The 57,671-nt window shown below is 51.8% G+C and carries 48 protein-coding genes, 1 other RNA gene, 2 pseudogenes and 1 other annotated feature (2 of these 52 running past the window's edge); of the genes and pseudogenes, 19 read left to right on the top strand and 32 right to left on the bottom strand.

Annotated elements, in window-relative coordinates; genetic code table 11:
• Nucleotides 1-1,102, bottom strand: the 5' portion of a protein-coding gene (locus D9734_RS06865) for an APC family permease (protein WP_130206329.1). The gene continues 191 nt to the left of window position 1, outside the view; the window shows 1,102 of its 1,293 coding nt (coding positions 1-1,102); its start codon is at nucleotides 1,100-1,102; its stop codon lies beyond the left edge, outside the window.
• Nucleotides 1,103-1,104: 2 nt separating this feature from the next.
• Nucleotides 1,105-2,037 (bottom strand): glutaminase A, encoded by a 933-nt coding sequence (gene glsA / locus D9734_RS06860; RefSeq protein WP_130206327.1) that lies wholly within the window; start codon nucleotides 2,035-2,037, stop codon nucleotides 1,105-1,107.
• A gap of 261 nt (nucleotides 2,038-2,298) precedes the next feature.
• On the opposite strand from glsA, the gene copA reads away from it, so the two are divergent.
• The 3 genes from copA to ybaK all read left to right on the top strand — a co-directional run bounded on the left by copA (nucleotide 2,299) and on the right by ybaK (nucleotide 6,709).
• The gene (gene copA / locus D9734_RS06855) at nucleotides 2,299-4,803 is read left to right on the top strand and encodes a copper-exporting P-type ATPase CopA (protein WP_130206325.1); all 2,505 of its coding nucleotides are present in this window, start codon (nucleotides 2,299-2,301) and stop codon (nucleotides 4,801-4,803) included.
• Between the two features lie 428 nt (nucleotides 4,804-5,231).
• On the top strand, nucleotides 5,232-6,026 hold the full coding sequence (locus tag D9734_RS06850; RefSeq protein ID WP_130206323.1) for a TraB/GumN family protein: 795 nt from the start codon (nucleotides 5,232-5,234) through the stop codon (nucleotides 6,024-6,026).
• 203 nt (nucleotides 6,027-6,229) lie between these two features.
• On the top strand, nucleotides 6,230-6,709 hold the full coding sequence (ybaK, locus tag D9734_RS06845) for a Cys-tRNA(Pro)/Cys-tRNA(Cys) deacylase YbaK (protein WP_130206321.1): 480 nt from the start codon (nucleotides 6,230-6,232) through the stop codon (nucleotides 6,707-6,709).
• Between the two features lie 36 nt (nucleotides 6,710-6,745).
• Here ybaK and ushA read toward each other — a convergent pair whose 3' ends face one another.
• Entirely contained in the window at nucleotides 6,746-8,398 is a 1,653-nt protein-coding gene (ushA, locus tag D9734_RS06840) for a bifunctional UDP-sugar hydrolase/5'-nucleotidase (RefSeq protein ID WP_130206319.1), read from the bottom strand.
• A 217-nt stretch (nucleotides 8,399-8,615) separates the two neighbouring features.
• Here ushA and fsr point away from each other — a divergent pair, with 217 nt between their 5' ends.
• Together fsr and ybaL are read left to right on the top strand one after the other, a co-directional pair.
• Nucleotides 8,616-9,836, top strand: a complete 1,221-nt coding sequence (gene fsr, locus D9734_RS06835) for a fosmidomycin MFS transporter (protein ID WP_130206317.1) — start codon at nucleotides 8,616-8,618, stop codon at nucleotides 9,834-9,836.
• A gap of 238 nt (nucleotides 9,837-10,074) precedes the next feature.
• Nucleotides 10,075-11,751, top strand: coding sequence for a YbaL family putative K(+) efflux transporter (ybaL, locus tag D9734_RS06830; protein ID WP_130206315.1), 1,677 nt, complete (start codon nucleotides 10,075-10,077; stop codon nucleotides 11,749-11,751).
• 130 nt (nucleotides 11,752-11,881) lie between these two features.
• Here the strand turns inward: ybaL and gsk are convergent, their stop codons facing one another.
• Nucleotides 11,882-13,186: an inosine/guanosine kinase gene (gene gsk / locus D9734_RS06825; protein WP_130206313.1), complete on the bottom strand. Its 1,305-nt coding sequence runs from the start codon at nucleotides 13,184-13,186 to the stop codon at nucleotides 11,882-11,884.
• Between the two features lie 151 nt (nucleotides 13,187-13,337).
• Here gsk and aes point away from each other — a divergent pair, with 151 nt between their 5' ends.
• Nucleotides 13,338-14,306 (top strand): acetyl esterase, encoded by a 969-nt coding sequence (aes, locus tag D9734_RS06820; RefSeq protein WP_130206311.1) that lies wholly within the window; start codon nucleotides 13,338-13,340, stop codon nucleotides 14,304-14,306.
• Here the strand turns inward: aes and hemH are convergent.
• The 8 genes from hemH to D9734_RS06780 all read right to left on the bottom strand — a co-directional run bounded on the left by hemH (nucleotide 14,281) and on the right by D9734_RS06780 (nucleotide 22,340).
• A complete protein-coding gene (hemH, locus tag D9734_RS06815; RefSeq protein ID WP_130206309.1) occupies nucleotides 14,281-15,243 on the bottom strand; it encodes a ferrochelatase in 963 nt (320 codons plus the stop codon). The genes aes and hemH overlap by 26 nt on opposite strands.
• Before the next feature lie 131 nt (nucleotides 15,244-15,374).
• The gene (gene adk / locus D9734_RS06810) at nucleotides 15,375-16,019 is read right to left on the bottom strand and encodes an adenylate kinase (RefSeq protein ID WP_001313630.1); all 645 of its coding nucleotides are present in this window, start codon (nucleotides 16,017-16,019) and stop codon (nucleotides 15,375-15,377) included.
• Between the two features lie 218 nt (nucleotides 16,020-16,237).
• Entirely contained in the window at nucleotides 16,238-18,112 is a 1,875-nt protein-coding gene (gene htpG / locus D9734_RS06805) for a molecular chaperone HtpG (protein ID WP_130206307.1), read from the bottom strand.
• 109 nt (nucleotides 18,113-18,221) lie between these two features.
• Nucleotides 18,222-18,827 (bottom strand): recombination mediator RecR, encoded by a 606-nt coding sequence (gene recR, locus D9734_RS06800; RefSeq protein ID WP_130206305.1) that lies wholly within the window; start codon nucleotides 18,825-18,827, stop codon nucleotides 18,222-18,224.
• On the bottom strand, nucleotides 18,827-19,156 hold the full coding sequence (locus tag D9734_RS06795; protein ID WP_001515903.1) for a YbaB/EbfC family nucleoid-associated protein: 330 nt from the start codon (nucleotides 19,154-19,156) through the stop codon (nucleotides 18,827-18,829). Before D9734_RS06795 ends, recR begins: the two co-directional genes overlap by 1 nt.
• Nucleotides 19,157-19,208: 52 nt before the next feature.
• Nucleotides 19,209-21,140, bottom strand: a complete 1,932-nt coding sequence (gene dnaX / locus D9734_RS06790; RefSeq protein ID WP_130206303.1) for a DNA polymerase III subunit gamma/tau — start codon at nucleotides 21,138-21,140, stop codon at nucleotides 19,209-19,211.
• Nucleotides 19,812-19,876 (bottom strand) — a sequence feature (DnaX frameshifting element). (Overlaps the previous gene by 65 nt.)
• Before the next feature lie 118 nt (nucleotides 21,141-21,258).
• Nucleotides 21,259-21,810, bottom strand: a complete 552-nt coding sequence (gene apt, locus D9734_RS06785; RefSeq protein ID WP_064529079.1) for an adenine phosphoribosyltransferase — start codon at nucleotides 21,808-21,810, stop codon at nucleotides 21,259-21,261.
• A 161-nt stretch (nucleotides 21,811-21,971) separates the two neighbouring features.
• Nucleotides 21,972-22,340 (bottom strand): DUF454 family protein, encoded by a 369-nt coding sequence (locus D9734_RS06780; protein WP_064529099.1) that lies wholly within the window; start codon nucleotides 22,338-22,340, stop codon nucleotides 21,972-21,974.
• A gap of 69 nt (nucleotides 22,341-22,409) precedes the next feature.
• On the opposite strand from D9734_RS06780, the gene priC reads away from it, so the two are divergent.
• Nucleotides 22,410-22,937, top strand: a complete 528-nt coding sequence (gene priC, locus D9734_RS06775; protein WP_130206301.1) for a primosomal replication protein N'' — start codon at nucleotides 22,410-22,412, stop codon at nucleotides 22,935-22,937.
• A 13-nt stretch (nucleotides 22,938-22,950) separates the two neighbouring features.
• Nucleotides 22,951-23,118 (top strand): pleiotropic regulatory protein RsmS, encoded by a 168-nt coding sequence (gene rsmS, locus D9734_RS06770; RefSeq protein WP_130206299.1) that lies wholly within the window; start codon nucleotides 22,951-22,953, stop codon nucleotides 23,116-23,118.
• A gap of 45 nt (nucleotides 23,119-23,163) precedes the next feature.
• Here the strand turns inward: rsmS and D9734_RS23700 are convergent.
• The 3 genes and pseudogenes from D9734_RS23700 to acrR form a co-directional block, all read right to left on the bottom strand.
• A pseudogene (locus tag D9734_RS23700) lies at nucleotides 23,164-23,262 on the bottom strand (hypothetical protein); the annotation flags it as partial.
• A 60-nt stretch (nucleotides 23,263-23,322) separates the two neighbouring features.
• Nucleotides 23,323-26,685: a mechanosensitive channel MscK gene (mscK, locus tag D9734_RS06765; RefSeq protein ID WP_130206297.1), complete on the bottom strand. Its 3,363-nt coding sequence runs from the start codon at nucleotides 26,683-26,685 to the stop codon at nucleotides 23,323-23,325.
• A gap of 121 nt (nucleotides 26,686-26,806) precedes the next feature.
• A complete protein-coding gene (acrR, locus tag D9734_RS06760) occupies nucleotides 26,807-27,460 on the bottom strand; it encodes a multidrug efflux transporter transcriptional repressor AcrR (protein WP_130206295.1) in 654 nt (217 codons plus the stop codon).
• A 141-nt stretch (nucleotides 27,461-27,601) separates the two neighbouring features.
• Between acrR and acrA the strand changes: the two genes are divergently transcribed.
• The 7 genes from acrA (at nucleotide 27,602) to D9734_RS06725 (ending at nucleotide 36,162) form a co-directional block, all read left to right on the top strand.
• A complete protein-coding gene (gene acrA / locus D9734_RS06755) occupies nucleotides 27,602-28,795 on the top strand; it encodes a multidrug efflux RND transporter periplasmic adaptor subunit AcrA (protein WP_130206293.1) in 1,194 nt (397 codons plus the stop codon).
• A 22-nt stretch (nucleotides 28,796-28,817) separates the two neighbouring features.
• The gene (gene acrB, locus D9734_RS06750; protein WP_130206291.1) at nucleotides 28,818-31,967 is read left to right on the top strand and encodes an efflux RND transporter permease AcrB; all 3,150 of its coding nucleotides are present in this window, start codon (nucleotides 28,818-28,820) and stop codon (nucleotides 31,965-31,967) included.
• A gap of 556 nt (nucleotides 31,968-32,523) precedes the next feature.
• Nucleotides 32,524-32,898 (top strand): Hha toxicity modulator TomB, encoded by a 375-nt coding sequence (gene tomB / locus D9734_RS06745; RefSeq protein WP_021532618.1) that lies wholly within the window; start codon nucleotides 32,524-32,526, stop codon nucleotides 32,896-32,898.
• Between the two features lie 25 nt (nucleotides 32,899-32,923).
• Nucleotides 32,924-33,142 (top strand): HHA domain-containing protein, encoded by a 219-nt coding sequence (locus tag D9734_RS06740; protein ID WP_001280991.1) that lies wholly within the window; start codon nucleotides 32,924-32,926, stop codon nucleotides 33,140-33,142.
• A 171-nt stretch (nucleotides 33,143-33,313) separates the two neighbouring features.
• Complete coding sequence (maa, locus tag D9734_RS06735; protein ID WP_130206289.1) at nucleotides 33,314-33,865, top strand: maltose O-acetyltransferase; 552 nt, start codon at nucleotides 33,314-33,316, stop codon at nucleotides 33,863-33,865.
• Nucleotides 33,866-33,978: 113 nt separating this feature from the next.
• Nucleotides 33,979-34,449, top strand: coding sequence for a YlaC family protein (locus D9734_RS06730; RefSeq protein ID WP_130206287.1), 471 nt, complete (start codon nucleotides 33,979-33,981; stop codon nucleotides 34,447-34,449).
• Nucleotides 34,450-34,611: 162 nt separating this feature from the next.
• Nucleotides 34,612-36,162, top strand: coding sequence for an EAL domain-containing protein (locus D9734_RS06725; RefSeq protein ID WP_130206286.1), 1,551 nt, complete (start codon nucleotides 34,612-34,614; stop codon nucleotides 36,160-36,162).
• Between the two features lie 37 nt (nucleotides 36,163-36,199).
• Here D9734_RS06725 and D9734_RS06720 read toward each other — a convergent pair whose 3' ends face one another.
• Both D9734_RS06720 and ffs read right to left on the bottom strand, forming a co-directional pair.
• Nucleotides 36,200-36,553 (bottom strand): DUF1428 domain-containing protein, encoded by a 354-nt coding sequence (locus D9734_RS06720; RefSeq protein ID WP_064529090.1) that lies wholly within the window; start codon nucleotides 36,551-36,553, stop codon nucleotides 36,200-36,202.
• Nucleotides 36,554-36,672: 119 nt separating this feature from the next.
• Nucleotides 36,673-36,769, bottom strand: an RNA gene (gene ffs, locus D9734_RS06715) — signal recognition particle sRNA small type.
• A 162-nt stretch (nucleotides 36,770-36,931) separates the two neighbouring features.
• Between ffs and D9734_RS06710 the strand changes: the two genes are divergently transcribed.
• A complete protein-coding gene (locus D9734_RS06710; protein ID WP_130215477.1) occupies nucleotides 36,932-37,243 on the top strand; it encodes an MGMT family protein in 312 nt (103 codons plus the stop codon).
• Between the two features lie 30 nt (nucleotides 37,244-37,273).
• Here the strand turns inward: D9734_RS06710 and D9734_RS06705 are convergent, their stop codons facing one another.
• Nucleotides 37,274-37,846 (bottom strand): YbaY family lipoprotein, encoded by a 573-nt coding sequence (locus D9734_RS06705; RefSeq protein ID WP_130206284.1) that lies wholly within the window; start codon nucleotides 37,844-37,846, stop codon nucleotides 37,274-37,276.
• A 218-nt stretch (nucleotides 37,847-38,064) separates the two neighbouring features.
• On the opposite strand from D9734_RS06705, the gene tesB reads away from it, so the two are divergent.
• Nucleotides 38,065-38,925 (top strand): acyl-CoA thioesterase II, encoded by an 861-nt coding sequence (gene tesB / locus D9734_RS06700; protein WP_130206282.1) that lies wholly within the window; start codon nucleotides 38,065-38,067, stop codon nucleotides 38,923-38,925.
• Between the two features lie 182 nt (nucleotides 38,926-39,107).
• On the opposite strand, the gene amtB is transcribed toward tesB, so the two are convergent.
• The 6 genes from amtB to cof form a co-directional block, all read right to left on the bottom strand.
• Nucleotides 39,108-40,394 (bottom strand): ammonium transporter AmtB, encoded by a 1,287-nt coding sequence (gene amtB / locus D9734_RS06695; protein WP_130206280.1) that lies wholly within the window; start codon nucleotides 40,392-40,394, stop codon nucleotides 39,108-39,110.
• 29 nt (nucleotides 40,395-40,423) lie between these two features.
• Nucleotides 40,424-40,762 carry a P-II family nitrogen regulator gene (gene glnK, locus D9734_RS06690; protein WP_000780338.1) on the bottom strand — a complete coding sequence of 113 codons (339 nt, stop codon included), beginning with the start codon at nucleotides 40,760-40,762 and terminating at the stop codon, nucleotides 40,424-40,426.
• 180 nt (nucleotides 40,763-40,942) lie between these two features.
• Nucleotides 40,943-42,724, bottom strand: coding sequence for a SmdB family multidrug efflux ABC transporter permease/ATP-binding protein (locus D9734_RS06685; RefSeq protein WP_130206278.1), 1,782 nt, complete (start codon nucleotides 42,722-42,724; stop codon nucleotides 40,943-40,945).
• Entirely contained in the window at nucleotides 42,717-44,489 is a 1,773-nt protein-coding gene (locus D9734_RS06680; RefSeq protein WP_130206276.1) for a SmdA family multidrug ABC transporter permease/ATP-binding protein, read from the bottom strand. Before D9734_RS06680 ends, D9734_RS06685 begins: the two co-directional genes overlap by 8 nt.
• Nucleotides 44,490-44,518: 29 nt before the next feature.
• Nucleotides 44,519-44,977: a DNA-binding transcriptional regulator DecR gene (decR, locus tag D9734_RS06675; protein ID WP_000884589.1), complete on the bottom strand. Its 459-nt coding sequence runs from the start codon at nucleotides 44,975-44,977 to the stop codon at nucleotides 44,519-44,521.
• Nucleotides 44,978-45,129: 152 nt separating this feature from the next.
• Nucleotides 45,130-45,948, bottom strand: coding sequence for an HMP-PP phosphatase (cof, locus tag D9734_RS06670; protein WP_130206274.1), 819 nt, complete (start codon nucleotides 45,946-45,948; stop codon nucleotides 45,130-45,132).
• 99 nt (nucleotides 45,949-46,047) lie between these two features.
• Between cof and D9734_RS06665 the strand changes: the two are divergent.
• Both D9734_RS06665 and queC read left to right on the top strand, forming a co-directional pair.
• Nucleotides 46,048-47,748: pseudogene (locus D9734_RS06665) on the top strand (SgrR family transcriptional regulator).
• Between the two features lie 63 nt (nucleotides 47,749-47,811).
• On the top strand, nucleotides 47,812-48,507 hold the full coding sequence (gene queC, locus D9734_RS06660; RefSeq protein WP_130206272.1) for a 7-cyano-7-deazaguanine synthase QueC: 696 nt from the start codon (nucleotides 47,812-47,814) through the stop codon (nucleotides 48,505-48,507).
• A 51-nt stretch (nucleotides 48,508-48,558) separates the two neighbouring features.
• Here queC and fadM read toward each other — a convergent pair whose 3' ends face one another.
• From fadM to tig, 8 genes are all read right to left on the bottom strand, one after another.
• Nucleotides 48,559-48,957, bottom strand: coding sequence for a long-chain acyl-CoA thioesterase FadM (gene fadM / locus D9734_RS06655; RefSeq protein ID WP_001194534.1), 399 nt, complete (start codon nucleotides 48,955-48,957; stop codon nucleotides 48,559-48,561).
• A gap of 93 nt (nucleotides 48,958-49,050) precedes the next feature.
• Entirely contained in the window at nucleotides 49,051-49,422 is a 372-nt protein-coding gene (locus D9734_RS06650; RefSeq protein ID WP_130206270.1) for a helix-hairpin-helix domain-containing protein, read from the bottom strand.
• A 150-nt stretch (nucleotides 49,423-49,572) separates the two neighbouring features.
• On the bottom strand, nucleotides 49,573-51,444 hold the full coding sequence (gene ppiD / locus D9734_RS06645) for a peptidylprolyl isomerase (protein WP_130206268.1): 1,872 nt from the start codon (nucleotides 51,442-51,444) through the stop codon (nucleotides 49,573-49,575).
• Nucleotides 51,445-51,635: 191 nt separating this feature from the next.
• On the bottom strand, nucleotides 51,636-51,926 hold the full coding sequence (gene hupB, locus D9734_RS06640; RefSeq protein ID WP_254892905.1) for a nucleoid-associated protein HU-beta: 291 nt from the start codon (nucleotides 51,924-51,926) through the stop codon (nucleotides 51,636-51,638).
• Between the two features lie 190 nt (nucleotides 51,927-52,116).
• Nucleotides 52,117-54,471 (bottom strand): endopeptidase La, encoded by a 2,355-nt coding sequence (gene lon, locus D9734_RS06635; protein WP_064527151.1) that lies wholly within the window; start codon nucleotides 54,469-54,471, stop codon nucleotides 52,117-52,119.
• Between the two features lie 187 nt (nucleotides 54,472-54,658).
• On the bottom strand, nucleotides 54,659-55,933 hold the full coding sequence (gene clpX, locus D9734_RS06630) for an ATP-dependent protease ATP-binding subunit ClpX (protein ID WP_130206266.1): 1,275 nt from the start codon (nucleotides 55,931-55,933) through the stop codon (nucleotides 54,659-54,661).
• 125 nt (nucleotides 55,934-56,058) lie between these two features.
• A complete protein-coding gene (gene clpP / locus D9734_RS06625; RefSeq protein ID WP_000122253.1) occupies nucleotides 56,059-56,682 on the bottom strand; it encodes an ATP-dependent Clp endopeptidase proteolytic subunit ClpP in 624 nt (207 codons plus the stop codon).
• A 245-nt stretch (nucleotides 56,683-56,927) separates the two neighbouring features.
• On the bottom strand, nucleotides 56,928-57,671 hold the 3' portion of the coding sequence (tig, locus tag D9734_RS06620) for a trigger factor (protein ID WP_130206264.1). The gene runs 555 nt beyond the window's last position; only the last 744 of its 1,299 coding nucleotides appear in the window; the start codon falls outside the window, past its right edge; it ends in the stop codon at nucleotides 56,928-56,930.

Here is a 57,671-nt window from a genome sequence, read left to right as displayed (position 1 = left end):
TAGCGACCATAAACACCGCCAGGTAACAGACCAAAAAAGTGGCACTGGCGACGCTGGCGAGCGAGCCTAAATTCAACGCCGCCGTCATCAGCATGATCAACACCACCACGATGATGTTGCCCCATGTGCTCTGCCGCCACAGGGATTTATTCATTAGCTTCGGCAGTTCATGCTCGCTGCCCATGTTGTCCATGATATTAAATACCGCGAACAGGTTAGCGTTAATGGCTGAAGCCGTCGCCAGTAAAGCGCCGATCACCACAATCACATACCCCACATGCCCGAGCAGCGGAGAAGCGGCCTGCGCTACCGCGGTATCGGCATATTTTTCTAACTCTAATGCCGAAACATCGCTAAGCAGTACCAGCGCTAGTGCGATGTAAAGCAGCGTAGTAACGCCAATCGCCACCAGAAACGCCCGTGGCATAATGACCGCCGGATCTTTCACTTTATCCGCTGCGTTCGCCATCATGCCAAAGCCCGCGTAGGCAAGGAAGGTAATCCCGATACAAGAGAAGAACGCGCCGGAAGTGGGGGGCGCGGAGACAGAAATGTGCGCAGGTTGTAGCGACCAGACACCCGCAATGATCAACAACAACAGGATCATCATTTTGATGCCGACGAGGATAACTTCCAGTCGACCTACCGCGTGGTTGCTTAAAGAGTTGAAGAGAGTCATCAGCGCAATGATAGCCAGCGCGTACAGCAAAATAAGATGCTCATCCTGGCTGCCTTCATGCAGAAACTGCACGGCATAAGCACCAAATGCGCGGGCAACCATAGCAATACTCACCGCCAGCGTCATCAGGTAAAGCAAGGATAATGCCAGTGAAAAGACGCCGTTCCCTAATCCCCGGCGAAAGAAGTCAATAATCCCGCCATTACTGGGATAACTCGCCCCAAGTCGCGCATAGGCATAACCGGAAAACATCGCCACTATGCCGCCAAAGGCAAAGGCGACCCAGGTTGAGGCTTCCATTAACAACGCCGCCTGCCCCAGCAGGGCAAAGATCCCTGCCCCCACCATTGCCCCGATGCCAATGGAAACGACGTTCCATAGCCCGAGGGGTTTGTTACCGTTATCACCTTCCGCGTTCATCATGATCAGCCCTTAAACACGTTATAGCCGAGTTGGTTAGCAACAGATGCCACCATTTTCTGACCCCGAACACTATTACCGTCTTCATCCAGCGGCGGGGAGAACGCGGCAATCCCCATCACGCCAGGTACTACCGCCAGAATGCCGCCGCCAACGCCGCTTTTTCCTGGCAAACCAACGCGATACGCCCAGTCACCGGAGCGACCATACAGCCCTTCCATCATCATTTCGGCCAGAATGTATGGCACGTTGTCGGCCTGCAGAATACGTTTTTGACTTAGCGGATTAACACCGCCCGCCGCCAGCGTCGCGCCAAGCGTCGCCAGTTCCACGGTATTGATGAGCGTGGAACATTGGCGAGTGTAGACATCACAGGCTTCCATCGCATCGCAATAGAGATATCCGGCGGAGTACAGCAGCCAGGCAATAGCGCGGTTATGGAAGTTGGTTGTTTGTTCCGACTGGTTGACTTCGTCAGAGAGCGCGACTTGTTCTCCTGCAAGCTGTTGTTGAATATGTAAAATTCGCTGCCAGCGTTGTTCTGCATTCTCGGCTTTAATCAGACTGACGGCGGCGATAGCCCCCGCATTAACCAGCGGTGATAACGGTTTGCCACCATGAAGTTCTAAGGCAATGACCGAGTTAAAGGGAAGTCCGGTGGGATCTGCGCCAATTTTATCTTGTACAGCCCGCGGGCCGACATCTTCTAACGCGAGGGCTAACGTACAGACTTTGGAGATGGATTCCAGCGCAAAGCGGTAATCACTGTCACCGGCACTATAGATATTGCCATCGCAGGTTACGATAGCGACGCTCGCCAGTTGGCTGGGGACATTCGCCAGAAAGGGGATGTAGTCGGCGTTTTGTCCGCCGCTAAGTGAGTGAAATTGGGTATACGCCTGATCCACTGCTTGTTGTAGTTTGTTTGCATCTAACATCTTTTGTTAACTCCTTTTTATAGATGCGGGAGGTATTTCCTCACCCCGATGCCAGTTTTCAGGCATCCTGATTTAACTTAGCACCCGTACTTTAGATAAAGGAAAACAAAGAGATAAATGTCTAATTCTGATGCTAATTGCGCCAATTTTTTAATCTCTGCCGACTTTTCATTTCGCTGATAAATAATTTCTTGACCTTCCCCTTGCTGGAAGGTTTACCCTTTATCACAGTCAGTCAACACTGTCTTAAAGGAGTACGTTATGTCACAAACTATCGACCTGACCCTGGACGGCCTGTCCTGCGGTCACTGCGTTAAACGCGTGAAAGAAAGTCTCGAACAGCGCCCGGACGTTGAGCAGGCGGATGTGTCTGTCACTGAAGCACACGTTACCGGCACTGCCAGTGCAGAACAGCTGATCGAAACCATCAAACAAGCGGGTTATGACGCATCTGTAAGCCACCCAAAGGCTAAACCGCTGGCGGAGTCATCAATCCCGTCGGAAGCACTGACAGCGGTTTCTGATGAGCTTCCGGCAGCGACCGCCGATGACGATGACAGCCAGCAGTTGCTGCTGAGCGGCATGAGCTGCGCCAGCTGTGTCACCCGCGTACAAAATGCGCTGCAAAGCGTACCGGGCGTCACCCAGGCACGGGTAAACCTGGCGGAGCGTACTGCGCTGGTGATGGGCAGTGCCTCCCCACAAGATTTAGTCCAGGCGGTGGAAAAAGCGGGCTACGGTGCGGAAGCGATTGAAGATGACGCGAAACGCCGTGAGCGCCAGCAGGAAACCGCCGTCGCTACGATGAAGCGCTTCCGCTGGCAGGCGATTGTCGCACTGGCGGTGGGTATCCCGGTGATGGTCTGGGGGATGATCGGCGATAACATGATGGTCACCCCCGATAACCGCAGCCTGTGGTTAGTTATCGGCCTGATAACCCTGGCGGTAATGGTTTTCGCCGGCGGCCATTTTTACCGCAGTGCATGGAAAAGCCTGCTAAACGGTGCGGCGACGATGGATACGCTGGTGGCGCTGGGTACGGGTGTGGCGTGGCTCTATTCGATGAGCGTCAACCTGTGGCCGCAGTGGTTCCCAATGGAAGCGCGACATCTTTATTACGAAGCCAGCGCGATGATTATCGGTCTGATCAATCTCGGTCATATGCTGGAAGCGCGCGCACGTCAGCGTTCTTCAAAGGCGCTGGAGAAGTTACTCGATTTAACGCCGCCAACGGCGCGCCTGGTTACTGACGAAGGTGAAAAAAGCGTGCCGCTGGCGGAAGTTCAGCCAGGCATGCTACTGCGCCTGACGACGGGCGACCGCGTGCCGGTAGATGGTGAAATTACCCAAGGCGAAGCGTGGCTGGATGAAGCGATGCTGACGGGCGAACCTATCCCGCAGCAAAAGGGCGAAGGCGATAGCGTCCATGCCGGGACAGTGGTTCAGGACGGTAGCGTGCTGTTTCGTGCCAGTGCGGTTGGCAGCCATACCACGCTGTCGCGGATTATTCGCATGGTGCGCCAGGCCCAGAGCAGCAAGCCAGAAATCGGTCAGCTGGCGGATAAAATCTCTGCCGTATTTGTGCCAGTAGTGGTGGTTATTGCGCTGATCAGTGCGGCAATCTGGTATTTCTTTGGTCCGGCATCGCAGATTGTCTATACCCTGGTGATTGCCACCACGGTGCTGATTATCGCCTGTCCGTGTGCACTGGGGCTGGCGACGCCGATGTCGATTATTTCCGGCGTCGGGCGGGCGGCTGAGTTTGGTGTGCTGGTGCGGGACGCCGACGCACTGCAACGCGCCAGTACGCTTGATACCGTCGTGTTCGATAAAACCGGGACGCTGACCGAAGGGAAGCCGCAGGTTGTCGCGGTAAAAACATTTGCTGATGTTGATGAAGCGCAGGCATTGCGTCTGGCGGCGGCGCTGGAGCAAGGTTCCAGCCATCCGCTGGCTCGAGCGATCCTCGATAAAGCAGGCGATATGCAGCTACCGCAGGTCAACGGTTTCCGCACATTGCGCGGGCTGGGCGTGAGCGGTGAAGCAGAAGGTCATGCGTTATTGCTGGGTAATCAGGCGTTGCTAAATGACCAGCAAGTCGATACTAAAGCGATTGAAGCAGATATTTCAGCTCAGGCATCGCAAGGCGCAACGCCTGTGCTGCTGGCGGTTGATGGGAAAGCGGTGGCCTTACTGGCAGTACGCGATCCGTTGCGTAATGATAGCGTGGCGGCGCTGCAACGTCTGCATAAAGCGGGATATCGTCTGGTGATGTTGACCGGGGATAACCCAACCACCGCCAAAGCAATCGCCAAAGAAGCTGGAATTGATGAAGTGATTGCCGGGGTGCTGCCGGACGGTAAAGCCGAAGCGATCAAACGTCTGCAAAGTGAAGGACGTCAGGTGGCAATGGTGGGCGACGGCATTAACGACGCGCCAGCGCTGGCCCAGGCGGATGTCGGTATTGCGATGGGGGGCGGCAGTGATGTTGCCATTGAAACCGCGGCGATTACCCTGATGCGCCATAGCCTGATGGGTGTTGCGGATGCGCTCGCGATTTCCCGTGCAACGCTGCGCAACATGAAGCAGAACCTGCTCGGCGCGTTTATCTACAACAGTATCGGTATTCCGGTCGCCGCCGGTATTTTGTGGCCGTTCACCGGAACACTGCTTAACCCGGTAGTTGCCGGAGCGGCAATGGCGCTCTCGTCGATTACCGTAGTGAGTAACGCCAACCGGTTGCTGCGGTTTAAACCGAAGGAATGATTGGTATTTACTTAATGCGTTTGTGAGATCCAGTTCTTGTTGCGCTCCTTTTATGAGTAATGCCATATAAAGTGACTGGCGCAGGGAGCGCGCAGGGGGCGGCCAATCGCCGCCGCCCCCTGCACCCCCGGGCTCTGGCGAACAAAATCGCCGCTGCGCGGTACCCTCAGCTTATCCCTTGCGGCTACCGGGTCGGGCGCGAGGTAACATCCCTGTAAAACGCGCCCTCAGCCCACATCCATGTGGGCTGCCCCGGCCTTCAGGGAACGCCTCGGCGATTTTGACGCCACCAACACCCGTGCAGTCTTTCGTTTCAAAGCAAAAACAATTTTTCGATCATATTTAAGCTACCACTGAACAAGCCTCATAACTCTATTTGCGCCATCCCTCCCCGCGCGCTAGCATGATATTTCACAAAGGGAGGTCGTATGGATCTGTTGTACCGGGTAAAAACGCTTTGGGCCGCGCTGCGCGGTAATCATTACACCTGGCCTGCCATCGATATAACCCTCCCCGGCAATCGCCATTTTCATCTGATTGGCAGTATTCATATGGGGAGTCACGATATGGCTCCCCTGCCCCCCCGTTTGCTCAAAAAGCTCAAAAACGCCGATGCGCTGATCGTCGAGGCGGATGTTTCCACCAGCGATACCCCATTCGCCAATTTGCCCGCCTGCGAGGCGCTGGAAGAGCGTATCAGCGAGGAGCAATTGCAAAACCTGCAACATATCAGCCAGGAGATGGGCATTTCCCCTTCGCTGTTTTCTACCCAACCGTTGTGGCAAATCGCGATGGTTCTCCAGGCGACGCAGGCGCAAAAGCTGGGGCTGCGGGCAGAATACGGTATCGATTACCAGCTATTGCAGGCGGCGAAGCAACAACATAAACCCGTGATTGAACTGGAAGGGGCAGAAAACCAGATTGCCATGTTGCTCCAGCTTCCCGACAAAGGACAGGCGCTGCTGGACGATACGCTGACCCACTGGCATACCAACGCACGGTTGCTGCAACAAATGATGAGCTGGTGGCTGAATGCACCGCCACAAAATAATGAAATAACACTGCCCAATACGTTCAGTCAGTCGCTGTACGATGTCCTGATGCACCAGAGAAATCTCGCCTGGCGGGATAAACTGCATGCCATGCCGCCAGGGCGCTATGTGGTCGCGGTCGGTGCTTTACATCTGTATGGAGAAGGAAATTTGCCGCAAATGTTGCGCTAAAAAAATGGCCAATATCGCTATTGGCCCGTCAAAGAGGAATTTCATATTTTTATTATTATGCCGTCGCTTTAAACGACGGTGTAAGTCGATTGTCGCTCAATCTCACCATCCTGCCAATACTCTTAGGCAAGATGGCACTTTTTTTTGGACCACCATCAGGCGTATGCTTGCTTCGTTTTTTTGTTTAAGGCAGGAAAATTACGATGACACCGGCAGTTAAATTACTCGAAAAAAACAAAATTTCTTTTCAGGTTCATACCTACGAACACGATCCGGCAGAAACCAATTTTGGCGATGAAGTCGTCAAAAAATTAGGTTTGAATCCGGATCAGGTCTACAAAACGCTGCTGGTCGCAGTGAATGGCGATATGAAACACCTTGCCGTGGCCGTCACGCCAGTCGCAGGTCAATTAGATCTCAAAAAAGTAGCAAAGGCGCTGGGTGCCAAGAAAGTAGAGATGGCCGATCCGATGGTCGCGCAGCGTTCAACGGGATATCTGGTTGGGGGAATTAGCCCATTAGGGCAGAAAAAACATCTGCCGACGATTATCGACGCCCCCGCACAAGAATTTGCCACTATTTATGTTTCCGGCGGTAAACGCGGGCTGGATATCGAACTGGCGGCAGGCGACTTGGCGAAGATCCTCGATGCTAAATTTGCTGATATCGCCCGTCGCGATTAAGCATTGTGCCGGATGTGAGCATCCGGCACTTTCAGATTACTGCCAGCTCACCTCACCTTTCGGTTCATAGACACTCACATCCAGCGGCGAGTTTTTCTGGATATACGCTTTCAGCACTTCGGCATCAATAAAGCCGGTATTCACATAGCCCGGTTTGTTATCAAGGTGCGGGTAACCATCACCGCCAGTAGCATTAAAGTTTAATGTTGCCATGCGGTAGGTTTTTGCCGGATCGACCGGTTCGCCTTTGATTTTCAGGTCGTTGAGTTTGCCGTCTTTCGCCACAAAGCTGACGTTGGCAAATTGCGGGTAGGCACCGGAATCCGGCTTCATCTGCGCGACGGCAGTCAGATAATCAATCGCCTCTTTACCGGTCATGTCGGCATACACCACCACATTGCCGAACGGCTGCACTTTCAGCACGTTTTTATAGCTGATATTGCCTGCCTCGATAGAATCACGAATCCCGCCTCCGCTCATCACCGCAAAGTCAGCACCAGTACGATCCATTTGGGCTGCCAGAATCAACCGCCCCATATTGGTCTGTACAAAACGCACTTTGTCACGATCGCCTTCCAGACGACCGTTGGTTTCGCCTATTTTCACTTCCAGCTGCGCTTTGCCTTTGTTCTGGAACGGCGATAACAGCGAGATCATTTGCTGGTTTTCAGCTATTTCAGGGGTGTACAGCACACGCTCGCTTTTCCCGTCTTCCCAGGTGACTTTTTTCTTCAGGTTCACCGGAATCAGCTGGTAGTTGACCATTTTCATTTCGCCGTTGCGAAACTCAAAGTCGGCCCGACCAACGTACTTGCCCCACTCATGCGCTTGTACAATCCAGATGCCGTTTTGTTGATCCGGTTTGCATGGCGTACCAGGAACGTAATCTACCTGCTTTTTATTTTCCGCAGCCATACAGACTGGATCTTGCGAATGTCCGCCGACAATCATCGCCAGCGATCCGGCCGGCAAACTGCGCGCCATCTCTACATCCCCCGGCGCGTTAGAACCGTGCTCACCGTTGTCGTAATGCCCCATATGGGTCGCCGCGATAATAATGTCCGGCTTTTCTGTCTGTTGCAGCTCCTGGATCACCAGTTTGGCTTCGTCGGCAGGTTTACGGAATTCAATGTCGGTGAAGTTTTCTGGGTTACCTAACTTCGCTGTTTCATCAGTTGTTAAACCGATAACGGCGATTTTCAAATCCTGGCGCTTAAACAGCGCCCAGGGTTTAAACAGGCGCTCGCCGGTACTTTTTTGATAGATATTGGCAGAGAGCAACGGGAACTTTGCCCACTTTTCCTGCTGGCGTAATACGGTGAGCGGGTTATCAAATTCATGATTGCCAATCGCCATTGCATCATAGCCCACCAGATTCATGCCGCGAAAATCTGGCTCTGCGTCCTGCAAATCGGATTCCGGCACACCGGTATTAATGTCGCCACCAGAAAGTAGCAGCACGCTCCCGCCTTCAGCAGCGACCTCTTTACGAATACCGTCCACCAGCGTTTTTTGTGCCGCCAGACCGTATTCGCCATATTCATTGCGCCAGAAATGACCGTGATGGTCGTTGGTATGCAGAACCGTAATTTTATAGGTTTTATCCTGCTCATAGGCCAACGCAGTTTCACTCGCCAGTGACAATGTGGTTAACAGTGCTAATGCCACACCCCGCTGCAATAATTTCATACTTCTCTCCCTGACCAGATAATAACGTGTTGAAAATTAGTATGACGCGACATCATAGACAAGTCTGCGTTCGGTTACGATAAATCTACATCCAGATTGGAAATTCTGTTTTCCACATTGAGACTTCCTTCAATCAGCGCATACAGGTATGTTAGTCGGGTAATAATCACAAATAAGATCATTCTTTACATCGCAACCCTAAAAAAGTGACTTTCCTATGGCAATGAGTGAACAAACCCAGCCTGTGGCGGGCGCGGCTGCATCGACCACTAAGGCTCGCACATCGTTTGGCATTTTAGGCGCTATCAGCCTTTCGCATCTGCTGAACGACATGATCCAATCGCTGATTCTGGCGATTTATCCGCTCTTACAGTCAGAGTTTTCCCTGACGTTTATGCAGATTGGGCTGATAACCCTCACCTTCCAGCTCGCCTCTTCGCTGCTGCAACCGGTCGTCGGCTACTGGACAGATAAATACCCAATGCCGTGGTCGTTGCCAATTGGCATGTGCTTTACCTTAAGCGGCCTGGTATTGCTGGCTCTGGCGGGCAGTTTTGGCTCGGTGTTGCTGGCGGCGGCGCTGGTCGGTACCGGTTCGTCGGTCTTTCATCCGGAATCTTCCCGCGTGGCACGTATGGCGTCAGGCGGACGTCATGGTCTGGCGCAATCCATCTTCCAGGTCGGCGGTAACTTTGGCAGTTCGTTGGGGCCTTTGCTGGCGGCGGTGCTCATCGCCCCCTATGGCAAAGGCAACGTTGCATGGTTTGTACTGGCGGCACTGCTGGCAATCGTGGTGTTGGCGCAAATCAGCCGCTGGTACTCTGCGCAGCACCGAATGAGTAAAGGCAAGCCGAAAGCGCCAATAATCAATCCGCTGCCACGAAATAAGGTCGTGCTGGCTGTTTGCGTACTGTTAGTGCTGATTTTCTCGAAATATTTCTATATGGCGAGCATCAGCAGCTATTACACCTTTTATCTGATGGAAAAATTCGGATTATCCATCCAGAATGCCCAACTTCATCTGTTTGCCTTCCTGTTTGCCGTTGCGGCGGGGACGGTGATTGGCGGGCCTGTTGGCGATAAGATTGGTCGAAAATATGTGATTTGGGGCTCTATCCTCGGCGTTGCGCCTTTTACGCTTATTTTACCGTACGCAAGCCTGCACTGGACGGGGGTTTTGACGGTGATTATTGGATTTATCCTCGCCTCTGCGTTTTCTGCCATTCTGGTTTATGCGCAAGAGCTGTTGCCGGGGCGTATCGGCATGGTTTCCGGGCTCTTTTTCGGTTTTGCTTTTGGCATGGGTGGCCTTGGAGCCGCAGTTCTGGGGCTTATCGCTGACCATACCAGTATCGAGTTAGTTTATAAAATCTGTGCTTTCCTGCCGCTTCTTGGCATGTTGACCATATTCTTACCTGATAATCGGCATAAATCCTGAATTCCCGGCAGCCAAAGGTAAACTTTGGCTGCTTCATTTTGCAGTAACCATAAGCCTTTCCTCTTCATACACCTCATCACTTTTCCGATCCGTGCCTTTTTTGCGGCTAATTCCATTTTTCTGCAAAATTCAATAATTATTCATAAACATAATCTATGAAATTGTCATAAACTATTACCTGTAATTTTGGTTTTCCCGGCCAAAATATGGACAACCACCACCAGGAAAAGGAGACGGAATGCATCACGCCACCCCGCTTATCACCACAATTGTTGGCGGCCTTGTGCTTGCCTTTATCCTCGGCATGCTGGCCAATAAACTGCGTATTTCTCCTCTGGTGGGATATCTGTTAGCGGGTGTGCTGGCAGGCCCCTTTACCCCAGGTTTTGTTGCCGATACAAAACTTGCGCCTGAACTGGCGGAACTGGGCGTTATTTTGCTGATGTTCGGCGTCGGTTTGCATTTTTCGCTCAAGGATTTGATGGCGGTAAAGTCCATCGCCATTCCCGGCGCGGTCGCCCAGATAGCCGTGGCGACACTGCTGGGTATGGCTCTTTCTGCCGTGATCGGCTGGTCGTTAATGACCGGCATCGTGTTCGGTTTGTGTCTTTCCACCGCCAGTACCGTGGTGCTGCTGCGCGCACTTGAAGAACGGCAGTTGATAGACAGCCAGCGAGGGCAAATCGCCATTGGCTGGCTGATTGTGGAAGACCTGGTGATGGTCCTGACGCTGGTGTTGCTGCCAGCGGTAGCCGGAATGCTGGAACAGGGCGATGTGGGCTTTGCGACGCTGGCGCTGGATATGAGTATCACCATCGGCAAAGTCGTCGCGTTTATTGCCATTATGATGTTGGTAGGTCGCCGTCTGGTGCCGTGGATTATGGCACGTAGCGCGGCAACGGGTTCGCGTGAGCTGTTTACCCTGTCGGTGCTGGCGCTGGCGTTAGGGATTGCTTTTGGCGCGGTGGAGCTGTTTGACGTCTCCTTTGCACTCGGCGCGTTCTTTGCCGGGATGGTGCTGAATGAGTCCGAACTTAGCCACCGTGCCGCCCACGATACACTGCCATTACGTGATGCGTTTGCTGTGTTGTTCTTCGTCTCTGTCGGGATGTTGTTTGATCCGTTAATCCTGATTCAGCAGCCGTTGGCGGTGCTGGCTACGCTGGCGATTATTCTGTTTGGTAAATCGGTTGCGGCGCTTTTCCTCGTCCGGTTGTTTGGTCACTCCCAGCGTACGGCGTTGACCATCGCCGCCAGCCTGGCGCAAATTGGTGAGTTCGCCTTTATTCTGGCGGGTCTGGGGATGGCGCTGAATCTGCTGCCGCAGGCGGGGCAAAACCTGGTGCTGGCGGGGGCGATTTTGTCGATTATGCTCAACCCGGTGCTGTTCGCGCTGCTGGAGAAATACCTGGCGAAAACCGAAACGCTGGAAGAGCAGACGCTGGAGGAAGCTATCGAAGAAGAGAAGCAGATTCCGGTTGATATCTGCAACCATGCGCTGCTGGTAGGTTATGGTCGTGTGGGCAGCCTGCTGGGGGAGAAATTGCTCGCATCTGATATTCCTTTAGTGGTGATTGAGACGTCACGTACTCGCGTCGACGAACTGCGTGAGCGCGGAGTCCGGGCGGTATTAGGCAACGCGGCTAACGAAGAGATCATGCAACTGGCGCATCTGGAATGCGCAAAATGGCTGATCCTGACGATTCCCAACGGTTACGAAGCCGGCGAGATTGTGGCGTCTGCTCGCGCGAAAAACCCGGATATTGAGATTATCGCCCGCGCCCATTATGACGACGAGGTGGCATATATCACCGAACGTGGCGCAAATCAGGTGGTGATGGGCGAGCGTGAAATTGCCCGCACCATGCTGGAACTGCTGGAAACGCCACCGGCAGATGAAGTGGTGACGGGGTAAACGGTGGTTGCCGGATAATAGGCGCGGATATGTAGGCCTGATAAGACGCGGCCAGCGTCGCATCAGGCATCGAGCGCCAAATGCCAGATGCGGCGTGAACGCCTTATCTGGCCTACGAACCGACGATAACTTAACGATCCCAGTAAGATTCTTCCAGGCTGTCTTCACGCTCCGGCAGCCCGCGCGTTAAGCGTGGAGAATGCTGGTTAAGCACCTGATAGCTCACACGGTTGGCGTATTTACACACCTGCGCTAATGACGAATACGTCAGCCAGGTGAATTTATGCTTGCTGGAATTTGGTACGTTGCTACGGTGATAACTGTTGGCGGTAATGTCATGCAACAGCGCCGCCAGCGCCCCATCTCCGGCACCGTTGGTGTTCATGATTTTTTCTGGTCCGCCCATATACGGCGCAATGTGCGAATAGACGCGCAGCGGATTCTGGCAATCCTTGTGGCGCATGGCGCGGCTAAACTCATACTGGTTAAATTCCGCGATAGCGCCCGGCAGCAGCGGATGCTGGGTTTTACGTTTCGCTTCGTCTTCAGTAAAGCCCGCCATATACAAACCGATTGGCCCGGCGGTGCACAGCACCAGATCCACCCAGTCCAGCGCCTTATCAGACGCCAGCAGCGGATCGCTCTCTCCGGTCAACGCTTCGGCTTCTTCTTCATTCATCGCAAGGATGGAAACGTGTTCTTTGAGGAATTGCTGCCACCACTGCGGATTCTCGGCGATGACAAATTTGGTCCCCAACGTCAGCACCACCGGCACGTTATATTTCTTCGCGTACTCAATGGCTTTCATGGTCGCTTCCGGCATCGGTTCGCCCGGCTTGCAGCGCACCAGATATGAGGTGAGTACCAGCGCCGACGCTCCGGCAATCACATCTTCCGGAATGCTTTCTGCCCGTAGCTGGTTCATGTGGCCAGGGCTAATGGCAAAAGTGCGTTCGCCAGACTCACCAATCAGCGTAAAGCAGCGTCCAATCGGGCCGTCTACGCCTTGCAGATAGTTAAGATCGGTACGGCTGGAGGTATTACACAAATAACGATAGGCGTAGCTGCCAATTTCAATATTGCTGCACATCACGCCCAGTAGTACCGAGCGGTCATCCGCCAGTACCGAGTAGTTATGCATGGTGTTACCAATAGTGCCCCCCGCAAACTGATGGGTAATCAGGTTTTTCTCTTTAAGTTCCTGATAGAGTGCTTCGGCAACATCATCTTCAATCACCAGTGAATGCCCGGCGCTTAATCCATAACGCTCAATAAATTCATCATCCACTTTTGCTTCAATATCTACCAACGTCTGGTCGATACCCACCACCCAGGCAGCGCTGGTTTCGTTTTCTGGCTGGATTTGCTGCAACAGCGGATCGCGTGCGTTTACAGGGAAGTAATGTTTGGATTTACGTTTACCGGGAAATTTCATGGTTGTTTTTACGGGTGGTTAACTGAGCGGCGAATGTTAACACAATCTCACGGGAACGCGCGAGATGCAGCCAGTTTCAATATCAGCAGACGAGATCGCATTATCATGGCAGAGCTTCCTTACAATGGCGTAATTTGAAAGGAGTTTTTCTATGAAGATGGAAAACAAATTACCCGCACTGGAACTGATTTCTGCCGAAATGAGGGCCGTTGTTAATACGCTTCAGCCTGATTTACCGCCCTGGCCCGCAGAAGGAACACTTGCCGAGCAGCGTCAGCATTACACGCTCGAGCGGCGATTCTGGAATGCGGGCGCTCCAGAAATGGAAACCAGGGATTACGCAGTTCCGACAAAATATGGACAAGTGGAGGCCCGTTTATTTTGTCCAAATTCAGATAGCCCAGCGACGCTATTTTATCTTCACGGCGGTGGTTTTATTCTCGGCAATCTCGATACTCACGATCGCATCATGCGCCTGCTGGCAATCTACACTCAGTGTACGGTGATTGGTATTGATTACACCCTTTCGCCAGAAGCGCGTTTTCCGCAGGCGATAGAGGAAATCGTGGCCGCCTGTTGTCACTTCCACCAGCAGGTGGGCGATTATCAAATTAATATGTCACGTATTGGCTTTGCCGGTGATTCCGCTGGCGCAATGCTGGCGCTCGCCAGCGCCTTGTGGCTGCGGGATAAACAGATCGATTGCGGTAAGGTTGTGGGCGTTTTGCTGTGGTATGGACTTTATGGGTTACAGGATTCCGTGACTCGTCGCCTGCTGGGCGGTGCCTGGGATGGCTTAACGCAACAGGATTTGCAGATGTATGAAGAGGCATATTTAGGCAGCGAAGCGGATCGCGAGTCGCCGTATTACTGCCTGTTTAATAATGATCTCACTCGAAATGTGCCGCCCTGTTATATCGCCGGAGCGGAGTTCGATCCGCTGCTGGATGACAGTCGCCTGCTTTACCAGACGTTAGCGGCGCATCAGCAACCTTGTGAGTTCAAACTCTACTCCGGTACGCTGCACGCCTTTTTGCATTATTCACGGATGATGAAAACCGCCGACGATGCTCTACGCGACGGTGCTCGATTCTTTAGCGATAGGCTGCAACAAGATTAGCCATCATTTCGATATGTTCCGGTGTAGCATTAAGCGCCGGAATATATTCGTATTTTTTCCCGCCAGCGCCGAGGAAGACTTCACGGTTTTGCTCGGCAATCTCTTCCAGCGTCTCCAGACAATCCGCCGCAAAGCCTGGACACATCACCTGAATATGACCGACACCTTTTTCTCCGAGCATTTTCAACGTTTCATCGGTATAAGGCATCAGCCAGGGTTCCCGACCAAAGCGCGACTGAAAGGTCATCATCACTTTTTCCGGTGCCATCCCCAGTGCGGAAGCCAGTTCGCGAGTCGTTGTGCGGCAACGCTGCGGGTAATCATCACCTTCATCCGCATAACGCTGAGGAATGCCATGATAAGAGAGCAGCAGCAGATCCGGCTCGCCATGTTTTTCGAAAGAGGCCCGCACGCTGTTCGCCAGCGCATTAATGTAATCGTGGTTATCGGCGTAATCACGAATAAACGAAATCCCCGGAATGCTACGCTTGCGCGCGAGAATGCGTGCAAGTTCATCCCACACAGCGCCAACCGTAGAACAGGAGTATTGCGGATAGAGCGGCAGCACCACAATATGATCAACATGTTCTGCCAGTAGTTCATCGACGGCGCTTTCCAGTGATGGCGAGCCATAGCTCATGCCCAGCGCCACTGGCGTATCCGGTAAACGTTGTGCCAGCGCCTGCTGTTGCTGGCGGCTGTAAACCATCAGCGGCGAGCCGTCTTCCATCCAGACCGAGGCGTACAGCTTCGCCACGCGCGGTGAGCGCAGCGGCAAAATCACACCACGCAGCAACGGCCACCACAACAGCCGTGAGGTATCAACCACGCGTCTATCGCTTAAAAATTGTTTCAGATAGCGTTTTACCGCTTCAGGAGTGGGGGCATCGGGCGTCCCCAGGTTTGCCAGCAGAATACCGGTTTTAGTCTGACGCATTACCGCCTCTTATCGATTCAACTTGTTGATAATTGTAGCGGAAAAGTGAGGAAGAAGAACTAATTGCTGTGAGAGGCCTGGCCTGAGGAGGATGCGCAGACCTGCCCGAGAGCAGATCTGCTGCGGCTTGATTAGCCGAGGATTTTTTCCAGAGCCGCGCGAACTTCAGCAACCGGTTTGGTGCCGTCAACTTTCGCGTATTTGGTGTTACCCGCTTCTGCTTCTTTGGAGTAGTAGCCAATCAGCGGTGCAGTCATCTGATGGTATTCAACCAGACGTTTACGTACGGTTTCTTCCTGATCGTCTTTACGAGTAGTCAGCTCTTCACCGGTCACGTCGTCTTTGCCTTCTACTTTCGGCGGATTGAATTTAACGTGATATACACGACCAGACGGCGCGTGAACGCGGCGGCCCACGATACGATCAACAATCAGTTCGTCCGGCACGTCGAATTCCAGAACGTAATCAACATTGATGCCCGCTTCTTTCATCGCGTCTGCCTGCGGAATGGTACGCGGGAAGCCGTCCAACAGGAAACCATTACGGCAATCTTCCTGAGCAATGCGCTCTTTAACCAGCGCGATCACCAGTTCATCGGTGACCAGTTTGCCAGCGTCCATAATGTCTTTAGCTTGTTTACCCAGCTCGGAGCCAGATTTGACTGCGGCACGCAGCATATCGCCAGTGGAGATTTGCGGAATACCATATTTCTCCATGATGAACTGAGCCTGAGTCCCTTTCCCCGCGCCCGGAGCGCCAAGCAGAATGATACGCATTGCGAAAATCCCCTTAAATTGTGTCGATTTTTTTGAAAAAGCGATAAACGATACCACCAACAGGCGATTGCCTCAAGAAAGGCGCCCGGGGCTGAAACGGTTAATGGTGAGATAATTTGCGGAAAGTGCAGAGGATGAAAAGAAAAATGCCGGATGACACGAAGGTCATCCAGCACCACATTCAGCTGTATGCCGGATAAAATTCATCCGGCATTACATCAGGAAACCAGTAACTGGTTCATACGACGAATAAACAGGTTCGGATCTTCCAGCGTACCGCGTTCTGCCAGCAGCGCCTGATCCAGCAGCAGTTCTACCCACTCGCTGAACTTGGCTTCATCTTCAGTATCTGCAGCACGTTTCACCAGTACGTGATCCGGGTTCAGTTCGAAGATGTATTTCACTTCTGGCACTTTCTGGCCCGCTGCGGCGAACAGTTTAGCCATCTGGGTGCTCATTTCGTCCGCGTCGGTAGAAACAATCGCTGGCGTATCGGTCAGACGGTGAGTCAGACGGACATCTTTCACGCGTTCGCCAAGCAGGGCTTTCACACGGTCGATGAACGGAGTCAGTGCTTTTTCCGCTTCTTTCGCACTTTCATCGACTTCATCAGCCAGTTTTTCCAGCGATTCATCAACTTTAGACACCGACTGGAACGGTTTACCGTCGAACTCAGTCAGATAGTTCATCATCCACTCATCGATGCGGTCGGAAAGCAGCAGAACTTCGATGCCTTTCTTACGCAGCAGTTCCAGGTGCGGGCTGCTCTTCGCTGCCGCATAGCTGTCTGCGGTGATGTAGTAGATTTTCTCCTGCCCTTCTTTCATGCGGGAAACGTAGTCTTCCAGAGACACGGTCTGCGCAGAAGAATCGGTATGGGTAGACGCAAAACGCAGCAGTTTGGCGATCGCTTCCTGGTTAGCGAAATCTTCCGCCGGACCTTCTTTCAGTACCAGGCCAAACTGTTGCCAGAAGGTCTGGTATTTTTCCGCGTCGTCTTTCGCCAGTTTTTCCAGCATTTGCAGCACACGCTTGGTCAGCGCATTGCGCAGGTTACGCGTGACTGTGCTGTCCTGGAGGATTTCACGGGAAACGTTCAGCGGCAGATCGCTGGAGTCAATCAGACCACGCACGAAGCGCAGATAGTTCGGCATGAACTGTTCTGCGTCGTCCATGATGAACACACGCTGGACGTACAGTTTCAGGCCGTGTTTATGATCGCGGTTCCACATATCCCACGGTGCCTGCGACGGGATGTACAGCAGGCTGGTGTACTCCTGCTTACCTTCAACGCGGTTGTGGCTCCAGGTCAGCGGATCGTTAAAGTCGTGGGCGATGTGTTTGTAGAACTCTTTGTACTCTTCATCGGTGATTTCCGACTTGTTACGGGTCCACATCGCCTGCGCTTTGTTGATTTTCTCCCAGGAGATAACGGTTTCGCCGTCTTTCTCTTCGCGTTTTTCGATCTCTACCGGCAGCGCGATATGGTCGGAGTATTTGCTGATGATGGAACGCACGCGCCAGTCATCGAGGAACTCGTCTTCGCCTTCACGCAGATGCAGGGTGATTTCAGTACCACGATCTTCTTTGGTGATGTCGGCAACGGTGTATTCACCTTCACCAGCCGATTCCCAGAACACGCCGTTTTCTGGTTTTTCGCCCGCCGCACGAGTACGCACGGTCACTTTATCGGCCACGATAAACGCGGAGTAGAAACCAACACCAAACTGACCGATCAGCTGGCTGTCTTTCGCCTGGTCAGAACCCAGCGATTCAAGGAATGATTTGGTGCCGGATTTAGCGATAGTCCCCAGATGGTCAATCACTTCGTCGCGGGTCATCCCCACGCCGTTATCGGAGATGGTCAGCGTGCGCTTGTCTTTATCGAAAGAAACACGAACGCGCAGTTCGCCATCACCTTCGTACAGATCCGGGTTAGAGAGCGCGCGGAAACGCAGCTTGTCCGCCGCATCGGAGGCGTTAGAGATAAGCTCACGCAGGAAGATTTCTTTATTGGAATAGAGAGAATGGATCATCAGGTGCAGAAGCTGTTTCACTTCTGACTGAAAACCACGAGTTTCTTGTCCTTTCATGTAGGTCTACCTCAATAATGCCATTTTAAGGTTAAAAACAGGATGAGGGGTAAATGGGGACAAGGAAGGATAATTTCAAGCGAGAGCAGGTGATCCTGCTCTCGTTTGCTTAAAAACGAATCTTATGACGCCCGGCAAGGGAGTGTGACAGCGTGGTGCCATCGACCATTTCCAGCTCGCCGCCAACCGGTACGCCATGAGCGATTCGGCTGGCTTCCACGTCATATTGCGCGCAAAGCTCGGCAATGTAGTTAGCGGTGGCTTCACCTTCGACCGTCGGGTTGGTGGCGAGGATCACTTCGGTGATTTTTTCTGCCGCCAGACGCTGTTCCAGGCGATCAAGTCCGATATCATCCGGGCCAATACCGTCCAGCGGTGACAGATGCCCCATCAACACAAAATAACGACCGGAAAACTGCCCCGTCTGCTCAATGGCGTAGATGTCCGCCGGACTCTCCACCACGCAGATTTGACCGTTTTCCTGACGACGCGGATTTGAACAGATGTTACAGACTTCCTGTTCAGTGAAGGTCCGACAATCGGCGCAGTGGCCGATTTCCGACATCGCCCGGGTGAGCGCCTGCGCCAGACGCATCCCGCCGCTACGATCGCGCTGAAGCAGCGTGAACGCCATACGCTGCGCCGACTTCGGGCCAACGCCCGGCAGACAGCGCAGTGCTTCCATAAGCTGTGTTAACAGCGGGCTGGTTTGCATCAGAACGGCATCTTAAAGCCTGGCGGCAGCTGCATTCCGGAGGAAACAGAGGCCATTTTTTCTTTCTGGGTTTCTTCGATGCGACGCGCTGCGTCGTTGAATGCCGCAGCGACCAAATCTTCCAGCATCTCTTTGTCGTCTTCCAGCAGGCTCGGGTCGATCTCTACGCGACGGCAGTTGTGAGCGCCATTGATGGTCACTTTCACCAGACCTGCGCCGGATTCGCCAGTCACTTCCAGCTTCGCGATTTCTTCCTGCATCTGCTGCATTTTTTCTTGCATCTGCTGGGCTTGCTTCATCAGGTTGCCCAGACCGCCTTTACCAAACATAGGTTTCTCTCTCAATCACGTTAAGGATGACGATCGTAAGCAGTGCTTACGATCAAATGGGGCGGATACTTTCTTCATCCAGCTCTGCATCAAAGAATCGACGCAGGGTCTGAATATTATTATCCGCAATAATGGACTCGCGCGCCTGCGCAAGTTTTTCTTCGTATATCGCCTGACGCCACTCCAGCGGCGTACGCACCGCGGGATTATCATCTTCAACGATAGTCAGTTCAACCGTTGAACCTTTTAACGTGCTCAACGCTTCAGCCAGTTTTTGCTGTGCGCCGCGGTTATTCAAATGCCGCTGAGAGGAGCGCAAATGCAGGCATACAGCGTTGTCGCTCTCCTCTTTCCAGGCATTTAACGCCACCTGCTCGACCAGTTTGGGTAGCGATAGTTGGCTCACCTGTGCCGCCCACGGGTCGCGCTCAATGGCTTCTGCCGCCAGCTTCGCCGCCAGTTCCGGCGTTTTTTCATGTTCCAGCGCTTTTTTTAGCGCCTTCGGCGTGGCGACCACTTCTTTTTGCTGCATCACTGGGGTGGTCGCCTTCCAGCGATACGCTTCTTTTTTGGCTGGCGCTTTTTCCAGCGCCGATGGCACAGGACGCGACTGAACGCGATCGGTGACCGAAGCCAGTCTTTCCAGCGCAGCGTTATTCACCGGCCGCGCGCGGGTAGCGGCTGCCGGTTCACTCTTTTTTGCTTTGGTTGCTCCCTGAGCGCGCTGCAGTTGCTGACGCGCCGCCAGCACCTGGCTGGTGGTTTCTGAGAGCGGTACAGTCGGTGCCTGCTGCGGCGCTGGTTGCGGTTGCGGCGGCACCTGGGTTGGCGTCATTACTGCCGTTGGCGCGACGGGCGCAAAGGACTGGCGTGGCACTTCTGGCTCAGGCAGCGGCATACGCGGATGGAACGCCAGCGCGCGCAGCAGTGTCATCTCAACGCCCATGCGGCGATCCGGCGCATACGGTAATTCTTTGCGACCAATCAACAGCGTCTGATAGTAAAGCTGAATATCCGTCGGCGGTATGGTGCGCGCAAGTTCACGCATCCGCAACTCGATGGCGGCCATGTCGTTGCCAAGTGCAGCAGGCGAAAGTTGTACCATCGCAATGCGGTGCAACAGGCCGAGCATTTCCACCAACAACGCTTCCCACTCGATACCACGGGCAGCGGCTTCATTAATCAGCGCCATTACGCGCTCGCCGTTGGCCTCGACCATCGCTTCAACCAGCGACAGCGCCTGATCGTCGTCAAGCGTACCCAGCATCGCGCTTACTGACTGGGTCGAAACCTGGCCGTCGCCGCTGGCAATCGCCTGGTCGGTCAGACTTAAGGCATCTCGCAAACTGCCTTCGGCGGCGCGCGCCAGCAGTTGCAGTGCGCGTGGCTCGTGAGCGATATGTTCTTCGTTGAGGATGTGCTCAAGCTGGTGGCGAATTTGCTCGACATCCAGCGCCTTAAGATGGAATTGCAGACAGCGTGACAAAATCGTCACTGGCAATTTCTGCGGATCGGTCGTCGCCAGCAGGAACTTGACGTGCTCTGGCGGCTCTTCAAGGGTTTTTAACAGTGCGTTAAAGCTGTGACGCGACAGCATATGCACTTCGTCGATCAGATAGACTTTAAAACGACCACGCGCCGGAGCGTACTGAACGTTATCCAGCAGGTCGCGGGTATCTTCAACTTTAGTGCGCGAGGCGGCGTCGATTTCAATCAAATCGACAAAGCGCCCCTGCTCGATTTCACGGCAGTTATCGCATACGCCGCACGGCGTCGCGGTAATGCCGGTTTCGCAGTTTAGCCCCTTCGCCAGCAGTCGGGCGATAGAGGTTTTTCCGACGCCACGGGTGCCGGAAAAAAGATAAGCATGATGAATACGCCCTAACGACAAGCCGTTCGCCAGTGCGGTCAGCACATGTTCCTGGCCGACGACGTCAGCAAAGGTTTGTGGGCGCCATTTTCGGGCTAAGACCTGATAACTCATTGGCAGGCTCTGAAACGCTGGAAGGTGGATTCACGAAGGGGTAATGCTAACACAGCCCCGTCAGAACGGCGAGGCTGAATGTACAACTTGTGCTGCCCATGACGTGGGCTGGCGAAAATTAATGGCCCGGGAACGGGACAAGGCTATAACAGGTAATGCCCTGCTTTTCGAGGCGCTGTTCGCCGCCAAGATCGAACAGATTAATGATGAACGCAGCGTCAGTAACTTCACCACCTAAACGGCGGATCAGTTTAACCGTCGCTTCAATGGTGCCGCCTGTTGCCAGCAAATCATCAACCACCAGCACTTTGTCGCCAGGTTTAATGGCATCAACGTGGATTTCCAGCTTATCGGTGCCGTATTCCAGTTCATAAGATTCGTTGATAGTTTCGCGCGGCAGTTTGCCTGGTTTACGTACCGGCACAAAACCAACGCCCAGACCCAATGCTACCGGAGCGCCGAACAAGAAGCCACGAGCTTCAGTGCCGACAACTTTGGTAATGCCCGCATTTTTGTAACGCTCAACCAGTAAATCGATGCTGAGAGCGTAAGCTTTCGGGTCTTCCAGTAAGCTGGTGACATCGCGGAAAAGAATGCCGGGTTTCGGGTAGTCCTGAATGCTTTTGATGCTATTTTTGAGATACTCAAGCTGCTGTGCAGTCGCGGTCATAAGTGTATGCCTGCTTGTTACGGTGGTACTCACGGCGCGTTTTAAACGAGTCAAAAGTAACAGTTGTTTAACCTTTGACCGCCTGCGCCTGTGCTCGAAAACGCCAGAATGTACTGGCTGTGGGCGATAATTGCAACAGCGATTGTTGTGCTTTGCCGTTTTTATTGCTTTTCATCAATCACTGGGATTCGCCACATAAAAATCAGCAAACAGCCGAGGATCACCAATAACAGAATCCGCACCCACGTCATATGGACGAACCAAAGTGAAATCGCAAAAGTCAGTAAAATAATGAATATCGCCCGAGGCTTTGCACCGCGTGGCATCGCATGATATTTCTGCCAGAAGCGTAAATAGCTGCCAAACCATGAGCGGTACAGCAACCAGGCGTGGAAGCGCGGCGATGAACGGGCAAAGCACCAGGCGGCCAGCAGGATAAATGGCGTCGTCGGCAATACCGGTAATACCACGCCCAGCGTACCCAACACTACCGCCAGCCAGCCAATGATGATTAAAATGATTCGTTGCATATTATGTGTAGTCAGCATACAGAGTGGCTACTTTAGCATAACAATTATCATTTTCATTGAGGTCTTATCGTGAAAACTGCCCTGCTGCTGGAAAAACTGGAAGGTCAGCTCGCCACGCTGCGCCAGCGTTGTGCCCCGGTGGCGCAGTTCGCCACGTTAAGCGCCCGTTTCGACAGGCACCTTTTTCAGACCCGTGCGACAACGTTACAGGCGTACCTGGAAGAAGCGGGAGATAATTTGTCAGCGCTTCGCCATGCGGTTGAGCAACAGCAACTGCCGCAAGTCGCCTGGCTGGCAGAACATCTGGCGGCACAACTGGAAGCCATCGCGCGTGAAGCCGCAGCCTGGTCGCTACGCGAGTGGGATAGCGCACCACCAAAAATTGCCCGCTGGCAGCGTAAACGTATTCAGCATCAGGAGTTTGAACGACGGCTACGTGAAATGGTTGCCGAACGTAAAGCCCGTCTGGTGCGGGCGACCGATCTCGTGGAACAGCAAACGCTACATCGTGAAGTGGAAGCCTATGAAGCGCGCCTGGCGCGTTGCCGTCATGCGTTGGAAAAAATCGAAAACAGGTTAGCGCGTTTAACCCGCTAACAATGGAGAAAGTATGTCACTGGAAAATGCCCCTGACGATGTCAAACTGGCCGTCGATTTAATTGTGCTACTGGAAGAAAATCAAATCCCTGCCAGCACCGTGCTGCGCGCGCTGGATATTGTAAAGCGTGATTATGAAAAGAAATTAACGCGCGATGATGAGGCTCAAAGTGATAAATAAATGGGGCCGCTAAATGTTCCCTAAGATTGCGGGCAAACGCAAAACTGCCTGATGCGCTACGCTTATCAGGCCTACACCGCTCCTGCAATATATTGAATTTTCGCGGTTTCGTAGGCCGGATAAGGCGGTCACGCCGCATCCGGCATGAACAACGCGCACTTTGTCAGCAATCTCGGGGGCAACTAAATGCCGCCCCTTTCGTTATTATCCTACCGCAGGCGTCGGATCGTCACCTTTGTAGTCACGTTTCACTTCCGTCACTTCATCGCCCTTCTCGTTATGCAAATGCACTTCAAGCTGGTTAAAGGCAATGTTGATGTCGTTTTCACGGCATAACTGATCGATAGTACGGTTCAGTTCATCGACGGTGCGGCTACGGTCGCGCAGTTCACGAACATACAAGCGCAGTTCGTGATCCAGCGTGCTGGCGCCAAATGCAGTAAAGAAGACTTCTGGCATTGGCTCGTGCATCACCCTTGGATGCTCTGTCGCTGCCTGGAGCAGGACTCTGCGGACTTTTTCCAGATCGGAGCCATAGGCCACGCCCAGACGGATCACCAGACGCGTGGTGGTATCAGTCAACGACCAGTTGATCAGACGCTCGGTAACAAACGCTTTGTTCGGGATGATCACTTCTTTGCGATCGAAATCGGTAATCGTTGTCGCACGAATACGGATCTTACTGACCGTCCCAGAGTAGGTACCAATGGTTACCGTATCGCCAATGCGCACCGGACGTTCGAACAAGATGATCAAACCGGAGACAAAGTTACCGAAGATCTCCTGTAAGCCAAAACCAAGACCTACGGATAATGCTGCTGCCAGCCACTGGAGTTTATCCCACGAGACGCCCAGCGATCCGAACACCATCATCGCACCAACGGCAATGATGATGTAGTTAAGGATAGTGGTGATGGCATACGATGCCCCCTGGCGCATGTTCAGGCGCGACAGCACCAGCACTTCCAGCAAACCAGGCAGGTTGCGAATCAACGCCCAGGCCACCATTGAGACGATAATCGCAAACAACAGACTGCCCATGGTGACGTTTTTCACCACCGCAGCGCCAGCTTCAGTGCCGTTGTAATGCCAGAGCGTGATGCTGTCGAGATAGCTGAACACGGTGATCAAATCGGACCAAATTGCCCAGAACATGACACCGAACAGCGCAAACATCAGCAACATGGTAATACGCAGCGTCTGCTGGTTAACCTGCTCCAGCGCGATGGTGGGTTCTTCCGGCGGTTCAGCACCTTCTGCGCCCTCTTTCACCAGATTCTGCCGACGCGCCAGAGCACGACGCCAGGCGATACGTCGCGCCGCTACGCTTAATCCGCGCAACACCGTCTGGTAGAGCAGGTTCCAGATGATCACCAGATAAACGGTTTCAATCCAACGCCCGGAGAGGCGCAGCGTGGTGTAGAAGTAGCCTGTAGCGGTCAGCACCATCAGCGCAATCGGGATAATCGACAGCACGGTAATGGTGACCAGTCGCATGGTGTGCGACTCTTTATCACGCCAGCTTTCGCGGCACATCGGCCACACCAGGAAGGCAATCAGCAGCAGGTTGAAGAAAATCATCGCCTGCCCCAGCACATCATCCATCAGATGCAGCGGGGAAAGTTCTGCCACCACAGACCAGAAATGGATCGGCAGCAACGCGAGGCTGATGCGGACAATTTGCCGACGCCAGTGGCTGGTCTGCTGTTCCGGCATACCAAAGTGACGCACGGCAACACCGTTTTTCTCCAGCACTTTCCAGCACAGGCCAAACACCAGCCAGAAAATCGCCAGTTTTTTGCTGAACGACCACAATAACTCGCTGATGTTGAGTTGCATCGTCAGTAGAATCAGGCCGACAGCGAGAATAATCAGGCACACCGGCAGTGCGCGGATCAGATCAATAAGAATCGCTTTTGGCGTATTGAGCTGGCTATCGTTACGCAGGGAACCTACCGCCGAAGCCAGTTTTTGTTGATATGCTTTCAGCCAGCCTAAACGCCAGTGAATCAGCCCGGCAATCAACAGCAGCGGCAAACCGGCAAGGAAAGCGATAAATACGGCGGGCCAGGCTTTTTCCCAGTTCACCGTAATTTTCATCGATTTAAACTCATCTTTCAGGGTTTGCGGGAACGCTTTGATCCAGTCCCAGTCCATCGGACGGTTACTGTTCACCCAAAAAATTTGCTGAGTCAGGATGGATTTCAGGTTTTTCGATACGCTCATTAACTGCTGCTGGTTGATTTGCAGGTTAATGGCCATCATCAGCTGGTTACCCAACTGTTTGTTAAGCTGATCCAACAGTTCGCGACGCATATCAACCACTTGCAATAACGCATCGTGAACTTCGCTGTTGACTTCGTTGGCGTGACCTTCTTCCAGCTTGCTGACGAACGCATCGCTCTGGAACAGCGCGTCACGTTGCTGGTTGACTTCAAACTGTTCGAGACGCAAGTCCGCGATGCGGTTGGTCATATTTTCCAGTTCATCCGCCGAGGGCAGCGTTTGTTGTTGCTGATAAAGAATGCGTGAAAGCAGCAGACTGCCCTTCAGGACAGAAATCTGCTCTTTGATGTTACGTTCCGATTGCAGCGCCCGCTCCAGCCAGTTTTTGACTTTGATGTTTTGCTGCATCAGGACATTACCGTTTTCGGTAGCGGTAATCAGGCGCTGGCTTAATTGCTGGTTTATTTCCAGCTCCTGCTTCACCAGCGGATTAGCCTGAATACGCGCAGCTTCATCCGGGGTAACGGCTTCCTGCGCCGTTTTTTCGGTTAATGTCAGGCGCTTGCTGTTCACCGCCTCCTGCAACAGTTGTAGCTGATGTTCAAGTCGCGTACTGTTCGCCGTCACGTAATCACGCTGCTTTTGCAGGGTGTCCTGTAAGACAGTGTTCCCTTCCAGGCTTTTACGCTGTTGGTCAATCTCGGCATTCAGCAAAGCCTGCTGTGCCTGCATTAACACTTTCTGGCTGGGACGTAAGGCGGCTTCGCCGACCTCTGTTCCATCCAGGCGGCTGCGAATTTGTTGCAATTGCTGCGAGGCGGTATACATCGCATTTTGCACGCGTTCAGGCTGCGTCTGTAACGAAACTAACTGGCTGTTATAAGAAGCCAGATCATTTTGTGCATTCTGCAAATCGTCCAGCGCCTGGGAGACACGTAACTCCAACTGGCGCAACGATAGCGTACTCAGAATTTTGCGGGTTTCTTCGTCGTTATCCACATCATTGAGCGCAGTTAGCGCTGCAGTCGCTTGACGCATTTTCTCTGGCGCTTCAGCAACTTTTTGCCGTAATTGCACCGTTTCGTCTTTTACGCGATCGATTTTCTCGAGGGTGGCTAACGTGTCAGTAATATCTTGCTGCACCAGCTTGTCCTGGGCAGAAAGATCTTTTTGTTTATTCAGTGAGTCAAGTTGTGCCTGCAGGTCTGCTTTCGTCGGTAGATCACCATTCGATGACGCCCGCGCAAACGCCGTGTTCTGGCATAACAAGACAAGAACAAAAGCAATAAATGCTGAAAAAACAAAATGCCGTGATCGTTTGTAATACTGGAACATAGTCATGATGAATGAGGGTTTCTGAACCTGAAGAACGACCTGAACGAGTCGGGTGGCTAGAATATCACGGTGTAGAGAGCCAGAATAGCAACAGCGAAAATGTCCAGGATAAATCCTGGAGTCTGATTCAGGATTTTTCGTTGGCGGCGGGAGTACGAAGAGTCGGGCAAAGAAGATACATTTCCAACAAGATGGCTACGTAATCGCGGGCTTCTTTTTTGAGATCAAAAGATTGCGGTGCAAACAGCCAGTTTTCCATCAGGCCGGAAATATAACCGCGCATAATTATCGCCGCACGGCGCGTCATTAAATTGGTTGGTAATAATTTTTTTTCAATACAATGTCTTAACGTTTGCTCTATACGTTCATAACTTTCCAGACAGAGATTTCGTTGTGCCTGTTGGACAACCGCCATTTCTCCGACAAACTCGCATTTGTGGAAAATAATCTCCATCAATAATCGACGCCGTTCTTCCGTCACCGTCGATTCAAGCACATGAATTAGTATTTCTCTTAAAACTGAGAGTGGATCGTCAGGGAATTTTGCCTGATACTCAAGCTCTAGTTCACCAATATTGGACTCTGACAGCTCCCAGATCTCACTGAACAAATCCGACTTGTCTTTAAAATGCCAGTAGATTGCACCGCGCGTAACGCCTGCCGCTTTTGCAATCTCTCCCAGTGAGGTGGATGATACCCCCTGCTGTGAGAAAAGACGTAGCGCCACATCGAGGATGTGTTGACGCGTTTCTTGCGCTTCTTGTTTGGTTTTTCGTGCCATATGTTAGTGAATTTACAGGCGTTAGATTTACATACATTTATGAATGTATGTACCATAGCACGACGATAATATAAACGCAGCAATGGGTTTATCGACTTTTGACCATTGACCAATTTGAAATCGGACACTCGAGGTTTACATATGAACAAAAACAGAGGGTTTACGCCTCTGGCGATCGTTCTGATGCTCTCAGGCAGCTTAGCGCTTACAGGATGTGACGACAAACAGGCCCAACAAGGTGGCCAGCAGATGCCCGCCGTTGGGGTAGTAACAGTCAAAACTGAACCTCTGCAGATCACAACCGAGCTTCCGGGCCGCACCAGTGCTTTCCGGATCGCAGAAGTTCGTCCTCAAGTTAGCGGGATTATCCTGAAGCGTAATTTCAAAGAGGGTAGCGACATCGAAGCAGGTGTCTCTCTTTATCAGATTGATCCTGCTACCTACCAGGCGGCGTACGACAGTGCAAAAGGCGATCTGGCGAAAGCGCAGGCGGCAGCCAATATCGCACAACTGACTGTTAATCGTTACCAGAAACTGCTGGGTACTCAGTACATCAGTAAGCAAGAGTACGATCAGGCTCTGGCTGATGCGCAACAGGCAAATGCGGCTGTCACTGCGGCAAAAGCGGCTGTTGAAACCGCGCGGATCAATCTGGCTTACACCAAAGTCACCTCTCCGATTACTGGCCGTATTGGTAAATCAAACGTGACGGAAGGTGCCCTGGTGCAAAACGGTCAGGCGACTGCGCTGGCAACCGTGCAGCAACTTGATCCTATCTATGTGGATGTTACCCAGTCCAGCAACGACTTCCTGCGTCTGAAACAGGAACTGGCAAACGGTACGCTGAAGCAAGAGAACGGCAAGGCCAAAGTCTCGCTGATCACCAGCGACGGCATTAAGTTCCCGCAGGACGGTACGCTGGAGTTCTCTGACGTGACTGTCGATCAGACCACCGGTTCTATCACTTTACGCGCTATCTTCCCGAACCCGGATCACACTCTGCTGCCGGGTATGTTCGTGCGCGCTCGTCTGGAAGAAGGGCTTAATCCTAACGCCATTTTAGTTCCGCAACAGGGTGTAACTCGTACACCACGCGGTGAGGCTACCGTTCTGGTGGTTGGCGCGGATGACAAAGTGGAAACCCGCCCAATCGTCGCAAGCCAGGCTATTGGCGATAAGTGGCTGGTGACAGAAGGTCTGAAAGCAGGCGACCGCGTAGTAATAAGTGGGCTGCAGAAAGTGCGTCCTGGTGTCCAGGTAAAAGCACAAGAAGTTACCGCTGATAATAACCAGCAAGCCGCAAGCGGTGCTCAGCCTGAACAGTCCAAGTCTTAACTTAAACAGGAGCCGTTAAGACATGCCTAATTTCTTTATCGATCGCCCGATTTTTGCGTGGGTGATCGCCATCATTATCATGTTGGCAGGGGGGCTGGCGATCCTCAAACTGCCGGTGGCGCAATATCCTACGATTGCACCACCGGCGGTCACGATCTCCGCTTCCTACCCCGGCGCTGATGCGAAAACAGTGCAGGACACGGTGACACAGGTTATCGAACAGAATATGAACGGTATCGATAACCTGATGTATATGTCCTCTAACAGTGACTCCACGGGTACTGTGCAGATCACCCTGACCTTTGAGTCTGGTACTGATGCGGATATCGCGCAGGTTCAGGTGCAGAACAAACTGCAACTGGCGATGCCGTTGCTGCCGCAAGAAGTACAGCAGCAAGGGGTGAGCGTTGAGAAATCTTCCAGCAGCTTCCTGATGGTTGTCGGTGTTATCAACACTGACGGCACCATGACGCAGGAAGATATCTCCGACTACGTAGCGGCAAATATGAAAGATGCCATTAGCCGTACGTCGGGCGTTGGTGACGTTCAGCTGTTCGGTTCACAGTACGCGATGCGTATCTGGATGAACCCGAATGAGTTGAACAAATACCAGCTAACGCCGGTTGATGTCATTACCGCTATCAAAGCACAGAACGCCCAGGTCGCAGCCGGTCAGCTCGGCGGTACACCGCCGGTGAAAGGCCAGCAGCTTAACGCCTCTATTATTGCTCAGACGCGTCTGACCTCTACTGAAGAGTTCGGCAAAATTCTGCTGAAAGTGAATCAGGATGGTTCCCGCGTGCTGCTGCGTGATGTGGCGAAGATTGAGCTGGGTGGTGAGAACTACGACATCATCGCGGAATTTAACGGACAACCGGCTTCTGGTCTGGGTATCAAGCTGGCAACCGGTGCGAACGCGCTGGAAACTGCTGCGGCAATCCGAGCTGAACTGGCGAAGATGGAGCCATTCTTCCCGTCAGGTCTGAAAATCGTTTATCCGTACGACACGACGCCGTTCGTGAAAATCTCTATTCACGAAGTGGTTAAAACCCTGGTCGAAGCGATCATCCTTGTGTTCCTGGTTATGTATCTGTTCCTGCAGAACTTCCGCGCGACGTTGATTCCGACCATTGCCGTACCGGTGGTATTGCTGGGGACCTTTGCCGTCCTTGCCGCCTTTGGCTTCTCGATAAACACGCTAACGATGTTCGGGATGGTGCTCGCCATCGGCCTGTTGGTTGATGACGCCATCGTTGTGGTAGAAAACGTTGAGCGTGTAATGGCGGAAGAAGGTTTACCGCCGAAAGAAGCCACACGTAAGTCGATGGGACAGATTCAGGGCGCACTGGTGGGTATCGCGATGGTGCTGTCGGCGGTATTTATCCCGATGGCCTTCTTCGGCGGCTCTACTGGTGCAATCTATCGTCAGTTCTCCATTACCATTGTTTCGGCAATGGCACTGTCAGTGCTGGTGGCGTTGATCCTGACTCCGGCACTTTGTGCCACTATGCTGAAACCTATCGCTAAAGGCGATCACGGCGAAGGCAAAAAAGGCTTCTTCGGCTGGTTTAACCGCATGTTCGAGAAGAGCACGCACCACTACACCGACAGCGTAGGCGGTATTCTGCGCAGCACGGGGCGTTATCTGGTGCTGTATCTGATCATTGTGGTCGGCATGGCTTATCTGTTTGTACGTCTGCCAAGTTCCTTCTTGCCAGATGAAGACCAGGGTGTATTTATGACCATGGTCCAACTGCCAGCGGGTGCGACGCAGGAACGTACGCAGAAAGTGCTCAATGAGGTGACGGATTACTATCTGACCAAAGAGAAGAACAACGTTGAGTCGGTATTCGCCGTTAACGGCTTCGGCTTTGCGGGACGTGGTCAGAACACCGGTATTGCGTTCGTTTCGTTGAAGGACTGGGCTGACCGTCCGGGTGATGAAAACAAAGTTGAAGCGATTACCACGCGTGCAACGCGCGCTTTCTCGCAGATTAAAGATGCGATGGTCTTCGCCTTTAACCTGCCTGCGATTGTGGAACTGGGTACGGCAACGGGCTTCGACTTTGAGCTGATTGACCAGGCGGGCCTCGGTCACGAAAAACTGACTCAAGCGCGTAACCAGCTGCTGGGCGAAGCGGCGAAACATCCTGATCTGTTGACCAGCGTGCGTCCAAACGGTCTGGAAGATACTCCGCAGTTCAAGATTGATATCGACCAGGAGAAAGCTCAGGCACTGGGTGTTTCTATTAACGATATTAACACTACCCTGGGCGCTGCATGGGGCGGCAGCTACGTGAACGACTTTATCGACCGCGGTCGTGTGAAAAAAGTTTACGTCATGTCAGAAGCAAAATACCGCATGCTGCCGGAAGATATCGGTAACTGGTATGTGCGTGCTGCTGATGGCCAGATGGTGCCGTTCTCGGCATTCTCATCTTCGCGTTGGGAGTACGGTTCGCCGCGTCTGGAACGTTACAACGGCCTGCCATCCATGGAGATCTTAGGCCAGGCGGCACCAGGTAAGAGTACCGGTGAAGCAATGGCGCTGATGGAACAACTGGCGAGCAAACTGCCTACCGGTGTTGGCTACGACTGGACGGGGATGTCCTATCAGGAACGTCTCTCCGGCAACCAGGCGCCGTCGCTGTATGCGATTTCGTTGATTGTCGTGTTCCTGTGTCTGGCGGCATTGTACGAGAGCTGGTCGATTCCGTTCTCCGTTATGCTGGTCGTGCCGCTGGGGGTTATCGGTGCGTTGCTGGCAGCCACCTTCCGCGGCCTGACCAACGACGTCTACTTCCAGGTGGGCCTGCTCACAACCATTGGGTTGTCGGCGAAGAACGCGATACTTATCGTCGAATTCGCCAAAGACTTGATGGATAAAGAAGGTAAAGGTCTGATTGAAGCAACTCTGGATGCGGTGCGGATGCGTTTACGTCCAATCCTGATGACTTCACTGGCATTTATCCTCGGTGTTATGCCGCTGGTTATCAGCACCGGTGCTGGTTCCGGCGCGCAGAACGCAGTAGGTACTGGTGTAATGGGCGGGATGGTGACCGCAACTGTACTGGCTATCTTCTTCGTTCCGGTGTTCTTCGTGGTGGTTCGCCGCCGCTTTAGCCGCAAAAATGAAGATATCGAACATAACCATACAGTCGATCATCATTGATTAACGTCGTAATCACTAAGGCCGCGCAAGCGGCCTTTTTTATACGCGTAATCTTAATGTTGAAATGTTTATAGTTAATGATTTCAAACGTAAGTTAGTTTTAACGCCGCATAAAATTCATAAAAAATACTTATTGTTAGTTAATTTATATTAAGTCGTACCGATGGATTTAATAACCCCCAGGCATCTAGAGGCTATTCTTAATTATTTGCGGCAATTCTTTATTTGTTCATGTCAATTACATCATAATCAGAGTAATCCTGGGTATTAGTGTGACAAATCGTCAGACCATTTTATCACTCTCAAACATCCTGATTACATTATGTTATGAATAGCATCAGACAAAGTGCTTTAGCCATTACGTCGTCAGCGCTGGAATGAGGAAGAGAGTCTTTTCCCTCCCCTCCTCCTAATTGTAATTTTTCGTAATAATACGATGAAAACCGCCAAAGAGTAGCTTATAGTTAATCTAACAAGTGAGAGGGCAGGCCAGGTCTGTAAGTTTTCCATCCCAAAAGGTGTCCGTTAGTTCAACCGCTAAGAAGGGGGACGCGTTATGGATGAATACTCACCAAAAAGACATGATGTCGCGCAGCTTAAATTTCTCTGCGAAACCTTGTATCATGACTGTCTTGCAAACCTTGAAGAAAGTAACCATGGTTGGGTTAACGACCCTACCTCGGCCATCAATCTGCAGCTTAATGAACTCATTGAACATATAGCAACCTTCGCACTTAATTACAAAATTAAGTATAATGAAGACAATAAGCTCATTGAGCAGATAGATGAATATCTGGACGACACCTTTATGTTGTTCAGTAGTTATGGTATTAATATGCAGGATCTCCAGAAATGGCGGAAGTCAGGTAACCGACTGTTCCGTTGTTTTGTGAATGCCACTAAAGAGAATCCTGCGAGTTTATCTTGTTAGAATTATTACAACCATGGGTAGAAGTATGTCCGATAAACCTTTAACGAAAACCGATTATTTGATGCGTCTGCGTCGTTGCCAGACAATTGACACGCTTGAGCGTGTTATCGAGAAAAATAAATACGAATTATCAGATAATGAACTGGCGGTATTTTACTCAGCCGCAGATCACCGCCTCGCAGAATTGACCATGAATAAACTGTACGACAAGATCCCCTCCTCTGTATGGAAATTTATTCGGTAATTAAATAGCAGACATTCGAAAATGTAACCGACTGTTTATTAACATTATTATATTATTCGCAATGAAAGCATACTGCATGTGACTTTCATCACATTCGGAAAACGGGAACGTTCTCTTAACTGACTATTCGCATTACCGTGTTGCCGCATTTTCAGCAACGGGAGGTCAGTAATGAGCACAGAAAAAGAAAAAATGATTGCTGGTGAGTTGTATCGCTCGGCAGATGAGGAGTTATCTCGCGATCGCCTGCGCGCTCGTCAGCTTATTCACCAATACAATCACTCCGCACCGGAAGAACAAACATTACGCCAGAAAATTCTCACCGATTTATTCGGTCAGGTAGCAGATGCTTATATTGAACCCTCTTTTCGCTGCGACTATGGCTATAACATTTTTTTGGGCAAAGGATTTTACGCCAACTTCGATTGCGTGATGCTCGATGTCTGCCCAATTCGTATCGGTGATAATTGCATGTTGGCACCAGGTGTTCACATTTATACCGCAACGCACCCTGTTGACCCAGTAGCCCGTAATAGTGGCGCTGAACTGGGGAAACCTGTGACTATCGGTAATAACGTCTGGATTGGCGGACGTGCTGTCATCAACCCTGGTGTAACCATTGGCGATAACGTCGTGGTGGCCTCTGGCGCCGTCGTCACAAAAGATGTTCCGGCTAACGTTGTCGTGGGCGGTAACCCGGCCACTGTCATTAAAAAACTGTAACCATGGTTGCAACTGTTATGCAAAATTGTGGTTAATCTGTTACTTTCATCATATGATTCCCACGTTAAAATAGGGTGTTCCCTGAAAAGTTGCAGATACCACAAAGGCAAAAGATGACTGAAATACAACGCCTGCTGACCGAAACAATTGATGCACTAAATGCACACGAAAAACGCGATAATAAACCTCGCTTTAGTATCAGTTTTATCCGTAAACATCCGGGGCTGTTTATCGGTATGTATGTCGCTTTTTTTGCCACTCTGGCGGTGATGTTACAGTCTGAAACGCTGGTTGGTTCAGTCTGGCTCCTGGTGGTATTGTTCATCCTGCTTAACGGTTTCTTCTTTTTTGACGTTTATCCGCGTTACCATTACGAAGATATCGACGTTCTTGATTTCCGGGTTTGCTACAACGGCGAATGGTACAATACACGCTTTGTTCCAACTGCATTGGTCGACGCTATTCTGAACTCGCCGCGTGTCGCGAACATCCACAAAGAACAGTTGCAGAAAATGATCGCTCGTAAAGGTGAGTTGTCCTTTTACGATATTTTCACTCTCGCCCGCACCGAAGCGACACCATAAGTTGTATCGCTCTCACCAGGCGTAAACATCCGCGCCTGGTGAATTGACAACAATCGTTGCCACAACTCATTTAACGAAACTCCCCCGCATCACTTATCTTTTGCATGCCCTTATTCGCTATCGGATATACTTTCCCTACACTGCGTAAATAAGGACATGCTGGTGAGAACACGACATCTGGTCAGCCTAATTTCAGGAGTACTGATCCTTTCCGTACTTCTACCAGTGGGCTTAAGCATCTGGCTGGCTCATCAACAGGTAGAAACGTCATTTGTTGAGGAGCTACATACTTACTCATCCCGCGTCGCTATTCGCGCCAACAAAGTGGCGTCGCAAGGGAAAGATGCCCTACAAAAACTGGAAAAATGGCAAGGCGCAGCCTGTAGCAAGGCTCATCTAATGGAAATGCGCCGGGTATCTTATAGTTATTGTTATATTCAGGAAGTGGTCTATGTCGATAACAACGTGCCTCAGTGCTCTTCTCTGGAACATGAAAGTCCGCCAGATACCTTCCCCGAGCCAGGTAAAATATCGAACGATGGTTATCGGGTATGGTTAACCTCGCACAACGATTTAGGTATTACCCGCTACATGGTTGCAATGGGAACTGCACATTACATAGTGATGATTGACCCCGCCTCATTTATAGATGTGATTCCTTATAGCTCGTGGCAAATTGATGCCGCGATTATTGGCAATGTGCATAACATTATCATTACCAGCAGTGACGAATTAGCCCAGGGAATTATTACCCAGCTGCAAAAAACACCGGGTGAACACATCGAAAAGAATGGAATCATTTACGATATCCTGCCTCTCCCCGAGATGAATATTTCCATAATCACCTGGGCTTCGACAAAAACGTTACAAAAAGGTTGGCATCGGCAGGTCTTTATCTGGTTGCCTGTCGGATTGTTAATTGGCCTACTGGCGGCAATGTTCGTCCTGCGGATTTTACGCCGTATCCAGTCACCGCATCATCGCCTGCAGGATGCTATCGAGAACCGCGATATTTGCGTGCACTATCAGCCTATTATCTCCTTATCGAATGGAAAGATTGTCGGAGCCGAAGCGCTGGCGCGCTGGCCGCAGACAGACGGTAGCTGGTTGTCACCGGATAGTTTTATCCCGCTGGCGCAACAAACGGGCCTGTCAGAATCTCTGACTCTGCTTATTATCAAAACGGTCTTTGAAGATATGGGCGACTGGCTGCGTCAGCATCCACAGCAACATATTTCGATCAATCTTGAATCCACTGTGCTCACCTCGGAAAAAATCCCGCAATTGCTGCGTGAAATGATCAATCACTACCAGGTCAATCCCAAACAGATCGCTCTTGAACTCACTGAACGCGAGTTTGCTGATCCAAAAATCAGCGCCCCGGTAATCTCCCGATATCGACAGGTTGGTCATGAAATTTATCTTGATGATTTTGGTACCGGTTATTCGAGCTTAAGTTATTTGCAGGATCTGGATGTCGATATTCTGAAGATCGATAAATCTTTTGTTGATGCGCTGGAATATAAAAATGTCACACCGCATATCATCGAAATGGCAAAAACACTGAAACTTAAAATGGTGGCGGAAGGGATCGAAACCAGCAAACAGGAAGAGTGGCTACGCCAGCATGGCGTGCATTACGGCCAGGGATGGTTGTACAGCAAAGCATTACCGAAAGAGGAGTTTATACGCTGGGCAGAACGCCATCTGTGAATTTTGGGGCTGGCGGCACGCCGCACAGCCCGTCACGCTACTCGTCAATGATTGACTCGAACCCACCGTAGATCATTCGTTTACCATCAAACGGCATGGACTCGCCGAACTCTTTCATCCGTGGGTCCGACATCATCTTCTGATTGGCAGCGTCGCGGACCTCTTTTGAAGGGTATTCAATCCAGCTAAAAACCACTTCCTCATTCTCTTCCGCTTTGACCGCCATACGAAAATCGGTCACTTTGCCATTCGGTACATCGCTGGCCCAGCATTCAACAATGCGCAGGGCGCCAAACTCTTTAAACAGCGGCGCGGCCTTTGCGGCCATTTCACGATAGGCATCCTTTTTGTCGGCAGGAACAGCAACCACAAAACCATCAACATACTTCATCAGACATACCTCCGAAGCGTACCGTGCAGCCAGAAAATTCTTGCGGCATCAGTCGTGGTTAAAGTTTAGCCACATTGAGATTTTTTGACGAAACGGTGGGAGGCAGAAATGGGTGGGGGCCCTGCCAGCTACATCCCGGCACACGCGTCATCTGCCTTGGCTGCTTCCTTCCGGACCTGACCTGGTAAACAAAGTAGCGTTGCGGGAGAACCAACAGAGCCCCCATTGAGAGCGTTGAGAACCAACGCGCAGGCGCATTATCACTGCTGCCCCTGCTAATTGCAACCCATTGCGTGCCGGATGCTGGTTTCTTGCGCAATGCGACTTCACTCGGACGTTTTTCCAGATTATGCTGAAAAATTACCTCAGGAAGAAAAGATGGAAAAAGAAGATTCATTTCCCCAACGCGTGTGGCAAATCGTAGCCGCTATTCCCGAAGGGTATGTCACTACTTACGGCGATGTCGCGAAACTGGCAGGATCGCCCCGTGCCGCACGCCAGGTGGGCGGTGTGTTAAAGCGCCTGCCCGAAGGTAGCACTTTGCCCTGGCATCGGGTGGTTAACCGCCACGGCACAATCTCATTAACTGGACCAGATTTACAGCGTCAGCGGCAGGCATTACTGGCAGAAGGCGTGATGGTATCGGGAAACGGACAAATCGACTTACAGCGTTATCGCTGGAACTACTAACCCTCTCCGGGCGGAGAGGGTTAACTTCGCTTAATATTGCGTAGGAGCTGGAACTGCCGAAGACGGATTCACCTGGGTTGGTGAAGTCGAAGGTACGGTAGCTGTTGCGCCACCACTGGCCTGAACCGGCACGGCGGTTTGCTGAACCGGCACCAATGTCAGGTCGGCTTTAGTTCCGCCCTGGTTGATCACCGGCTGAACGGTATCGGTAATAAACACCAATTTGTCATTTACGGTAATCGCCGCACTTAACAGAATACGCGCGTTCGGCTGAACATCTGCCGGGTTAAATGGCAGAACAAAGCTGAATGGCGACTGTTTACCTTCGGTACGCACCGCTTTTTGCGCCAGTACTTTAGACGGCGCATCGGCTAAAGACGCGTCAGAAAGTGTCACGGTCAGCACAGCATCAGGAGGCAGTGCGACTTTCTGACGGATCCAGACCGTACCGGAGACATTAGGTTGCTGTATAGCAGGTTGTTGTGTCGCCGCAATAGAGGTATTTGCAGCAGGTGCTGGCGTCTGGATATCCGCGCTTTTATCAGCGCAAGCCGCCAACGCAATCGCAACCGCTAAACCACTGGCCATGTGCATGAGTTTCATTCACTTCTCCTTATTATCAATGCACCAGCGGGCTAACTTTCCTCGCCGGAATAGTGGTTAACAAAATCGTAACGTCAATAAGTGTGGCACAAATCACGTATTTACGCCTGCATTTAGCCCGTAATTCAGACCATTGCACCCATCGGACCAGTGACAAAATTGCGTTATACTCAACTCACTTTGGCTTGCTGCGGCAGCTTTGTTACTGGAGAGTTAATATGAGTCAGGCCTTAAAAAATTTACTGACATTGTTGAATCTGGAAAAAATTGAGGAAGGACTCTTTCGCGGCCAGAGTGAAGATTTAGGTTTACGCCAGGTGTTTGGCGGCCAGGTCGTGGGTCAGGCCCTGTATGCCGCAAAGGAGACAGTACCCGAAGAGCGTCTGGTGCATTCATTCCACAGCTACTTTCTTCGCCCTGGTGATAGCAAGAAGCCGATTATTTATGATGTCGAAACACTGCGTGACGGCAACAGTTTCAGTGCTCGCCGTGTGGCAGCGATTCAGAACGGCAAACCCATTTTTTATATGACAGCGTCTTTCCAGGCGCCAGAAGTTGGATTCGAACACCAAAAAGAGATGCCTCCGGCCCCAGCGCCTGATGGTTTGCCTTCGGAAACTCAGATCGCCCAGTCGCTGGCGCACCTGCTGCCGCCAGTGCTGAAAGATAAATTCATCTGCGATCGTCCGCTGGAAGTGCGTCCGGTGGAATTTCATAACCCACTGAAAGGTCACGTCGCCGCGCCGCATCGTCAGGTGTGGATCCGCGCAAATGGTAGCGTGCTGGATGATCTGCGCGTTCATCAGTATCTGCTGGGGTACGCTTCTGATCTTAACTTCCTGCCGGTAGCTCTACAGCCGCACGGCATCGGTTTTCTCGAACCGGGGATTCAGATAGCCACCATTGACCATTCGATGTGGTTCCATCGACCATTTAAGTTAAACGAATGGCTGCTGTATAGCGTGGAGAGCACGTCAGCGTCCAGCGCCCGAGGATTTGTGCGCGGTGAGTTTTATACCCAGGACGGCGTACTGGTTGCCTCGACCGTTCAGGAAGGGGTAATGCGTAATCACAATTAAAAAAACAGCCGGAGGTGAAAACCGTCCGGCTGCCAGATAGTTGGTAACATGCTTTTGTTGATGCCGGATGCGGGGTAAACGCCTTATCCGGCCCACCAATTATTGTAAATTCAACAAATTGTGATTTTTAATGTAGGCCTGATAAGCGCAGCGCATCAGGCTAAATTGCATTTGATTGCTTGTTACGCGTTATAGGCATTTTCGCCGTGGCTGTTGACGTCCAGCCCTTCTCGCTCCTGTTCTTCCGGCACACGCAGGCCAACCGTCAGATCCGCCAGTTTGTAGCCGATAAATGCCACCACACCAGACCAGACGATCGTAATGGCGACGCTTTCCAGCTGTACCAGCAACTGATGCCCCATCGTCACACCTTCAGCGAAGCCCACGCCGCCCAGCGAGCTGGCGGCAAAAATCCCGGTCATGATACAGCCGACAATGCCACAAACGCCGTGCACACCGAAGACATCGCAAGGATCATCGACTCGCAACAGGCGTTTTAGCATGGTAACGCCCCACAAGCCCGCCAGACCAGCTACCACGCCGATAATCAACGCACCGCCAACCCCAATGTAGCCACAGGCTGGCGTCACGCCGACCAGACCGGCAATCGCGCCAGAACACGCCCCCAGCAGTGAAGGCTTACCACGCAGCGCCCATTCACCGAAGATCCAGCCAAGAATTGCCGCCGCCGTTGCCACCACAGTATTCACAAATGCCAGTGCCGCGATTTCATTCGCCGTACCCGCTGACCCGGCGTTAAATCCAAACCAACCGATATAGAGAATGGCAGTCCCGGTGAAGACCATCGGCAGGTTGTGCGGTTTAAACGCCTCTTTGCCAAAGCCCACGCGTTTACCTATCAGATACGCGCCCACCAGACCGGCGATTGCGGCGTTAATGTGCACCACCGTGCCACCCGCGAAATCCAGCGCACCATGAGAAGCCAGCAAGCCGCCGCCCCACACCATATGTGCAATTGGAATGTAGGAGAGCGTCAGCCACACCACCACGAAAATCAGCACAGCTGAAAAGCGGATCCGTTCCGCCAGCGCCCCGACTATCAAGCCTACGGTAATGCAGGCAAACGATCCTTGAAACGCCACGTGGATGTACTGATAAATGCTGCCCATGACTGCGGTCAGTTCAATATTTTTCAGCATCAACCAGTTAATGTTGCCGAAGAAGTTGTTGCCCTCACCAAACGCCAGCGAGTAACCGTAAACCACCCAGAGAATACAGACCAGTGCAAACGTCACGGTCACCTGCGTTAGCATCGACAGCACGTTTTTGCCGCGAATCAACCCGCCGTAAAACAGGGCAATCCCCGGAACAGTCATAAACAGTACCAGCGCAGTACAAATCATCATAAACGCATTGTCGGCTTTATCGGCTACCGCAGGTGCAGCCATTACCAGTCCCGGCAGCATCGCCAGTGAAGCAAGCCCAGTTTTTATCGTCGCTATCTTCATGTTTCGTTCCTGTTGCTGTGTGCCAGAGATTACAGCGCCGCTTCGTCGGCTTCGCCGGTGCGAATACGAATGACGCGTTGCAATTCAGCGACGAAGATTTTGCCATCGCCAATTTTTCCGGTGTAAGCCGCCTTACTGACGATATCGATCACTTCATCGAGTTGATCATCAGCAATCGCCACATCAATTTTTACTTTTGGCAGGAAGTTGACGCTGTATTCCGCGCCCCTGTACAGCTCAGCATGGCCCTTCTGACGCCCGAAACCTTTCACTTCGGTGACGGTCAGGCCCTGAATACCAATGGAAGATAACGCTTCACGAACGTCTTCCAGCTTGAATGGTTTGATTATCACGGTCACCAGCTTCATAGATCCCCTCCGGTCAGAATTCGGTAATGGTTCTGCTACACGAAGAAGGTATTGCAAGCGGTGTGCCAGAAATGAAAAACGAGAAAGAGAGCAGGAAGTTAAGAAGATTGAAAATAAAAACGCACTATGACAGTGCACAGTGCGTTACATTTTTGCACCACCGATGAAATTTTGCGCTAATCAGGCGCTCAGAGATTCATCTTCACGCACGCTGGCTGCCAGCTCTTCGCCCGCAAGTTGCAGTTGATACATCTGCCAGTAGCGCCCCTGGGCGGCCAGCAGTTGCTGGTGAGTGCCCTGTTCCACAGCCTGACCACGATGAAGCACCAGAATGGTATCAGCATCAACAATGGTCGATAAGCGGTGAGCAATCACCACCAGCGTAGTGTGTTCACGCACCGCCGCCAGAGCGTGCTGAATCGCCTGTTCAGTACCGGAGTCAATGCTGGCGGTTGCCTCATCAAGGATCAGGATTTGCGGCGTCTCCACCAGCACGCGTGCCAGTGCCAGCAGTTGCTTTTGCCCGACCGAGAGATTATTCCCCTGCTCGCCCAGCGGCGTATTAATACCGTCGCTCATGCTACGCGCGAGTTCCGCCAGTTGTACCGTTTCCAGCGCCTGCCAGACGCGCTCTTCGGAGATATCACGTCCCAGCGTCACGTTGGCGAGGAAGGTATCCGCCAGCACTACCGGATCTTGCTGCACCATCGCCACGCCCTGACGCAGCGCGCTATGACTGAGCGAACTTAACGGACGTCCATCAAGCCGAATCACACCTTCTGTTAGTGGGTAATAGCCCATCAGCAAACTTGCCAGGGTACTTTTGCCGCTACCGGTATGCCCCACCAACGCCACAAAGCTGCGCGAAGGAACGGCAAGATTAATATTTTTCAGCACCAGATTGTCATCGCGATAAGCAAACGACACGTTATCGACATCAATGGTGCCACTCTGTAACGGGCGATCATCATTGCCATATTGCTGGCGCGGTCCGTCCATCAGTTCAAACACACGCTCGCCAGCAACAACAGCCTGTTGCAGCATCGCCTGCTGCGTGGTCAGTTCGATTAAGGGTTCGTTAAGTCGCCCCAAATAGCTGATAAACGCATACAGCACACCCACTTCAATGGTGCCGCTGGCGGAGAAGCCAAACAGCATCAACAAGCCACAAAGAATGAGCGATGAAAACAGACTCAGCAGGGGACGCAGTAAAAAGCCGTCCAGCCGTAGCGTTTGCATTCGCGCCATATAGTGTGAACGGCTGGCTTCGCCCATACGTTCGCCAAATCGCGCCTGCTGGCGGAACTGCTGGATGACGCTCATGCCGTTAATAACTTCGTTAAAGCCGTCGTTGATATCAGCCAGATAGGCGCGTACACGGCGGACAATCGGCGTACTGTAACGCTGGTATATCACCATCACCACCAACACAACCGGGAATATCATTATCGCTACCAGCGCCATTCGCCAGTCGAGACTGAACATCGCTACCAGCATCGCCCCTACCAGGGCGGCACTACGCAAAACAGTTGCGACCACGGTAACGTAGAGATCGCGGATAACTTCAGTATCATTGGTAACGCGGGAAATCACCTGCCCGACCGGCTGAGTATCAAACTCACTCAACGGTTGGCGCAGTGCAGCATCCATCACATCGGTACGTAACTGTTGTACAACGCCTACTGCCGCCCGGTTAAACAACAGCGACTGCGCGTAATGTAGCCCGGCGGCAAACAGTTGCAGTACGACATATGCCGCCGCCAGCCCGACAACCATTTTCAGCGGCAGATTATTTTTCGCCACCATATTGTCGATAAAGTAACTGACGAGCAGCGGGCAGCTCACTTCTGCCGCCGCTGCCACCCACATCATCAACACTGCGATACCCAGCGGTTTACGCCATGGTGAACCGTAAGCTAGCAGGCGCTTCAGAGTCGGCCAGAGTTGGCTAAAACTACGCATCAACGGCCTCCTCGTGATTTTCCGGAGCATCGTTGAGCGCCGCTTCCAGTTGTTGATAGCGATACATATCGCGATACCAGCCGCTTTGTTGCGCCAGCACATCATGATCGCCGCGCTGGGCAATATGCCCATGCTGCATCACAATAATTTCACTCGCTTCGGTCAGGGCAGAAAGGCGATGGGCGCTGATAATCACCGTTCTCCCCTGCCCCCACTGGCGCAGGTTATGGAGAATCTGGTATTCCGTGCGACCATCTACCGCCGATAGAGCATCGTCAAGAATGAGGATTTCCGCATTCACCAGCAATGCCCTGGCAATGGAGATTCGCTGTTTTTGCCCACCGGAAAGCATCACGCCGCGTTCGCCCACTTCTGTGTCGTAACCTTGCGGCAGACGCAAAATATCGTCATGCACGCTGGCTAACCGCGCTACGTGTTCAATCTCTTGCTGGGTGGCATTTGGGCAACCCAGCGCGATGTTATTAGCAACCGTGTCAGAAAAAAGGAACGGTGTCTGGCTAACTACCGCCAGGCGGCTACGCCAGCTGTCGAGTTGCAACTGCGTCAAAGGAATATCATGAAAACGGATATCACCCTCGGTGACATCAAAATGACGTTGAATTAATGACAGCACAGTACTCTTGCCGGAGCCGGTCGGCCCGCAAATTCCCAGCATCTGACCCGGTTTCAGCGCAAAACTGACATTCTCGAGCGCAGGGTGATGAGTTTGAGGATACGTAAACTGACGAATATTCACATCCAGTTCACCACGACCTTCTGGCACCTTATCTTTACCATCAATAACGACTGGCGCTTCGGCCAGCATGCTACGAATTCGGCTATACGCCGCGCTGCCACGCTCCACAATGTTAAACATCCACGCCAGCGCCAGCATCGGCCAAATCATCAAACCAAGGTACATCATAAAACTGGTGAGCTGGCCCAACGTTAAGCTGCCCTGCACGACCATCCAACTACCACCGCCAATCGCCAGTAAATTCGCCATGCCAATCGCGATATAAATGGTCGGGTCGAAACGAGCATCAATGCGCGCTACTCGCATGTTTTTCTTACCGGTATCTTCGGCATCTGCGGCGAACAGCGCAGACTGGCGATCCTCCAGACCAAAGGATTTAATCATGCGAATACTGGTCAGACTCTCCTGGGTACGATCGTTAAGGCTGGAAAAGGCGGCTTGTGCCAGCTTAAAGCGTTCATGCAAGGCATCGCCGTTGCGTTTAATCATGATTGCCATCACTGGCATCGGCAACAGCGCTATTAAAGTTAACTGCCAGCTAATCTGCGTTGACATCATTATCAGCACTGCGCAACCCATCACCAGCGAATCTACCAGCGTTAGCACCCCTTCACCGGCGGCAAATACCACACGATCGACGTCATTTGTCGCACGGGCCATAAGGTCGCCCGTACGATGACGCAGATAAAACTCTGGATGCTGGCGGCTTAGCTGGCGGTAATAGTCTTCACGCAGTTCAACAGCCAGTTGATAAGACGCGCCGAACAGCAGTACGCGCCAGACGTAACGCAGGAGATAAACCACGACTGCAATCAACACCATGGTGGCGATCCACATCAGGATCTGCCCGGTAGTAAAGTGTTTTTCTGTCACGCCATCGACAACAATACCAACGACTTTTGGCGGGATCAGTTGCAGAATCGCAATAATGACAAGCAAGGCAACAGCCCCGAGATAGCGGCGCCATTCCCGGCGGAAATACCAGCTTAGTTGAGCAAATAATCGCACGCGTTATGTCCTGACCTGATCCTGGATAATTATTCGATAGGTAACGAGGTAGTGTACTTAATCTGTTCCATCGCGAAGCTGGAAGTGACGTCCGAAAGCCCCGGCACACTGTTAACCAGACGCTTATAAAACTCATCGTAGCGCTTCATATCAGCAACCTGGACCCGCATCAGATAATCGTATTCACCGGCCATGCGCCAGAAACCGAGAACTTCCGGCATTTCCGTGACGACCGTAACAAAGCGACAATACCATTCACTGCTGTGATGTTGCGTTTTAATCAGCACAAAAGCAGTCAGACCCAGGCCAATTTTTTCCGGATCCAGCAACGCGACTTTGCCGATAAGAATACCGTCATCTTCCAACCGTTTCAGACGCTTCCAGCAAGGCGTGGTTGTCAGATTAACGGCTTCTGCCAGTGCCTGCAAAGAAAGGGTGCAATCCTGCTGTAATAAGGCCAGCAGCTTACGGTCAATTTTATCTAACATAGCCAATCCACAGAGAATTATTTTCTCTTTTGATTCTATTTTAAAGGCCAAATAGCGACAATTTATTCCGTGCGATTTCACAGAGAATGCACAAAATGACAAATTCGGGGCAAAAAAAACCGGGCAGTTGCCCGGTGCTGGAAGGGATCTCGTTATTCGGGGGAATAAGGTAGATGTGGATTATCCAGCCAGTGCGTCAAAAAGTGAGAGACAGCCTGATTACGGCAGTGTCCAATCACCGGTAAATGAGGGAGTTCCGCACGCAATTGCGGCATCGCATTACCCATAATGAAGCCCTTACCGACGCTGCCTAACATTTCGCGATCATTCATCGCGTCACCAAAGGCCATACAGTCACGCAGCGAAAAACCTAAATGTTGGGTCAGCACCGTCAACGCAGCGCCTTTATTGCAGCCCACCGGCAGCACTTCCAGGCAATCAGTCGCGGAAAAACACAAATGTGCATGCTCACCTAAAGCTTCGTGTAGTTGGATCTGCAAGCGTGCAAGATCGTCGTGATCGCCACAGAAACAGATCTTGGTGACTCGATCGAGTGGCATTTTTTTGACATCGATTATCTGATAACGAAAACCGCTATAGACAAATGCCTGCAACAGCGCAGGGATCTCTTTCCCGGTAAACCAACCATCGTCATTGAAGATATGCATGCTGGCTCGGGTATCCCATTGCTGATACAACACCAGCTCCGCCACATCCGCAGGTAAATCATCACGATGTAAAAGTTCGCCTTCCAGAGAGTGCACACGCGTGCCGTTGCCGGTAATTAAATACGCATCCAGCGATAGCGCCCCGAGAATATGCTGCATCTCCAACACATGACGACCCGTAGCAAATGTAAGGGTAATATCGCGTTCACGCAGGCGCGCCAGAGTAGAGAGCGTTTTCTCACCTAAATGATGGTCAGGCATCAATAAAGTGCCGTCCATATCAAATGCTGCCAGACGAGCCATTTCTTTCTCCACTCTGTGACACGGTTAATGGTGATTGAGTATCACTTGATATATACGGAAGTAATAGTGAATAGATAAAAAATATTGTTCCGGGTTTATATGCGACTGCTTAATCGTCTTAACCAGTATCAACGTTTGTGGCAACCTTCCGCCGGAGCACCACAATCCGTTACCGTCAGCGAACTGGCGGAACGTTGCTTTTGCAGCGAACGCCATGTACGCACATTGTTACGTCAGGCGCAGGATGCGGGATGGCTGGAGTGGCAGGCACAATCCGGGCGCGGAAAACGCGGGCAACTGCGCTTTCTGGTGACGCCGGAATCCTTGCGCAATACGATGATGGAACAGGCGCTGGAAAGTGGAAAACAACAGGATGTGCTGGAACTCGCGCAGCTGGCGCCTGGCGAACTGCGTACCATGTTACAACCGTTTATGGGCGGGCAATGGCAAAACGATACCCCGACATTGCGTATTCCTTATTATCGCCCGCTCGAACCACTGCAACCGGGTTTTTTAGCCGGACGTGCCGAACAGCATCTCGCCGGGCAAATTTTTTCCGGCCTGAGCCGTTTCGACAATAACTCCCAACGCCCAATTGGCGATTTAGCGCATCACTGGGAAACGTCTGCTGACGGGTTACGCTGGGATTTTTATCTTCGCTCAACCCTACACTGGCATAACGGTGATGCAGTAAAAGCAACACAGCTACATCAACGCTTGCTGATGCTGCTACAGTTGCCTGCCCTGAGGCAGTTATTTATTAGCGTGCAGCGTATTGAAGTCACCCACCCGCAGTGTCTGACCTTCTTTTTAAATCGCCCCGATTACTGACTGGCACACCGACTGGCGAGCTATTGCTGCCATCTGGCGCATCCGCAATTACCACTGGTAGGAACCGGACCTTTCCGCTTAACACAATTCACACCGGAACTGGTGCGACTCGAAAGCCATGATTATTACCATTTACGTCATCCGCTACTAAAAGCGGTTGAGTACTGGATAACCCCGCCGCTTTTTGAAAAAGATTTGGGTACGAGTTGTCGGCATCCCGTCCAAATCACCATCGGCAAACCAGAGGAATTGCCACGGGTCAGTCAGGTCAGTAGCGGCATCAGTTTAGGTTTTTGCTATTTAACGTTGCGCAAAAGCCCCCGACTGACTCTCTGGCAGGCACGAAAAGTGATCACCATTATTCATCAATCCGGTTTACTACAAACGTTAGAAGTCGGAGAAAACCTGATCACCGCCAGTCATGCATTGCTGCCAGGCTGGACTATTCCGCAATGGCAAGTACCGGATGAGGTCAAACTACCGGAAACTTTGACGCTGGTTTATCACCTGCCGGTGGAACTTCATGCCATGGCAGAACAGCTACGAACGACGCTGGCAGCAGAAGGTTGCGAGCTAAAGATTATTTTTCATAACGCGAAAAACTGGGATGGAGCCACGCCACTGGAGCAAGCAGACCTCATGATGGGCGACAGATTAATTGGCGAAGCGCCGGAATATACCCTTGAACAGTGGCTGCGCTGCGATCCGCTGTGGTCACATGTTTTTACTGCCAGTACATACGCACATCTGCAATCGACACTGGATGCCGTGCAAATAATGCCTGATGAAGAAAACCGATTTAATGCCCTGAAAATGGTGTTTAGCCAGTTAATGGCTGACGCAACGCTGACACCACTGTTCAACTATCACTATCGCATTAGTGCGCCGCCAGGCGTGAACGGTGTGCGACTGACACCGCGCGGCTGGTTTGAATTTACCGAGGCCTGGCTACCCGCACCGTCGCAATGAAGAGCTGGCCCGGGTTAACCGCAGGCGTTACCATAACGTTTTATCGATTTAGCAGGATGATTTATGAAACGTGCTGTCGTTGTATTCAGTGGGGGCCAGGACTCTACAACCTGTCTGGTGCAGGCATTGCAACAATATGATGAAGTCCATTGCGTGACGTTTGATTACGGTCAGCGCCATCGCGCAGAGATCGACGTTGCGCGCGATCTGGCGCTGAAACTGGGCGCACGCGCGCATAAGGTGCTGGATGTCACCCTGCTTAACGAGCTGGCAGTCAGCAGTCTGACGCGTGACAGCATTCCAGTGCCAGATTATGAACCTGAAGCCGATGGCATCCCGAATACGTTTGTTCCAGGGCGTAATATTTTGTTCCTGACGCTCGCGGCGATTTACGCATATCAGGTGAAAGCCGAAGCGGTGATCACCGGCGTCTGCGAAACAGATTTCTCCGGCTACCCGGATTGCCGCGATGAGTTTGTGAAAGCACTAAACCATGCCGTCAGTTTGGGCATGGCGAAAGAGATTCGTTTTGAAACGCCGCTGATGTGGATTGATAAAGCGGAAACCTGGGCGCTGGCGGATTATTACGGCAAGCTGGATTTAGTGCGTAACGAAACACTGACCTGCTATAACGGCATTAAAGGCGACGGTTGCGGTCAATGTGCGGCGTGTAATCTGCGCAGTAATGGGTTGAATCATTATCTGTCCGATAAACCAGCGGTGATGGCGGCGATGAAGCAAAAGACCGGGTTGAAGTAATTATTCGGGATGTTGCCGGATGCGGCATGAGCATCCGGCACAACAAAACGTTTACTTAACCATCTGCTCCAACTTTTCGCGCAGCTCCCCTTCCAGAGCTAAAGCCTTCTGCGTTTTAAGATCAATACAAACAAACGTGATAAGCGCATCCGCCACCACCTGCCCTTCCGGCTCCAGAGTAATAACCTGGCTTAAGATGCCGCTTTTACCGTTTAATTGCTGTAACTGGCTCGTAATGGTTAACAGGTCGCTTAATACCGCCGGGCGGCGATAGTTGATATTGATATTCACCACCACGAAAGCGATGTTATGGGCGGTCATCCATTGAAAACTGTCGCTGTTTTCCAGTCCATCCCAGCGGGCTTCTTCGAGAAACTCAAGGTAGCGGGCGTTGTTTACGTGCTGGTAGACGTCGAGATGATATCCACGAACTTTGATTTGTGTTTGCATAGCGCAATAACCTTACGTTGTTGTTATAAGTACAGAGGCCATAACTGGTATGACCTCTTCAGTCTGGCAAAAAATTGCCACTATGCAAATTAATTACAGGGTTAATACCGCCAGATTACGTTCCACCAGCGAATTGCCCATCCCCGGCACCTGCTTTAGATCCTCCACCGTTTTAAACGGGCCATACTCTTCGCGATAACTGACAATCGCCTGCGCTTTCTTCAGGCCAACGCCATTCATCGCGCGGGCTAGCTCTTCCGCGCTGGCATTATTAATGCTGACTCTGGTGCCTTCTTCATCACTGGCTTTCGCCGGTACTGCCGCTTTGCTTTGTGCTGCAGGTGCTTCCGCTTTGGTTTCGACCGCCGCCGGTTTCGCTGCAGGAGCTGCCGCCAGCGCACAGTGAGACATTCCAGCACAGGCCAGGGACAGGGTAATGAGCAGTGCTTTGATTCCGTGTTTCATACTGTTTTCTCCTTGTTTGTTAACAGTGGAATCACCTTAACGGCAGTGAAAACAGTAAACAAATGGCAATGTTCAGAAATGGAAAAGGCCGCGAAAGCGACCTTTTCTTGTTACAGCTGCAAAGCATTTTTTTGCGAGGCGGCTTCAGGATTATTGCTGTTCCAGCGCATCGCCAATTTTGATTTTCGCCTCTTTGCGCAGGTTACTCATCAGAGCTTCAAAGACGATTTGTGCGTTGTTTTGGGTAATACCCTGCACCATCGCTTTTTTCTGCTCTTCCGGCATTGAACCTTGTTTCACTTCGTCCAGCGCCAGCAGAACGACATTGCCCTGCATATCGGTCGCCATACCGTAGCTCGGTTTGTCTTTCGCTGGCAGAGGCAGAGCAAATGCCGCCTGGCTAATCGGGTCACGGCCAGAACGGCTTAAGGTTTTCGGCTCACCAAATTTCACACCGGCAGCTTGCATAGCTTCCGCACCTTTGCCCGCTTTCAGATCAACCAGCAGTTTTTCAGCATCCACTTTCGCTTGCTGTTCAGCTTTGTTGTGCTGAACCATCGCTTTAACCTGTTCCTGAACATCTGCCAGCGGTTTAACCGCTTCCGGTTTATGCTCACTGATACGCAGAACGAATGCACGATCGCCGTCTACGGTGATGATGTCAGAGTTGATGCCCGGTGCGCCATTTTCACCAATCAGACCGCCGTTAAAGATAGCGTCCGCCACCGGTTTGAAGTTTAACTCTTCCGGCAGCTTATCTTTGCTGAACCAGCCAGTCTGAGTAGCTTTAACGCCCGCTGCCTGCTCTGCACCTGCCAGAGATTCAGTGTCGTTGCTTGCTGCATCGCTTATTTTCTGTTGCAAGGCGTAGTATGCATCCAGCGCTTTTTCGTGTTTCACTTTCGCTGCGATTTCGTCACGCACTTCGTCTAACGACTTCACTTTTGCTGGCTGAATGTCATCCAGACGGACGATCAGGAAACCTACCGAGGATTTGATCACACCAGAAAGCTGGCCTTTTTCTTTCAGACCGGCATTTTTCAGTTCGTCTGGGGTGGTGGAGTCTTCTAACCAACCCATATCACCGCCGTTACGGGCAGAGATAATATCAGCAGATTTTTCTTTTGCTAACGCGGCAAAATCACCGCCTTTGTTCAGCGCATCAAGTACAGCTTTCGCTTCATCTTCAGTTTTGGTCTGGATGATGCTGTAGCGCGTGCGCTGCGGCTGGGTGAATTGATCCTGATGCTGATCGTAGTAGCTCTGGATATCCGCATCGCTAACCGGTTGCTGCATTGTAGCGGCATCCAGCTTGATGTAGCTCACGCGGAACTGTTCCGGAGTCATGAAATTATTTTTGTTTTGCTCGTAGTAGCTGGCGATTTCTGGTTCGGTCACGGCTTGCTTAGCCGCCAGCGCATTAACGTCGATAGTCGCTTCACGCACTACACGTTGTTGAGCGACCAGTGCAGCCAGTTCGTCAGTTTCACCTTTCAGCATAAAATCGGTGCCAGCAACGCCATTAATCAGCTGTTGGGTGGTGAGCTGGTTACGCAGCGCCTGTGCGTACTGATCGGCACTCATTCCCATTCGGTTGAGGATATCGTTGTAGCGGCTGTTATCGAACTTGCCGTCAACCTGGAAAGCCGGGGTCGCGAAAATCGCCTGCTTGACCTGCTCATCGCTGATACCCAGTTTCAGTTCGCGAGCGTACTGATCCAGTAGAGCCTCGTCGATAAGACGATTCAGCACCTGTTGACGCAGGGTTTTCATATAGCCTTCGTTCGCCGCCAGCTCGGAGTATTGATCGCCCAGCTGTTGCTGCATGCGATTACGCTCGCTGTTGAAGGCGTTCTCGAACTGCCCACGGCTGATTTCCTGGTCATTCACTTTTGCGGCGTAGTTATTGCCTCCGCCAATCAGGTAACCACTCACGCCGGTCAATATGAACGACACGATAATGATACCGAAAATAATCTTGAGCACGAGACTGTTTGCAGCCGTGCGTAAGCTGTCCATCATGGTGTAACAACACTCCGCTGTAGATGACTGTATACCTCACGCAACTTATCGCTGCGCGCAAAGGCCTATTGTGACAAGAAACGGGGGCAATTGTCAGCCCACAATGCGCAGAAAGTCACGGAATACAAATAAAAAAGGCACATCAGTAGATGCGCCCTTGAACTTCGTCACATCCCCAATGGGGACAACACTTAGTTTACCGCGTCTTTCAGTGCTTTACCTGCACGGAAGCTCGGTACTTTAGCTGCAGCGATGGTGATCTCTTTACCGGTCTGCGGGTTGCGACCAGTACGGGCAGCACGCTCTTTAACGGCAAAAGTACCAAAACCTACCAGTGCTACATCATCCCCTTCTTTCAGGGATTCAGTTACGGAAGCAATAATAGCATCTAACGCACGGCCAGCCGCAGCTTTAGAGATATCAGCCCCTGCAGCAATCTTGTCAATCAATTGAGATTTATTCACTCTTCTCTTCCTCTTTATAATTTATCTCGCACTTGAATCCTTCAAGGTGCGAACGCGCAGCAGTTATATCAGGCCAGCCATCCCCTTACAACACCCCTTAATAAGGGCAAGCCTAATCCGCCCTCTAACTTAACGAGACAAAAAAAGGCTGGCAAGTCCGAATTTACCTGCCAGCCCTTTTTTTATTAGTGCATTTTGCGCGAGGTCACTATTTTGCGGTTACAACCTGCATGCCAGACGGTTCATTTTGCAACGCGAGAGTCAGAACTTCCTCAATACGTTTCACCGGATGAATGTCCAGATCGGCTATCACGTTGTCTGGAATCTCTTCCAGATCGCGTTTATTTTCGTACGGAATTAACACAGTTTTAATTCCACCACGATGCGCCGCCAGCAGTTTTTCTTTCAAACCGCCGATTGGTAACACTTGGCCACGCAAGGTTATCTCGCCCGTCATCGCCACATCGGCGCGAACCGGGTTACCGGTCAGGCAAGAAACCAGCGCAGTGCACATAGCAATACCAGCGCTCGGACCATCTTTCGGCGTCGCACCTTCCGGTACGTGCACGTGGATGTCGCGTTTTTCGTAAAAATCTGGATTGATCCCCAGTTTTTCCGCACGCGCACGAACCACCGTTAACGCCGCCTGAATGGACTCTTGCATCACTTCGCCCAGCGAACCGGTATAAGTGAGTTTACCTTTGCCTGGTACACACGCAGTTTCGATGGTCAGCAAGTCGCCGCCGACTTCTGTCCACGCCAGACCCGTTACCTGACCGACGCGGTTTTCGTTATCCGCGCGACCATAGTCGAAACGTTGTACGCCGAGGTAGTCATGCAGGTTATCGCCGTTAATTTCGATATGTTTTAATGACTTATCGAGAAGTAACTGCTTAACCGCTTTACGGCACAGTTTGGAGATTTCACGCTCCAGACCACGCACGCCTGCCTCACGGGTGTAGTAACGAATAATGCCGATAATGGCGCTATCGTCGACGGTCAGCTCACCTTTTTTCAGCGCATTACGTTCAATCTGCTTCGGCAGCAGGTGACGTTTGGCGATGTTCAGTTTTTCATCTTCGGTATAACCGGAGAGGCGAATCACTTCCATACGATCCAGCAGCGGTGCCGGAATGTTCATGGAGTTCGACGTCGCGACAAACATCACGTCACTCAGGTCGTAATCCACTTCCAGGTAATGGTCGCTGAACGCCACGTTCTGCTCTGGATCCAACACTTCAAGCAGTGCGGAGGCCGGATCGCCACGCATGTCAGAAGACATTTTGTCGATCTCATCGAGCAGGAACAGCGGGTTTTTCACGCCCACTTTCGCCATTTTCTGGATCAATTTACCCGGCATAGAACCGATGTAAGTACGGCGGTGACCGCGGATTTCCGCTTCATCACGCACGCCACCCAGTGCCATACGAACATATTTACGTCCTGTGGCTTTGGCGATGGACTGACCCAGGGACGTTTTACCTACCCCCGGCGGCCCTACCAGGCAGAGGATCGGCCCCTTGATTTTGTTTACACGGCTTTGAACCGCGAGGTACTCAAGGATACGATCTTTCACGCGCTCCAGACCATAATGATCGGTATCGAGGATTTCTTGCGCCTGACGCAGGTCTTTTTTGACCTTGCTACGCGCATTCCACGGCACCTGTACCATCCAGTCGATATAACCACGCACCACGGTTGCTTCTGCCGACATCGGAGACATCATTTTCAGCTTCTGCAGTTCTGCTTCCGCTTTTTCTTTTGCCTCTTTCGGCATTTTCGCCGCGTCGATTTTGCGCTTCAGGGCTTCGTTTTCGTCCGGTGCGTCGTCCATTTCGCCGAGTTCTTTCTGAATGGCTTTCATCTGCTCGTTCAGATAGTACTCACGCTGGGATTTCTCCATCTGTTTTTTCACGCGGTTACGAATACGTTTCTCAACCTGCAGCAGATCGATTTCCGATTCCATCATCGCCATCAGATATTCCAGACGCTCGTTAACGTCGGACATCTCAAGAACAGACTGTTTGTCAGCCAGTTTCAGCGGCATATGCGCGGCAATGGTATCTGCCAGACGCGCAGGATCGTCGATGCTGTTAAGCGACGTCAGCACTTCTGGTGGGATTTTCTTATTCAGCTTGATGTAGCCTTCGAACTGGCTGATTGCAGTACGCACCAGCACTTCCTGTTCCCGCTCCTCAATGGTCGGCGATTCCAGATACTCCGCCTTCGCAGAAAAGTGTTCGCCATTGTCAGAGAGCGCAGAAATACGCGCGCGCTGTAACCCCTCGACCAGCACTTTGACGGTGCCGTCAGGCAGCTTCAGCATCTGCAATATAGAGGCCACGGTCCCGACGGTGAAAAGATCGTTTACACCCGGCTCATCCGTTGAAGCTTCTTTCTGCGCGACCAGCATAATTTTTTTATCATGGTCCATCGCCGCTTCCAGACAACGGATAGATTTTTCCCGCCCGACAAATAAGGGGATGACCATGTGCGGATAAACCACCACATCGCGCAGCGGCAATACGGGGATTTCAATGCGTTCAGAACGCTCAGGATTCATAGAGCTCTCTCTTAGTTTAATTTCCGCCAGGTAATCAGATGACACGACTGTGCTTCACGCCATCTATTAACATGTACGTCAGTATATGGGGATGTTTCCCCCACATTCAACGTCGAGAATAGAGGAAAAATGAAAGGGGAGATAAAATCCCCCCTTTTTGGTTAACTGACTGTATGCGAATGGTTAATTATTCACCAGATGCCTGTTGCGCTTCCGGCTTACCATAAATCAGCAGCGGTTTGCTCTGACCATCAATTACCGATTCGTCGATAACCACTTTTTCGACATCTTCCATGGACGGCAGATCGTACATGGTATCGAGCAGTGCGGCTTCTACGATGGAACGCAGGCCACGGGCACCGGTTTTACGCGCCATCGCTTTCTTAGCGATAGCATCCAGCGCCTCGTCACGGAATTCCAGATCCACGCCTTCCAGATTAAACAGCGCCTGATACTGCTTGGTCAGAGCGTTTTTCGGCTCTTTAAGGATCTGAATCAAGGCTTCTTCGCTCAGTTCATTCAGCGTTGCTACAACTGGCAGACGACCGATGAACTCAGGGATCAGACCAAATTTGATCAGATCTTCCGGTTCTACCTGCGCCAGCAGTTCGCCTTCACTTGCTTTGTCGGACTTCGCTTTTACCGTCGCGCCAAAACCAATGCCGGAGCCGGTTTCTACACGATGGGAAATCACTTTATCCAGACCAGCAAACGCACCACCACAGATAAACAGTATCTTAGAGGTATCTACCTGCAAGAACTCCTGCTGCGGATGCTTACGCCCGCCCTGCGGTGGAACGGCAGCAACTGTACCTTCGATCAGTTTCAACAGTGCCTGCTGTACGCCTTCACCGGAAACGTCACGGGTAATAGACGGGTTGTCAGACTTGCGTGAAATCTTGTCAATTTCATCGATGTAGACAATCCCGCGCTGCGCTTTCTGTACGTCGTAGTCGCACTTCTGCAACAGCTTCTGAATGATGTTTTCAACGTCTTCGCCCACATAACCGGCTTCGGTCAGTGTAGTCGCATCGGCTATAGTGAACGGAACATCCAGCAGGCGTGCCAACGTTTCAGCCAGCAGCGTTTTACCGGAACCGGTCGGACCGATCAGCAGAATGTTACTTTTACCCAACTCGACGCCATTGCTGGTATCGCCATTGCGCAGACGTTTGTAGTGGTTGTATACCGCGACCGCCAGCACTTTTTTCGCCTGTTCCTGACCGATTACGTAATCGTCCAGATGGTTGCGAATTTCATGCGGCGTCGGTAGCGCACTGCGTTCACGATGCGGTGCAACTTCTTTAATCTCTTCGCGAATGATGTCGTTACATAAATCAACACATTCGTCGCAGATATACACGGATGGTCCGGCAATCAGCTTGCGCACTTCATGCTGGCTTTTGCCGCAAAAAGAGCAGTACAACAGTTTGCCTGAGCCATCTTTGCGTTTATCTGTCATGGGTCAAAACCTCTTCTTTGTTCTTTGTGCCGCACACGACGACGCAAATGCCATTCTCAAGCGCAAGTCGCTTATAGCGTTGTGCCGCCCTGGATAAGTATAGCGGCACAGTTGCGCCTCTGGCATCAATTACGATGGGTCAGAATCGAATCGACCAGACCGTATTCCACCGCTTCAGGGGCGGAAAGGAAGCGATCGCGCTCGGTATCTCGTTCAATCTGTTCTAATGATTGACCCGTATGGAGCGCCATAAGTTCATTCATGCGCCCTTTAACTTTCAAAATTTCACGGGCATGAATTTCGATATCGGTCGCCTGGCCCTGATAGCCGCCCAGCGGCTGGTGAATCATCACGCGCGAGTTCGGCAGGCAGAAACGTTTACCTTTTGCCCCTGCGGTCAGCAGGAATGCGCCCATCGAGGCCGCCTGGCCCATACAGATGGTGCTGACATCAGGCTTGATAAACTGCATGGTGTCATAGATAGACATCCCGGCAGTGATCACTCCGCCTGGGGAGTTAATGTACAGATAGATATCTTTTTCTGGGTTTTCCGCTTCCAGGAACAGCATCTGCGCCACAATCAGGTTAGCCATGTGGTCTTCAACCTGGCCAGTCAGAAAAATGACGCGTTCCTTAAGTAGACGAGAATAGATATCAAAAGAGCGCTCACCGCGTGAGGTCTGTTCAATGACCATCGGCACCAGCGCCATATGGGGTGCAAAGTTATCTCGTTCGCCGCTGTATGACATTTCCGTCTCCTGGATAAAATTGAAAAAACCTGCTGTACCGATTGTAACCTTATGGACGGATTATCAGCTAGTCCCTGTGTTATGGGTACGGCATCACCATATTTCAAGCATAACAATCTTTTGTTGTTACGCTAACACCGAAAGAGCGTTTTCGCACGGTTCCATGCAAAATTCATGACAAAAAAAAGCCCACCACCTGGCGGTGACGGGCCTTTGTGCGAATTTAGCGCGTTATGCTGCGTAAATTACGCCTGCTGGTTCATCAGCTCATTGAAAGTGGTTTCTTTTTCAGTCACTTTCGCTTTCGCCAGTACAGCTTCTACAGCCTGTTCTTCCAGAGCAACATTGCGCATGTTGTCCATCAGTTCTTTGTTTTTGCTGTAGAACTCGATAACTTCTTTCGGATCTTCGTACGCAGAAGCCATCTCTTCGATCAGACCTTTCACACGCTCTTCGTCAGCTTTCAGCTCGTTGGTGCGGATAACTTCGCCCAGCAGCAGGCCAATAACTACGCGGCGTTTAGCCTGTTCTTCGAACAGTTCACGCGGCAGTTCCAGCGCTTGTTTCTCGTTGCCACCGAAACGCTGTGCAGCCTGACGACGCAGAACGTCGATTTCGCTGTCGATCAGCGCAGCCGGTACGTCGATGTCGTTAGCTTTTACCAGACCTTCGATCGCCTGAGACTTAACGCGGTTACGGATGGCGCTCTTCAGCTCGCGCTCCATGTTTTTACGCACTTCAGCGCGCAGACCTTCTACAGAACCATCTTCAACGCCGAAACGTTTGATGAATTCTGCAGTCAGTTCCGGCAGTTCACGCTCTTCAACTTTCTTCAGGTTGATAGCGAATTTCGCTGCTTTACCCTTCAGGTTTTCTGCGTGGTATTCTTCCGGGAAGGTCACGTCGATGGTGAACTCTTCGCCAGCTTTGTGGCCTTTGATACCGTCTTCAAAGCCCGGGATCATGCGACCCTGGCCCATCGCCAGTAC

It is taken from the genome of Escherichia sp. E14S1 (assembly GCF_004211995.1).
Taxonomy (GTDB): Bacteria; Pseudomonadota; Gammaproteobacteria; order Enterobacterales; family Enterobacteriaceae; genus Escherichia.
This window is presented reverse-complemented; position numbering and strand designations above follow the sequence as displayed.

What these genes read in the sequence shown, in the direction of transcription:
- glsA (WP_130206327.1), bottom strand. Translation starts at nt 2,037, where the DNA reads ATGTTAGATGCAAACAAACTACAACAAGCAGTGGATCAGGCGTATACC.
- copA (WP_130206325.1), top strand. Translation starts at nt 2,299, where the DNA reads ATGTCACAAACTATCGACCTGACCCTGGACGGCCTGTCCTGCGGTCAC.
- D9734_RS06850 (WP_130206323.1), top strand. Translation starts at nt 5,232, where the DNA reads ATGGATCTGTTGTACCGGGTAAAAACGCTTTGGGCCGCGCTGCGCGGT.
- ybaK (WP_130206321.1), top strand. Translation starts at nt 6,230, where the DNA reads ATGACACCGGCAGTTAAATTACTCGAAAAAAACAAAATTTCTTTTCAG.
- ushA (WP_130206319.1), bottom strand. Translation starts at nt 8,398, where the DNA reads ATGAAATTATTGCAGCGGGGTGTGGCATTAGCACTGTTAACCACATTG.
- fsr (WP_130206317.1), top strand. Translation starts at nt 8,616, where the DNA reads ATGGCAATGAGTGAACAAACCCAGCCTGTGGCGGGCGCGGCTGCATCG.
- ybaL (WP_130206315.1), top strand. Translation starts at nt 10,075, where the DNA reads ATGCATCACGCCACCCCGCTTATCACCACAATTGTTGGCGGCCTTGTG.
- gsk (WP_130206313.1), bottom strand. Translation starts at nt 13,186, where the DNA reads ATGAAATTTCCCGGTAAACGTAAATCCAAACATTACTTCCCTGTAAAC.
- aes (WP_130206311.1), top strand. Translation starts at nt 13,338, where the DNA reads ATGAAGATGGAAAACAAATTACCCGCACTGGAACTGATTTCTGCCGAA.
- hemH (WP_130206309.1), bottom strand. Translation starts at nt 15,243, where the DNA reads ATGCGTCAGACTAAAACCGGTATTCTGCTGGCAAACCTGGGGACGCCC.
- adk (WP_001313630.1), bottom strand. Translation starts at nt 16,019, where the DNA reads ATGCGTATCATTCTGCTTGGCGCTCCGGGCGCGGGGAAAGGGACTCAG.
- htpG (WP_130206307.1), bottom strand. Translation starts at nt 18,112, where the DNA reads ATGAAAGGACAAGAAACTCGTGGTTTTCAGTCAGAAGTGAAACAGCTT.
- recR (WP_130206305.1), bottom strand. Translation starts at nt 18,827, where the DNA reads ATGCAAACCAGCCCGCTGTTAACACAGCTTATGGAAGCACTGCGCTGT.
- D9734_RS06795 (WP_001515903.1), bottom strand. Translation starts at nt 19,156, where the DNA reads ATGTTTGGTAAAGGCGGTCTGGGCAACCTGATGAAGCAAGCCCAGCAG.
- dnaX (WP_130206303.1), bottom strand. Translation starts at nt 21,140, where the DNA reads ATGAGTTATCAGGTCTTAGCCCGAAAATGGCGCCCACAAACCTTTGCT.
- apt (WP_064529079.1), bottom strand. Translation starts at nt 21,810, where the DNA reads ATGACCGCGACTGCACAGCAGCTTGAGTATCTCAAAAATAGCATCAAA.
- D9734_RS06780 (WP_064529099.1), bottom strand. Translation starts at nt 22,340, where the DNA reads ATGCAACGAATCATTTTAATCATCATTGGCTGGCTGGCGGTAGTGTTG.
- rsmS (WP_130206299.1), top strand. Translation starts at nt 22,951, where the DNA reads ATGTCACTGGAAAATGCCCCTGACGATGTCAAACTGGCCGTCGATTTA.
- mscK (WP_130206297.1), bottom strand. Translation starts at nt 26,685, where the DNA reads ATGACTATGTTCCAGTATTACAAACGATCACGGCATTTTGTTTTTTCA.
- acrR (WP_130206295.1), bottom strand. Translation starts at nt 27,460, where the DNA reads ATGGCACGAAAAACCAAACAAGAAGCGCAAGAAACGCGTCAACACATC.
- acrA (WP_130206293.1), top strand. Translation starts at nt 27,602, where the DNA reads ATGAACAAAAACAGAGGGTTTACGCCTCTGGCGATCGTTCTGATGCTC.
- acrB (WP_130206291.1), top strand. Translation starts at nt 28,818, where the DNA reads ATGCCTAATTTCTTTATCGATCGCCCGATTTTTGCGTGGGTGATCGCC.
- tomB (WP_021532618.1), top strand. Translation starts at nt 32,524, where the DNA reads ATGGATGAATACTCACCAAAAAGACATGATGTCGCGCAGCTTAAATTT.
- D9734_RS06740 (WP_001280991.1), top strand. Translation starts at nt 32,924, where the DNA reads ATGTCCGATAAACCTTTAACGAAAACCGATTATTTGATGCGTCTGCGT.
- maa (WP_130206289.1), top strand. Translation starts at nt 33,314, where the DNA reads ATGAGCACAGAAAAAGAAAAAATGATTGCTGGTGAGTTGTATCGCTCG.
- D9734_RS06730 (WP_130206287.1), top strand. Translation starts at nt 33,979, where the DNA reads ATGACTGAAATACAACGCCTGCTGACCGAAACAATTGATGCACTAAAT.
- D9734_RS06720 (WP_064529090.1), bottom strand. Translation starts at nt 36,553, where the DNA reads ATGAAGTATGTTGATGGTTTTGTGGTTGCTGTTCCTGCCGACAAAAAG.
- D9734_RS06710 (WP_130215477.1), top strand. Translation starts at nt 36,932, where the DNA reads ATGGAAAAAGAAGATTCATTTCCCCAACGCGTGTGGCAAATCGTAGCC.
- D9734_RS06705 (WP_130206284.1), bottom strand. Translation starts at nt 37,846, where the DNA reads ATGAAACTCATGCACATGGCCAGTGGTTTAGCGGTTGCGATTGCGTTG.
- tesB (WP_130206282.1), top strand. Translation starts at nt 38,065, where the DNA reads ATGAGTCAGGCCTTAAAAAATTTACTGACATTGTTGAATCTGGAAAAA.
- amtB (WP_130206280.1), bottom strand. Translation starts at nt 40,394, where the DNA reads ATGAAGATAGCGACGATAAAAACTGGGCTTGCTTCACTGGCGATGCTG.
- glnK (WP_000780338.1), bottom strand. Translation starts at nt 40,762, where the DNA reads ATGAAGCTGGTGACCGTGATAATCAAACCATTCAAGCTGGAAGACGTT.
- D9734_RS06685 (WP_130206278.1), bottom strand. Translation starts at nt 42,724, where the DNA reads ATGCGTAGTTTTAGCCAACTCTGGCCGACTCTGAAGCGCCTGCTAGCT.
- decR (WP_000884589.1), bottom strand. Translation starts at nt 44,977, where the DNA reads ATGTTAGATAAAATTGACCGTAAGCTGCTGGCCTTATTACAGCAGGAT.
- cof (WP_130206274.1), bottom strand. Translation starts at nt 45,948, where the DNA reads ATGGCTCGTCTGGCAGCATTTGATATGGACGGCACTTTATTGATGCCT.
- queC (WP_130206272.1), top strand. Translation starts at nt 47,812, where the DNA reads ATGAAACGTGCTGTCGTTGTATTCAGTGGGGGCCAGGACTCTACAACC.
- fadM (WP_001194534.1), bottom strand. Translation starts at nt 48,957, where the DNA reads ATGCAAACACAAATCAAAGTTCGTGGATATCATCTCGACGTCTACCAG.
- D9734_RS06650 (WP_130206270.1), bottom strand. Translation starts at nt 49,422, where the DNA reads ATGAAACACGGAATCAAAGCACTGCTCATTACCCTGTCCCTGGCCTGT.
- ppiD (WP_130206268.1), bottom strand. Translation starts at nt 51,444, where the DNA reads ATGATGGACAGCTTACGCACGGCTGCAAACAGTCTCGTGCTCAAGATT.
- lon (WP_064527151.1), bottom strand. Translation starts at nt 54,471, where the DNA reads ATGAATCCTGAGCGTTCTGAACGCATTGAAATCCCCGTATTGCCGCTG.
- clpX (WP_130206266.1), bottom strand. Translation starts at nt 55,933, where the DNA reads ATGACAGATAAACGCAAAGATGGCTCAGGCAAACTGTTGTACTGCTCT.
- clpP (WP_000122253.1), bottom strand. Translation starts at nt 56,682, where the DNA reads ATGTCATACAGCGGCGAACGAGATAACTTTGCACCCCATATGGCGCTG.